At 40.4% G+C, this 57,671-nt stretch carries 53 protein-coding genes, 3 tRNA genes and 1 pseudogene (1 of these 57 running past the window's edge); 34 read left to right on the top strand and 23 right to left on the bottom strand.

Annotated features, from left to right (window positions below):
- The 3 genes from CDC33_RS05185 to CDC33_RS05175 all read right to left on the bottom strand — a co-directional run.
- Positions 1-756: the 5' portion of a 5-(carboxyamino)imidazole ribonucleotide synthase gene (locus tag CDC33_RS05185; protein WP_109007582.1), read on the bottom strand. 402 nt of this gene lie to the left of the window's left edge; the window shows 756 of its 1,158 coding nt (coding positions 1-756); its start codon is at positions 754-756; its stop codon lies beyond the left edge, outside the window.
- Entirely contained in the window at positions 753-1,244 is a 492-nt protein-coding gene (locus CDC33_RS05180) for a pentapeptide repeat-containing protein (protein ID WP_109012449.1), read from the bottom strand. The genes CDC33_RS05185 and CDC33_RS05180 overlap by 4 nt, the downstream gene beginning before the upstream one ends.
- A 303-nt stretch (positions 1,245-1,547) precedes the next feature.
- On the bottom strand, positions 1,548-1,700 hold the full coding sequence (locus CDC33_RS05175) for a lmo0937 family membrane protein (protein ID WP_109007581.1): 153 nt from the start codon (positions 1,698-1,700) through the stop codon (positions 1,548-1,550).
- Between the two features lie 525 nt (positions 1,701-2,225).
- Here CDC33_RS05175 and CDC33_RS05170 point away from each other — a divergent pair.
- Positions 2,226-2,549 (top strand): slr1957 family protein, encoded by a 324-nt coding sequence (locus CDC33_RS05170; RefSeq protein ID WP_181373898.1) that lies wholly within the window; start codon positions 2,226-2,228, stop codon positions 2,547-2,549.
- 436 nt (positions 2,550-2,985) lie between these two features.
- Here CDC33_RS05170 and CDC33_RS05160 read toward each other — a convergent pair whose 3' ends face one another.
- Positions 2,986-3,183 carry a hypothetical protein gene (locus CDC33_RS05160; RefSeq protein ID WP_146195776.1) on the bottom strand — a complete coding sequence of 66 codons (198 nt, stop codon included), beginning with the start codon at positions 3,181-3,183 and terminating at the stop codon, positions 2,986-2,988.
- 351 nt (positions 3,184-3,534) lie between these two features.
- Here CDC33_RS05160 and CDC33_RS05155 point away from each other — a divergent pair, with 351 nt between their 5' ends.
- Both CDC33_RS05155 and CDC33_RS05150 read left to right on the top strand, forming a co-directional pair.
- Positions 3,535-3,762: a hypothetical protein gene (locus tag CDC33_RS05155; RefSeq protein WP_109007578.1), complete on the top strand. Its 228-nt coding sequence runs from the start codon at positions 3,535-3,537 to the stop codon at positions 3,760-3,762.
- Positions 3,763-3,778: 16 nt separating this feature from the next.
- Positions 3,779-4,177, top strand: a complete 399-nt coding sequence (locus CDC33_RS05150; protein WP_109007577.1) for a type II toxin-antitoxin system VapC family toxin — start codon at positions 3,779-3,781, stop codon at positions 4,175-4,177.
- A 57-nt stretch (positions 4,178-4,234) separates the two neighbouring features.
- Here the strand turns inward: CDC33_RS05150 and CDC33_RS38335 are convergent, their stop codons facing one another.
- Entirely contained in the window at positions 4,235-4,390 is a 156-nt protein-coding gene (locus CDC33_RS38335; protein WP_181373897.1) for a hypothetical protein, read from the bottom strand.
- Between the two features lie 205 nt (positions 4,391-4,595).
- Between CDC33_RS38335 and CDC33_RS05145 the strand changes: the two genes are divergently transcribed.
- Positions 4,596-4,835 carry a hypothetical protein gene (locus CDC33_RS05145; RefSeq protein ID WP_109007576.1) on the top strand — a complete coding sequence of 80 codons (240 nt, stop codon included), beginning with the start codon at positions 4,596-4,598 and terminating at the stop codon, positions 4,833-4,835.
- 147 nt (positions 4,836-4,982) lie between these two features.
- Here CDC33_RS05145 and CDC33_RS05140 read toward each other — a convergent pair whose 3' ends face one another.
- Positions 4,983-5,225 (bottom strand): hypothetical protein, encoded by a 243-nt coding sequence (locus CDC33_RS05140; protein ID WP_109007575.1) that lies wholly within the window; start codon positions 5,223-5,225, stop codon positions 4,983-4,985.
- 122 nt (positions 5,226-5,347) lie between these two features.
- Between CDC33_RS05140 and CDC33_RS05135 the strand changes: the two genes are divergently transcribed.
- The 3 genes from CDC33_RS05135 to CDC33_RS05125 all read left to right on the top strand — a co-directional run bounded on the left by CDC33_RS05135 (position 5,348) and on the right by CDC33_RS05125 (position 8,201).
- Positions 5,348-7,378, top strand: coding sequence for an FAD-dependent oxidoreductase (locus tag CDC33_RS05135; protein ID WP_109007574.1), 2,031 nt, complete (start codon positions 5,348-5,350; stop codon positions 7,376-7,378).
- 149 nt (positions 7,379-7,527) lie between these two features.
- The gene (gene clpS, locus CDC33_RS05130) at positions 7,528-7,854 is read left to right on the top strand and encodes an ATP-dependent Clp protease adapter ClpS (RefSeq protein ID WP_109007573.1); all 327 of its coding nucleotides are present in this window, start codon (positions 7,528-7,530) and stop codon (positions 7,852-7,854) included.
- Positions 7,855-7,859: 5 nt separating this feature from the next.
- Positions 7,860-8,201, top strand: a complete 342-nt coding sequence (locus tag CDC33_RS05125) for a DUF2103 domain-containing protein (protein ID WP_109007572.1) — start codon at positions 7,860-7,862, stop codon at positions 8,199-8,201.
- A 34-nt stretch (positions 8,202-8,235) separates the two neighbouring features.
- Here CDC33_RS05125 and CDC33_RS05120 read toward each other — a convergent pair whose 3' ends face one another.
- The 3 genes and pseudogenes from CDC33_RS05120 to CDC33_RS05110 form a co-directional block, all read right to left on the bottom strand.
- The gene (locus tag CDC33_RS05120) at positions 8,236-8,556 is read right to left on the bottom strand and encodes a hypothetical protein (RefSeq protein WP_109007571.1); all 321 of its coding nucleotides are present in this window, start codon (positions 8,554-8,556) and stop codon (positions 8,236-8,238) included.
- A 395-nt stretch (positions 8,557-8,951) separates the two neighbouring features.
- Entirely contained in the window at positions 8,952-9,437 is a 486-nt protein-coding gene (locus tag CDC33_RS05115; RefSeq protein WP_109007570.1) for a molybdenum cofactor biosynthesis protein MoaE, read from the bottom strand.
- A gap of 155 nt (positions 9,438-9,592) precedes the next feature.
- A pseudogene (locus tag CDC33_RS05110) lies at positions 9,593-9,979 on the bottom strand (alpha-isopropylmalate synthase regulatory domain-containing protein); the annotation flags it as partial.
- A gap of 636 nt (positions 9,980-10,615) precedes the next feature.
- On the opposite strand from CDC33_RS05110, the gene CDC33_RS05105 reads away from it, so the two are divergent.
- Positions 10,616-10,870, top strand: a complete 255-nt coding sequence (locus CDC33_RS05105; protein WP_109007569.1) for a DUF4212 domain-containing protein — start codon at positions 10,616-10,618, stop codon at positions 10,868-10,870.
- 9 nt (positions 10,871-10,879) lie between these two features.
- Positions 10,880-12,535, top strand: coding sequence for a sodium:solute symporter family protein (locus tag CDC33_RS05100; protein WP_109007568.1), 1,656 nt, complete (start codon positions 10,880-10,882; stop codon positions 12,533-12,535).
- Between the two features lie 121 nt (positions 12,536-12,656).
- Here the strand turns inward: CDC33_RS05100 and CDC33_RS05095 are convergent, their stop codons facing one another.
- Together CDC33_RS05095 and CDC33_RS05085 are read right to left on the bottom strand one after the other, a co-directional pair.
- On the bottom strand, positions 12,657-13,499 hold the full coding sequence (locus tag CDC33_RS05095) for a tetratricopeptide repeat protein (protein ID WP_109007567.1): 843 nt from the start codon (positions 13,497-13,499) through the stop codon (positions 12,657-12,659).
- A 361-nt stretch (positions 13,500-13,860) separates the two neighbouring features.
- On the bottom strand, positions 13,861-14,781 hold the full coding sequence (locus CDC33_RS05085) for a ribonuclease D (protein ID WP_109007565.1): 921 nt from the start codon (positions 14,779-14,781) through the stop codon (positions 13,861-13,863).
- A gap of 470 nt (positions 14,782-15,251) precedes the next feature.
- On the opposite strand from CDC33_RS05085, the gene CDC33_RS05080 reads away from it, so the two are divergent.
- On the top strand, positions 15,252-15,722 hold the full coding sequence (locus CDC33_RS05080) for a BON domain-containing protein (RefSeq protein ID WP_109007564.1): 471 nt from the start codon (positions 15,252-15,254) through the stop codon (positions 15,720-15,722).
- Positions 15,723-15,888: 166 nt separating this feature from the next.
- On the opposite strand, the gene CDC33_RS41575 is transcribed toward CDC33_RS05080, so the two are convergent.
- Positions 15,889-16,068 (bottom strand): GrpB family protein, encoded by a 180-nt coding sequence (locus CDC33_RS41575; RefSeq protein ID WP_369694381.1) that lies wholly within the window; start codon positions 16,066-16,068, stop codon positions 15,889-15,891.
- Positions 16,069-16,322: 254 nt separating this feature from the next.
- Between CDC33_RS41575 and smc the strand changes: the two genes are divergently transcribed.
- The 4 genes from smc (at position 16,323) to CDC33_RS05055 (ending at position 23,376) form a co-directional block, all read left to right on the top strand.
- Positions 16,323-19,961 (top strand): chromosome segregation protein SMC, encoded by a 3,639-nt coding sequence (smc, locus tag CDC33_RS05070; RefSeq protein WP_109007562.1) that lies wholly within the window; start codon positions 16,323-16,325, stop codon positions 19,959-19,961.
- Positions 19,962-20,160: 199 nt separating this feature from the next.
- A complete protein-coding gene (locus tag CDC33_RS05065) occupies positions 20,161-21,156 on the top strand; it encodes a PRC-barrel domain-containing protein (protein WP_109007561.1) in 996 nt (331 codons plus the stop codon).
- A 514-nt stretch (positions 21,157-21,670) separates the two neighbouring features.
- Positions 21,671-22,252: a ferric reductase-like transmembrane domain-containing protein gene (locus CDC33_RS05060; protein WP_109007560.1), complete on the top strand. Its 582-nt coding sequence runs from the start codon at positions 21,671-21,673 to the stop codon at positions 22,250-22,252.
- An 80-nt stretch (positions 22,253-22,332) separates the two neighbouring features.
- Positions 22,333-23,376, top strand: coding sequence for a WD40 repeat domain-containing protein (locus CDC33_RS05055; protein WP_244919144.1), 1,044 nt, complete (start codon positions 22,333-22,335; stop codon positions 23,374-23,376).
- Between the two features lie 265 nt (positions 23,377-23,641).
- Here the strand turns inward: CDC33_RS05055 and CDC33_RS05050 are convergent, their stop codons facing one another.
- Entirely contained in the window at positions 23,642-25,609 is a 1,968-nt protein-coding gene (locus CDC33_RS05050; RefSeq protein WP_109007559.1) for a sensor domain-containing protein, read from the bottom strand.
- 522 nt (positions 25,610-26,131) lie between these two features.
- Between CDC33_RS05050 and CDC33_RS05045 the strand changes: the two genes are divergently transcribed.
- On the top strand, positions 26,132-27,856 hold the full coding sequence (locus CDC33_RS05045) for an ABC transporter ATP-binding protein (protein ID WP_109012447.1): 1,725 nt from the start codon (positions 26,132-26,134) through the stop codon (positions 27,854-27,856).
- Positions 27,857-28,013: 157 nt separating this feature from the next.
- The gene (locus tag CDC33_RS05040) at positions 28,014-28,313 is read left to right on the top strand and encodes a coiled-coil domain-containing protein (RefSeq protein ID WP_109007558.1); all 300 of its coding nucleotides are present in this window, start codon (positions 28,014-28,016) and stop codon (positions 28,311-28,313) included.
- 188 nt (positions 28,314-28,501) lie between these two features.
- Here CDC33_RS05040 and CDC33_RS05035 read toward each other — a convergent pair whose 3' ends face one another.
- Complete coding sequence (locus CDC33_RS05035; protein WP_109007557.1) at positions 28,502-29,959, bottom strand: protein adenylyltransferase SelO; 1,458 nt, start codon at positions 29,957-29,959, stop codon at positions 28,502-28,504.
- Between the two features lie 122 nt (positions 29,960-30,081).
- Between CDC33_RS05035 and CDC33_RS05030 the strand changes: the two genes are divergently transcribed.
- Positions 30,082-30,753 (top strand): SMI1/KNR4 family protein, encoded by a 672-nt coding sequence (locus CDC33_RS05030; RefSeq protein ID WP_109007556.1) that lies wholly within the window; start codon positions 30,082-30,084, stop codon positions 30,751-30,753.
- Between the two features lie 138 nt (positions 30,754-30,891).
- Here CDC33_RS05030 and CDC33_RS05025 read toward each other — a convergent pair whose 3' ends face one another.
- On the bottom strand, positions 30,892-31,467 hold the full coding sequence (locus CDC33_RS05025) for a GNAT family N-acetyltransferase (protein WP_109007555.1): 576 nt from the start codon (positions 31,465-31,467) through the stop codon (positions 30,892-30,894).
- A 348-nt stretch (positions 31,468-31,815) separates the two neighbouring features.
- Here CDC33_RS05025 and bioB point away from each other — a divergent pair, with 348 nt between their 5' ends.
- Positions 31,816-32,823, top strand: a complete 1,008-nt coding sequence (gene bioB, locus CDC33_RS05020; RefSeq protein WP_109007554.1) for a biotin synthase BioB — start codon at positions 31,816-31,818, stop codon at positions 32,821-32,823.
- Positions 32,824-32,905: 82 nt separating this feature from the next.
- Here bioB and petL read toward each other — a convergent pair whose 3' ends face one another.
- Positions 32,906-33,001: a cytochrome b6-f complex subunit PetL gene (petL, locus tag CDC33_RS05015; protein ID WP_109007553.1), complete on the bottom strand. Its 96-nt coding sequence runs from the start codon at positions 32,999-33,001 to the stop codon at positions 32,906-32,908.
- A 260-nt stretch (positions 33,002-33,261) separates the two neighbouring features.
- Between petL and aroB the strand changes: the two genes are divergently transcribed.
- Both aroB and CDC33_RS05005 read left to right on the top strand, forming a co-directional pair.
- Positions 33,262-34,374: a 3-dehydroquinate synthase gene (gene aroB / locus CDC33_RS05010; protein WP_109007552.1), complete on the top strand. Its 1,113-nt coding sequence runs from the start codon at positions 33,262-33,264 to the stop codon at positions 34,372-34,374.
- Between the two features lie 94 nt (positions 34,375-34,468).
- Complete coding sequence (locus CDC33_RS05005; protein ID WP_109007551.1) at positions 34,469-35,047, top strand: Uma2 family endonuclease; 579 nt, start codon at positions 34,469-34,471, stop codon at positions 35,045-35,047.
- A 252-nt stretch (positions 35,048-35,299) separates the two neighbouring features.
- Here the strand turns inward: CDC33_RS05005 and CDC33_RS05000 are convergent, their stop codons facing one another.
- Complete coding sequence (locus CDC33_RS05000; protein WP_109007550.1) at positions 35,300-35,614, bottom strand: S-layer protein; 315 nt, start codon at positions 35,612-35,614, stop codon at positions 35,300-35,302.
- A gap of 767 nt (positions 35,615-36,381) precedes the next feature.
- Between CDC33_RS05000 and CDC33_RS38330 the strand changes: the two genes are divergently transcribed.
- Together CDC33_RS38330 and CDC33_RS04995 are read left to right on the top strand one after the other, a co-directional pair.
- The gene (locus CDC33_RS38330; protein ID WP_181374252.1) at positions 36,382-36,534 is read left to right on the top strand and encodes a hypothetical protein; all 153 of its coding nucleotides are present in this window, start codon (positions 36,382-36,384) and stop codon (positions 36,532-36,534) included.
- A gap of 131 nt (positions 36,535-36,665) precedes the next feature.
- Positions 36,666-36,923, top strand: a complete 258-nt coding sequence (locus CDC33_RS04995) for a hypothetical protein (protein ID WP_109007549.1) — start codon at positions 36,666-36,668, stop codon at positions 36,921-36,923.
- A 10-nt stretch (positions 36,924-36,933) separates the two neighbouring features.
- Here CDC33_RS04995 and CDC33_RS04990 read toward each other — a convergent pair whose 3' ends face one another.
- Together CDC33_RS04990 and CDC33_RS04985 are read right to left on the bottom strand one after the other, a co-directional pair.
- A complete protein-coding gene (locus tag CDC33_RS04990) occupies positions 36,934-37,731 on the bottom strand; it encodes a TrmH family RNA methyltransferase (RefSeq protein ID WP_109007548.1) in 798 nt (265 codons plus the stop codon).
- Between the two features lie 47 nt (positions 37,732-37,778).
- Positions 37,779-37,860, bottom strand: a tRNA-Leu gene (locus tag CDC33_RS04985).
- A 393-nt stretch (positions 37,861-38,253) separates the two neighbouring features.
- On the opposite strand from CDC33_RS04985, the gene murA reads away from it, so the two are divergent.
- The 11 genes from murA (at position 38,254) to CDC33_RS04930 (ending at position 49,819) form a co-directional block, all read left to right on the top strand.
- The gene (gene murA, locus CDC33_RS04980) at positions 38,254-39,621 is read left to right on the top strand and encodes a UDP-N-acetylglucosamine 1-carboxyvinyltransferase (protein ID WP_109007547.1); all 1,368 of its coding nucleotides are present in this window, start codon (positions 38,254-38,256) and stop codon (positions 39,619-39,621) included.
- Between the two features lie 288 nt (positions 39,622-39,909).
- Positions 39,910-40,788: a M48 family metallopeptidase gene (locus tag CDC33_RS04975; protein WP_109007546.1), complete on the top strand. Its 879-nt coding sequence runs from the start codon at positions 39,910-39,912 to the stop codon at positions 40,786-40,788.
- 176 nt (positions 40,789-40,964) lie between these two features.
- Positions 40,965-41,906 (top strand): RpnC/YadD family protein, encoded by a 942-nt coding sequence (locus tag CDC33_RS04970; protein ID WP_109012446.1) that lies wholly within the window; start codon positions 40,965-40,967, stop codon positions 41,904-41,906.
- 84 nt (positions 41,907-41,990) lie between these two features.
- Positions 41,991-43,115: an alpha-hydroxy acid oxidase gene (locus CDC33_RS04965; RefSeq protein WP_109007545.1), complete on the top strand. Its 1,125-nt coding sequence runs from the start codon at positions 41,991-41,993 to the stop codon at positions 43,113-43,115.
- A gap of 108 nt (positions 43,116-43,223) precedes the next feature.
- Positions 43,224-43,307 (top strand) — tRNA-Leu (locus tag CDC33_RS04960).
- Positions 43,308-43,381: 74 nt separating this feature from the next.
- Positions 43,382-43,585 (top strand): hypothetical protein, encoded by a 204-nt coding sequence (locus tag CDC33_RS04955; protein ID WP_181373896.1) that lies wholly within the window; start codon positions 43,382-43,384, stop codon positions 43,583-43,585.
- 612 nt (positions 43,586-44,197) lie between these two features.
- On the top strand, positions 44,198-44,995 hold the full coding sequence (locus CDC33_RS04950; RefSeq protein WP_109007544.1) for a WecB/TagA/CpsF family glycosyltransferase: 798 nt from the start codon (positions 44,198-44,200) through the stop codon (positions 44,993-44,995).
- 480 nt (positions 44,996-45,475) lie between these two features.
- A complete protein-coding gene (locus CDC33_RS04945; protein ID WP_109007543.1) occupies positions 45,476-46,957 on the top strand; it encodes a lipopolysaccharide biosynthesis protein in 1,482 nt (493 codons plus the stop codon).
- A gap of 163 nt (positions 46,958-47,120) precedes the next feature.
- Entirely contained in the window at positions 47,121-48,236 is a 1,116-nt protein-coding gene (locus CDC33_RS04940; protein ID WP_109007542.1) for a polysaccharide pyruvyl transferase family protein, read from the top strand.
- A gap of 136 nt (positions 48,237-48,372) precedes the next feature.
- On the top strand, positions 48,373-49,218 hold the full coding sequence (locus CDC33_RS04935; protein ID WP_109007541.1) for an FAD-binding protein: 846 nt from the start codon (positions 48,373-48,375) through the stop codon (positions 49,216-49,218).
- A gap of 529 nt (positions 49,219-49,747) precedes the next feature.
- Positions 49,748-49,819, top strand: a tRNA-Gln gene (locus CDC33_RS04930).
- Positions 49,820-49,908: 89 nt separating this feature from the next.
- On the opposite strand, the gene CDC33_RS04925 is transcribed toward CDC33_RS04930, so the two are convergent.
- Positions 49,909-50,388, bottom strand: a complete 480-nt coding sequence (locus tag CDC33_RS04925) for a hypothetical protein (RefSeq protein ID WP_109007540.1) — start codon at positions 50,386-50,388, stop codon at positions 49,909-49,911.
- 216 nt (positions 50,389-50,604) lie between these two features.
- Between CDC33_RS04925 and CDC33_RS04920 the strand changes: the two genes are divergently transcribed.
- Positions 50,605-51,903 carry a cation diffusion facilitator family transporter gene (locus CDC33_RS04920; RefSeq protein WP_109007539.1) on the top strand — a complete coding sequence of 433 codons (1,299 nt, stop codon included), beginning with the start codon at positions 50,605-50,607 and terminating at the stop codon, positions 51,901-51,903.
- 100 nt (positions 51,904-52,003) lie between these two features.
- Here CDC33_RS04920 and CDC33_RS04915 read toward each other — a convergent pair whose 3' ends face one another.
- The 3 genes from CDC33_RS04915 to CDC33_RS04905 all read right to left on the bottom strand — a co-directional run bounded on the left by CDC33_RS04915 (position 52,004) and on the right by CDC33_RS04905 (position 57,446).
- Complete coding sequence (locus CDC33_RS04915; RefSeq protein ID WP_109012445.1) at positions 52,004-53,149, bottom strand: SpoIID/LytB domain-containing protein; 1,146 nt, start codon at positions 53,147-53,149, stop codon at positions 52,004-52,006.
- A 585-nt stretch (positions 53,150-53,734) separates the two neighbouring features.
- Positions 53,735-55,948 carry a GumC family protein gene (locus tag CDC33_RS04910; RefSeq protein ID WP_181373895.1) on the bottom strand — a complete coding sequence of 738 codons (2,214 nt, stop codon included), beginning with the start codon at positions 55,946-55,948 and terminating at the stop codon, positions 53,735-53,737.
- Positions 55,949-56,486: 538 nt separating this feature from the next.
- Positions 56,487-57,446 (bottom strand): ribonuclease Z, encoded by a 960-nt coding sequence (locus CDC33_RS04905; RefSeq protein ID WP_109007538.1) that lies wholly within the window; start codon positions 57,444-57,446, stop codon positions 56,487-56,489.
- Positions 57,447-57,671 lie beyond the last annotated feature (225 nt).

Genomic DNA, 57,671 nt, shown 5'->3' with positions numbered 1-57,671 from the left:
TCCAAAAATGCCCACTACTTCTAGGCTATTTAATAGAGTATGTGCGATCGCTTGGATTTCTGCTACTTGATTAGGCGTAATCTTGGCTGGTGCAATTACCCGCCGACACACTTGTTGTTCTTGTTGGGTTTCTACCACTGGATAAGTTACAATTTCTCCCTCTACAGAACGAGCTGCAATTATTGCTAGTTCTCTTTCAAATGGGATAAATTCTTCTAACAAGAAAAGTGATTGATTTAAAGTTGTTGTAGTTTCATAACTTAGCTTTTGCTCTAAAGTAGCAAAATCCTGAATTATGAAAGTACCTTGACCATCATAACCGTGACGGCGGGATTTCAAAACTACTGGAAAACCTAGATATTCTATTTGTGATTTAAGATTTTCTACCTTGTCAAGGGCTAAAAATTGGGGAACAGGTAAGCCCAAGTCGCGTAAATAGCAACGTTGATGATATTTATCTAAAAGAGGAGCTAAAGCTTCTAACCTGGGACGAAAAGAAATGCCTTGTTGTACTAAAACAGATAAAGCATCTAAGTTAACAAATTCGTTTTCAAAGGTGATAACATCGCATTTTTGAGCTAATATTTCCGTAGCAGTTGCATCATCAACTGGGGCAAAAACAGTTTCTTTAGCAATTGACACGGCCGGGTCATCTTCACTAGGAGTTTGTACTACTAATTCTACTCCTAGCTTTTGTGCTGCATCCGCCATCATCCAGGCAAGTTGTCCGCCACCAATTACACCAACACGTTTCATTGACATCCTAGAGAATCACGAGTTTGCACGCCTGTTTTCGAATTCACACCACTGGCTTTACCGCACAGTTCTTTGATTTGCGCTCTATCCAAAATTGCATCTGTAAAATCTGCACCGTCTATATTCACATCATTAAATATGGCGCGGAGCAAAAGAGCTTCTTTGAAAACTGCATCGCTCAAATCTGCCTTAGTCAAGTTTACCTGATCAACCATTGCATTCGTTAAATCTGCTCCGTGGAGATTTGCATTTGTCATCACCGAAGCACTCATGACTGCTCCTCGCAAGTCAGCGTTAGAAAAGTTAGCCAGTTCCATATTGGCGTTAGAAAACTCCGCAGCTTGCAAGCTTTCACCAGAAAAATCACGCCTTGACAACTCTGCATTGCTAAATGAAAGCGGATGAGTCCAGTCTACTGCCTGTGCGGGATCAGCCACGCACCATATAATAATTCCTAGAAGGAACGCCAATCCTTGCCGCCACAACATATCGAGAGTTAATTTGGTGTCTAATCGCTGCATTTAATTACCGCATTTGAATATTAGCAAGATTGGATCATCTTAATTGAGACTTCCAGCCTCGCTACTGGACTTGGTGAACATGTATTTCCCTAGCTTAATATTTTGTAACGCAAAAAGGGTAGATGCGTAGCCTGTGGTAGACATTGCTTCTCACCCTTACTAGCTAGACGGCAATATAGCGTTTCCTTAGCAGCTTAGGTACACTCAAATCTTTTTTTCCAAGGTTAATAACTTTTAAAACCTACCTTACTAGATCGGGAACTACTATATTTACACATCACGCGCTTTGAAAAAATTATAGATAGCAAGAGCGATCGCTATAAGCAACACCGCATGAATTAAATTTCCGGCAATATGAAGTGCCAGTCCTAATGCCCAAAAAGCAACCAGTACAACAACAATACCCCAAAGTATACTCAACATATATTTGATTTGAATTAAGTAAGTTTTTATTTCTTTAGATATTTTACTCCTAGCTTCAGTTTGATTCTATTTACCCTCAGAGAGGTATATAAATTTAAATCATCTTTCTTGAGAAAGAAAATTAATTAAAAATTTATCTTTATGACCTTAGCCGCAATTTTATTTCCCCTTTAACTGAACCTACGCTCGTTGACTTATTTACAATTATTCATTTTTAGATTTGAATGTCAGGATATAAAGAGTTTTCTTAAGCAGTAATACTCATGGGTTAATTTACAATTCGTGATTTTCAATGTTTAAAGTAAAGTTTATTGTCTTTTAAATTCAACAGCCCCCATCAACTGTTAGTCTTTTAATTAATGAAAGCAAGGTTTGAGCGTAATTATATGCGTTTCAACTGCTTGACAAAGCTTAAAAGTTGGATAATTAGCGTTAATTTTATAGCGATTAGTTAGTTTTTCAGGAATCTCCAAGAGTTTACATTCACCAAGTACACAACTTAGACAAACCGAACTCCGAAACCCGATGATGAATCATTACTCACTTCAATGGATTGAAGCATGGTGCCAAGAAAATGGCTGGACAGATTTATTTGTAGAGCGACGTAACAACTTCTGGGCTTTCCCTCCGGGTGGGGTAATGCCGGAACCAATTCCAGTTCATGTTCTCAGGGTGATTAAAGCCGAGAAGGGATTGACTTTTGAAGAACGATTGTGGTCGATGTCCGCAGTAATTGGCACAATTTTAGCTGTTCTCTGTACCTTTTGGTTGCAGTCGCCGATGCCATTAGTTTTGGCTTTCGCTTTTAACGCCGTTACGGTGGCTCAATTTGAACTTGAAGATGCCTAAATTCTTAATTTTGGGCTTTGCTATTAAAAACTGCTCTTGTCTACTTTTAGCAAGAGCAGTTTTTAAGTAAGGATTAAGGTAACAGAATATTGACAAAGGGGATAGTTGAGGGGGAGTATCACAAATATGAACCAACACCTGCCGTACTGTTTTAGACCGAGAAAGCTTGAACCAGTTATCGAAACAACAACTGGTAAAGATAATTATTGAGCATAGCAAGGTAATACGTGAGTTCCAGAAAAACATCTACGTTGCTGTAGAAATTTGGTAGAGAAAAACTTTCAATGAGCGATCTAAACTACAAATTATGAATGCGTTAGCGTAGCTCACCGTAGGTATCGCCCTCATTTTATTTGTAATGGCAGAGATGGCATTGTTTGTAGCGATCGCCCGGCTAGAAAAGAGCCGGGCGATCGCACCGATCAACTAATTTCCATTACTTTAGCAATGCCTTTGTGCCATTGCCATTTGTCGTCGCTTTATCTGTATTCGGTGTCATCACTGCTGCGATCGTCGTTGTTGGCGCAGTCTTCAATGCAGTATTCCCCACGGATCGCTTACTACTCTTGCGTGGTTTACCCCCTGCCTGCATATACTGCAAACTGTTCTTACCATAGCGCGTCGCCACACTCATCAACATTTTTTCCGAATAGCTGAATATCGTGTTGAAGTACTCAAATATCGTGTTGAAGTACTTGCGTTGCTTTTATGAAAAGTGAAATTAAATTGACGCTGATTAAAATTATTCACACGTTGATATAGGTATTCTTCAACTTTGTGATTTTTTATATGCTTTATGCTGCGTAGGCGTAGCCCGTCGTAGACATGGCAATCTTGTAATTGAGATGATAGCGAATGCTATACAGCATAGGTTTTTTGTGCATAGCTATCGCGCTGAAGGTTTTGAGTCTGTCAAATTTTAGTTAAAATATTCTAGTGCCGTGATTTAATTAGCGATCGCTCAAGTTACTCAACGCAACCCATTATGTTACAAACAATTCAAGGAATATACAGGAACGGCAAAATCGAATTAGCTGAAGTCCCACAAAATATTACCGAAAGCCAAGTTTTTGTAACTTTTTTAAGTTCTAAATCAGTCAGTTTAGATAGTCAGCTTATGTCTTTTGGTATGTTTTCAGGTTCTCAGCAATCCACTGAGTCTGATTTCAAAGATGCTGAGTTTCATGGCGATGCTGACGAGGCTCTGAGTTAGACATGAATCTATCAACATGAAATATATACTTGATACCCATGCTCTAATCTGGTTTTTAGAAGGTAATTCTCGTTTAAGCCCTATTGTAAAAGCTATTCTTTCTGATGCAACCAGTGAATTAATTTTGCCTGCGATCGCTTTGGCGGAGTCGGTATGGATCGTTAGTCGTGGTAAAACTTCGATTCCTTCTGTTGATGCCTTGTTAAAGGTTGTAAAGAATGATAGACGAGTTTTTATACATCCACTGGATTTTGATGTCATTGAAAAAAGTGCAGAACTAACCTCTATCAATGAAATGCACGATCGCCAAATTGTATCAACAGCTTTAGTTGTAGAGAGTCAAGGAAATCAAGTAGCTTTATTAACTTGCGATCAAAATATTTTTGCTGCAAATTTGGTAACAATTATTTGGTAATTATTTGGCTTTGCGATCGCTAGTTCAATTTTCATCAAATCAAAGGCGGGTATCATTTCAACCTATGCGATCGCGCTCAGATAACGGGAAAAGGCGATCGCGCCATTCACAATAAATGTTCGTACATTTCATATATATAGGAATCCGATTTGATTTCTGAAAAGATACGTAGGATGTGTTAGCGACAGCGTAACGCATCAAACCCTTGTTCATAGTGCGTTACGAACTCCGTTCTAACACACTCTACAATACCTAATTTCGTTCAAAAATCAAATAGTAATCCTATAGCAATCTTATTTGAGTTGTGAAAATGCGCGATGTCCATATCCCCGACTTCTTCAAGAAGTCGGGGATCTAATTTTTCACGAATGATTTAGGATTGCTATATGATGGGTAGATCGGCGTGAACAAGCAATAAATGATTACTCAAGACAATTTTAAATCTTTTTTACTATCGCTAGGTTTTGAGCAAAATGGAGATGTATTATCAAAGCACTTTTTGCATACAGAGGGGATGCTCAAGGTAGATTTTAATAAAAAACAATTAATTTATCCTGAGGATCATGGATTAATTATTAATGAGCGTCAGACTTGCAACTTCTCTCAAAATGAAAATTTTGTTGTTTTTGAGTGCGTACATCGACTTTTACTAATCTGAAGCAACAAGTAATGAAAAGATATTTATAAATGATTTTTGATTTACCTAAATTGGCTATAAGTGCGCTCTATACAGGTTGATAGGCGATCGCTGTTGAATATTGCTCCCTTTTGCGTAAGCGTAGCCCGTCGTAGACATCGCGCTCACTCAGATGATGGGAAAAGGCGTATCGCAAAACATATAGGTCGGTTTTAGTATTGGCGATCGCTCGATCAAGATTTTATGACCACGTAGTTGAATAGCGATGCCTTCTCTTTCAGAGACGCTACCGCGAACGGCAACCCCAAGGGGGAACGCTTCAGGTGTATCCAGTTGATCCTCTTCTTTAGACTGGGCAGATAAAGCAGACTTTCTAGCATGACAACAAGACAGGATAAATTTAGCCTGCATACTCAGTATTTTCAGTGTAAAGATTGTATTTAAATATATTTACTCTTATAAACTTGTGATGATCATTTCCTGGATGCTACCTTCTACAAGATGACACAGGATTTGGAGCAGTTTTTTTTACCATGAAGCGCAGACACAAAGTAGCCTATAGCTTGACATCGCTAATCAGTCTCAATTTAGTATCTACCTTAGTTGCATTTGATGGTGCAAACGCCGCACCACCAAGAACCCCAGATAAAACTGTCAACTGCGAGATTTTAGTTGTTGGTGGTGGATTATCTGGTGCAGCCACAGCCTACGAGGGGTTACTAGCAGGACGAACGGTTTGTCTTACGGAAATTACTGACTGGCTGGGAGGACAAATTTCTTCTCAAGGGACATCTGCGTTAGACGAACGCCCAACTCAGCGTGCCCTCAAATTCTATTCTCGCGGCTACATGGAATTGCGAAACCGCATTGGGCGCAAATACGGTGAACTTAACCCCGGTGATTGTTGGGTAAGTGACTCTTGCTTTCTCCCCCGCGATGCTCACACAATTTTGGTTCAGATGCTCAAAGATGCCGAGAAGCAGGGCAAAGGGAAGTTGCAATGGTTTCCCAACACGGTAATTAAGGATTTGGAAATCGCTGCTGATGGCAAAATAATTAATGGTGCGATCGCTATTCAACATCAACCACCAAAAGGCGCACCACCGCTCAATACCTTTACTTTATCTCAAAGTATTGAAGATTCTTATAGCTACGAAAACTCATCTCGATTTACCAAAACTATTGTTCGTTTCCTCCCCAAGGCAGATAAAGGGGATGCTCCTAAATGGTACGTCATAGACGCGAGCGAAACTGGAGAAATTATCGCCCTTGCTGATGTCCCCTACCGATTAGGTATTGATGCCCTTTCTTACCTAGAACCTTCTGCTTCCAGCGCCAATAACGACCCTTATTGCCCTCAAGGCTTTACCTACACCTTTGCAATGGAGGCCACAAAGGAACCGCAACCGCAGACGATGCCAGCATTTTATCCACAATACGCCCCATATTTCAGCTATGAATTAAAGCGACTGGCTAACTTTGACTTAGTTTTTACCTATCGTCGCATTTTGAGTCCAAACAAAGGAAAACCAGAAAAATTCGGTGGTGTAAGTTTTACTGCTCCTACACCAGGGGACATCTCCATGCAAAACTGGACTTGGGGTAACGATTACCGCCCTGGAACAGCCCAAGATAACCTGATTTACAGTCGCCAACAGTTAGAAAGTACTGGGCAGTTAAAATCAGGTGGTTGGATGGGGGGACTGCGAACAGAAACCCTCCGCAAAGCTGAGGAAAATGCCCTCTCTTTCTATTATTGGTTAGTAGCTGGGACTACAGATTCCCAGTTGGGGGAGGGTGTAAAACAGCAGCAAAGCAATAACCGCTTTGTTTCCGGGCTAAATTCCCCGATGGGTACAGTACATGGCTTATCGAAATATCCCTATATGCGCGAAGGACGGCGGATCATTGGCCGCCCTAGTTGGGGACAACCTGGTGGCTTTGGTATTTGGGAAATTGATATTTCTCGCCGAGATTACAATGATCAGTATTACTCCCAGACTCTGCCAGCAGATATGTATCGGAGGCTACGAGCAGCCCTTGCAGGTTTGGAAGCAGTATCAGTAATTGAAGGTAAAGTCTCACCAGAAAAAGCAATGCGACGGACTCGTTCTACCATCTTCCCCGACGCTGTGGGTATTGGTCACTACGCTATAGATTTCCATCCTTGCATGGTGAATAGTCCCCCAGAAGCCCCTGGTAATACAGAACGTCCAGGTGAAAGGCGTGGTGCAGGTCAAGCTTATCCCTTCCAAATTGCTCTGAGGGCAATGATTCCCCAGAAAATTGATAATTTACTAGTAGGAGGCAAAAGCATTGCTACTAGTCATATTGCTGCTGCTGCCTATCGAGTCCATTCCTTTGAATGGTCTTCTGGCGCAGCTGCGGGAACTATTGCTAGTTTTGCCCTGAAAAATGCGATCGCACCCTACCAACTAGTCGATGATTTACCCAAACAAGAGCCACAATTGGAAGCACTCAAACGGCTTTTGCAACAAAATGGCAACCCCACAGCCTTCCCCGATACATCCATTTTTAACGAAAACTGGGATAATTGGCGATAGATAGTTATTGGTCATTTGTCATTGGTCATTGGTCATTGGTCATTTGTTAAGGACAACGGATAACGGACAAATGACGAATGACAACTGACAATGGACTAAACTACTTGCTTGTAGTGTAGTTTTGTAAAATTATCTTGCTTAATTGTTCTATGCTTATGACACTTTCAGCAGATGTTTACGGGATGGCCACAGCACCAACTAAAGCTCCTGAACGGTCTAATCAAGTTACCCGTAAGACTTATCCGAATTACAAAGTGATTGTATTAAACGATGATTTTAATACATTCCAACATGTGAGTGAATGTTTGATGAAATATATTCCAGGGATGACTGGCGATCGCGCATGGGATCTAACTAATCAGGTACACTATGAAGGTCAAGCGATCGTCTGGGTCGGGCCCCAAGAACCTGCGGAACTTTATCATCAGCAGCTGCACCGAGCAGGTTTGACAATGGCACCTCTAGAAGCAGCTTAATTATCATGGGCAAACCCACCGCAGATTCCCTCCGATCGGCTTCTCTACGAGACGCTACGCGAACGCAAAAAGCTGGCAGACTGGTTTGGAATCACTCGACCCACCTTGATGGTCTTATTCCCATTTTAGAACGTCTTTGTCAGCAGGACAACATCCAAACTGTAACGCCGGGAGTGATTGGGCGGGCAAAAGGCCATTGCCCGAAAATGCAACTGCGCGTTTCAGTACCAATTCGCGGCGGCTATAAAGTAATTGCACGGCAGGGGAAGACTGTACAAGAGGTCTTTATTTTAACCACTTTAGCGCAGTCAGAATTGGAAACGGCATTAGCGATCGCTATGAAATAATCATGCCCAATTCCCAATTCCCCATGCCCTATAACTATTCTTCAACACGGTGGACTGCAAATTTGTGTAGTGGCAGACTAACGACGCAAGAAAAAGTTAAGAAATATGACAGAGCTGTAGTTATTCTCAAAGTCATGAGTACAGATTCCCAGTCGGGTAAAACTATTTTTTCTATACCAAAGGCTACACAGTAAACTAGCCAGTAGGTAAAGCTCATTCTAAATAAAATCCGCTCTGTCTCTTCTACATCATTTTTTTGCTGTTTACTGTCCCACAGTAATACCAGCCCAACAATGCAAGCTACAAAGGAAACAGCAACTACAAATTCGTGACAAAATATATTTAACGAATGCATTGGTGTTTGTCCCCACGTTTTTCAGTTGAAGATCAGTCTAAAGGAATATTCCTTATAGAAATACAAATTATTTACAAACCTCAATAGAGTCATGCATTTTCTGTAAACAAATGCAACATAAATTGTTGTTTTGCAAATATAAAATTTTAATAAAAATTAAATATTCCTATTAAGTAGGTATTTGGGAATTAGAGATTACTGATTGGTTTAGATTTTGAACAAATAAAAAACTCGCGTATTTTTTACTATGCTTTGGGAAAATTAAAACCCAAACGGTAAAGTACTGGTTGATGTCATCCAGCACTTAGCAATGTCTAAGACAGGCGTAACTGTGGCACAAGTTATAGTTCGCTAATTGCTGGATAAATTGAGCGTGTTCAATAACCTCAGAAATTTTAACAATTTTCTCCTGATGTTTCGCAAGCAGCAATACTTACCCAACGGCTAGAACCATCTTCCCAATGTTCTTTTTTCCAAATGGGTGCTTGGTGTTTGAGGGTATCAATAGCATATTGGCAAGCTTCAAACGCCTCACTCCGATGAGGACAACCTACTGCGACTAAAACGCTAATTTCTCCAACTTGCAAACGTCCAGTGCGATGATGAATCACTACCCGATTCACATCAGGCGTAGATAAGCGAATATCAGCAGCAATTTGATAAAATATCCGCAATGCCATAGGTTCGTAAGCTTGATACTCTAGAGCAATTACAGGTTGACCATCAGTTTGATTGCGAACTACGCCACTCATGATAACCACAGCACCGTTGGCTGGATCGTTAGATAAGGCATAGATTTCTTCAAGAGACAATGGTGCAAAGCTAATGGCAAAACTATCTTCAGCTCTTGGTTTAACAGCAGAGGTCAGTGTAGTTGTCATAACTGCGATCGTATTAGGTGGGCTTTTTCTATTGTCCCTGAACAAAACACTGCTGGTATATGTTTAGCTGCTCTTGCTATAGCAGTTCTCGTTTATGTATAGGTACAATCGCTTCTCTACAAGGATTTATGCCTGTATTCAGCAACGCATCCGATCTACCCAGAGACAACGGCAGAGTTTATCTCATGAAACTCGGATTTCTCAGTTTGCAAGTAACGATAAAGACGATTCAGGGCGTTGATATGAGCGTAAGCTGCGGCTACCACGATATCAGTATCAGATGCTTGCCCAGAGAATATCCGCTCTTGATGCTTCAAGCGAACTGTCACGGTTCCTAGTGCATCAATCCCACCAGTCACAGATTGGACGGAAAATTCAATTAGTTGATTGGGAATCTGCACCAATCGATTGATTGCTTGATAGACCGCATCCACCGGGCCAGTGCCTACACTCGCATCTGTAAGGATTTTGCCTTCAGGAGTGACAATTGTAATAGTTGCAGTTGGGCAAGTGCAGTCACCGCAGATTACCTGAACGTGTTCATTATTTTTGTGCAGCTTCCAAGACTAGTTAAAAAATCTATGAAGACGCTGGTTGTTGAGAATAAAGCGAATCAGTTAGTTAAAATCAGCTTTTTCTCACCATGATGATAGAAGTTCTCATCTATACAGACTGCAATGCATCCGAAAGCTCAATAAAACAGTATCTGTATCATAATTTACTATGTTTTGCTAATGCCCCATCTGTGTAATAACAAAATCGCTATATTAATGTTATTAAACATACTAAGTAATAATCCACAGTAATTATTCGTATATTTTGTAAGTTAACTTAACTCACTTTTATGAGTATCAATTGCTTTTATGGTAGTAAAAACAAATCTTTAGCATTTAAAGACTTAAAATGCTTAATAGTTAATACTTAATTTACATTAAAGTATTAGTATAAAAAACTACTTTATTGCTGCTGTTTTATTGTATATTTCAGCTTCATCAAGCAACATTTGTTCACAAATAACTATACGGTAATTTTTAACCAGTTGTGATTTAGGAGAATTTATTACTTAAACAATAAATATTATTTACTAAATAATTTAAAAATTAATACAGTCATTAGGCAGGATATCAACGGCTTATTGGTATTATTTTGATGCACTAACGCAATGATGATGAACAACGATGGATGAAGATCAGCGCCGTTCTTATTGGCGTGCTAATACTGCTTTAATTCGTAATCTTTTAATTGTCTGGGCATTGGTTTCCCTAATTTTTAGTATTTTGTTGGTTCAACCTTTGAATGCGATACGGTTTTTTGGCGTACCCTTTGGCTTTTGGATGGCGCAACAAGGATCAATCCTGGTATTTGTGGCCTTAATTTTCATTTATGCCTTTCAAATGGACAAACTAGATCAAAAATACAATATTAAGAAGTGAGGAAAAACCGTGTCAGTTGAAATTTGGACTATTGTATTAGTTGGACTTTCCTTCCTCGCCTACATTTATATTGGTTGGCAATCACGAGTCGAAAATAGTAAAGACTTCTTTATAGCAGGCCAAGGGATACCTTCAATTGCTAATGGTGCGGCTACCGCCGCCGATTGGATGTCCGCAGCTTCGTTTATTTCAATGGCGGGGCTGATTTCTTTTTTGGGCTACGATGGTTCTATTTATTTAATGGGGTGGACTGGCGGTTATGTACTGCTAGCATTATTACTAGCTCCCTACTTACGGAAATTTGGTAAGTATACAGTGCCAGATTTCGTAGGCGATCGCTACTACTCTAATATCGCCCGTTTAGTGGCAGTAGTTGCAGCCATTTTCGTCTCCCTTACCTACGTTGCTGGACAAATGCGGGGCGTGGGCATTGTTTTTAGCCGCTTTCTACAAGTAGATATCAATACAGGTGTAATCATCGGTATGGTGATTGTCGGCTTTTTCTCTGTGCTGGGGGGGATGAAAGGCATTACCTGGACACAAGTAGCACAATACTGTGTGTTGATTTTTGCTTACCTGATTCCAGCGATCGCGATCGCCTGGTTTCTCACTGGTAATCCTGTTCCTCAGCTAGCATTTACCTTCAGTGATATTGCTGACAAACTCAATAAAATCCAGGTTGACCTGGGATTTAAGCCGTATACTCAGCCATTTGTGAACAAGTCAATGCTAGATGTGCTGTTCACTACCATTGCCCTGATGGTAGGCACTGCCGGCTTGCCTCATATCATCGTCCGGTTTTACACAGTAAAGAGTGTGCGTGCAGCTCGCTATTCTGCTGGTTGGGCGCTACTATTTATTGCCATTCTTTATACAACAGCTCCAGCCCTTTCGATGTTTGCCCGCTACAACCTCATCGATTCCCTGCACAATCATTCGATTGCAGAAGTGCAGCAGCTAGACTGGGCGACCAAGTGGGAAAAAACCAAACTTTTGGGTTTTGATGACATAAATAAAGATGGGCGTCTCCAGTTAACCCCAAACAAAGACACTAATGAAATCAAGATTGACCGAGATATCATTGTGCTTTCTACTCCAGAGGTAGCTAACCTGCCTCCGTGGGTGATTGGCTTGGTAGCGGCTGGCGGTTTGGCTGCTGCTTTGTCTACAGCATCAGGTTTATTGCTGGTAATTTCCAGTTCCATCGCCCACGATATTTACTACCGGATCATAGATTCATCAGCCTCAGAACAAAAACGGGTGTTTGTCGGGCGGATCATGGTAGGCTTTTCCCTCGTCCTCGCCGGATATTTTGGGGTGAATCCGCCGGGATTTGTGAGTGAGGTGGTAGCTTTTGCCTTCGGTTTAGCCGCCGCTAGTTTCTTCCCAGTGATTTTTCTGGGGATTTTCGACAAGCGTACCAATTCTGAAGGTGCGATCGCCGGCATGTTGACGGGTTTAATTTTTACGATAATCTACATTATCGGCGTCAAATTTGGGGGTATGCAACCCTGGTTTTTTGGGGTTTCTCCCGAAGGAATTGGTACTTTGGGTATGCTAATTAACTTCGTTGTCACCCTAGTTGTTTCGCGCCTAACGCCACCTCCTCCAGCAGAAATTCAAGCGCTGGTAGAAGACCTCCGCAACCCGATTATTGAAGAATAGGGAATAGGGAATAGGGCATTGGGCATTGGGCATTGGGCATTCTATTGCTTATTTCTTCCCCTGCCTCCCCTGCTCCCCCTGCTCCCTCATCCCTCACTCCCCACTCCCCACTCCCTACTCCCTACTGCCCAAGTTCTTTAATATTTTTCATCACTTGTTCATATAAATCATTGTTACCCTGACTTTGAAAAATGCTTGCTGCTTGTTGTAAATCCTTGAGTGCCCCCTGCTTGTCTCCATTGGTGGCGCGGGCATTTCCCCGGTTATTATAGGCAGCGCCAAAGTTAGGGTTGAGGCGAATGGCTTGATTGTAATCTTCGAGCGCACCCTGTGGCTCTCCATTGGCAGCACGGGCATTTCCTCGGTTATTATAAGCGATCGCATATTTGGGGTTGAGGAGAATTGCTTGGTCAAAATCATCTAGCGCCTCTCTTCTTTCGCCCAAGGTGGCGCGGGCATTTCCTCGGTTATTGTAGGCTTCGGCATAGTTGGGATTCAGGCGAATCGCTTCACTGTAATCTTTTACTGCTTCTGTGTTATTTCCTAGTGAGGCGCGGGCATTTCCCCGGTTATTGTAGGCTTCCGCGTCGTTAGGGTTGATGTTAAGTGCTTGATTGTAATCTGCGATCGCTTTTTCCTTGTCTCCCAAATCAAAGTAGACTAATCCCCGGCCGTTGTAGGCAGCGCCATATTGAGGATTTTGAGCAATTGCCTTACCATAAGAAGCGATCGCAGCTTGTAAATCGCCGTTTAAATGCTGATTCTTTCCCTGAAGATAGAATTCCCCACCTTTGAATGCTGTAGCTGAACTACGGCTAGGTTGACTAACTCCTATTTCTGTTACTAAAACATTCTCATTCTTACTACAAGAAACACTGCTAATTGCGCTCAATGTAGTAAAAATAGCTATAGTAAATACTTGATTTACCTTTGTTCGCTTTTGTTTAAATAAACTCCGTTTCATGATTTAATATAAACTGCCATAACACCTGAACGCAATTAGTAGCAAAATCTAGATTTTAATTCTTTAACTCAATAGTTATTTTAACTTTGGATAGAGATTTAAAACTAATTTATAAATTTTCCTGATCTTCAATAAATTTATTTAATAGTTATATTAAGGAAAAATCATAAAATATAAAGTATAAAACTTGTCAGTTTTGCTCTTTTCTATTTTCATCTCTTTAATTCTTGACAATAGATTTCTGATCAGTAACCTACTGTTGTTCATGTTTTTTAGAATACTATTGGAAAAAATTGATATATTAAGATTTATTCTAAATAATAACTCCATAAATTCTGGCATTTGTAGCCACCTAAACAATTTACTCATCCTCAATATCACTTTCTTGAGTTTTGGAACTTAGCCGCCAAGAGGTGGTTTTTTCAATATCTACAGAAAGTTGTTCTAGATTTGACCCTAAATCTTTTTTGAGTTTCTGAGTGAGTGTGATTGGAAAATCTAAATTAATACCTTCACTTTGCGCTAGCCTTGCTAATTCTGTAAAAGTAGCTTTAACTGTAGTCCGTTCATAACTAGTTAGTTTGTAATAAGCAGTTTCAGATATATTCTGAGCTTGCATAGCTTTTTTCATGCGTTCTTGCAAATGCTCAAATTCTGAATTCAACAACTTGTATTGTTGCTCAAGTTGCGAATATCTACTACTTAGTGATATTAAGTCTTCCGTTGCGGGATCGGGGCTGGCTTGGGCTTGCAAATCTAATAAATTTGAGTGAATTTGAGCCAGATAAATACAATCTAAGTAAGCATACTCTATCTGTTCTTCAGTCAGGGGGCGTTTTCCCCAATCGCTTGTTTGTTCTTGTTTCTCAATATTGTTAAAGCTACAAAGTGACGTAGCTATAGTTTTGAGTTGATAATTAGGTAAAGGTAAAAGATAGTAGGGAATTTTTTTTGCCATATCTAAAGTACAAGTAATATTTTTGGCTTTCTTGTTACCGAGAAGTTTTAGATCATAACTGGCGTTGTGAAAAACTTTTTCAATGGCAGAATTTATCATAATTTTCTCAATAAATTCAGCTATAATATTAGGTTGATCTAGAACATCTAAAAGGTAAACGCGATCGCCACTCATATCTTTGGGATTATCTAATACCTGAATCAGTGATAATCGGGGATTACGACTTTTATAGTCAGCAACTTCTGTATCTATCCACAGCGTTTTAGCGTTGGTATATTCAGCAACAATGGCACTAATTTCGCGGGCGGAAGTAAGGTACGGCATTGGCTAATATTTCCTGATATTTGGGGCATTGTAAGTAAGCCATAGTTTTCTAAAGTAACATTTTGTTGGTAATTTTGCTGCCACAGAATTGCAAAAATGCTGAAGTTTTGAGTTGCATAGGCTTAGATATCGCCAAACTGACTTAAATCTGATAACATCGAGTCACTACTGCAAGGCTGCACAGTCTACCACCGAAAGAGCTACTGGGCATCTACATTAAATTCATAGAGAGCTACAGAGTGGATGTAGACGCATCCTGGTTAGCAACCGTCAGGAAAATTGAATTGGCGCTTCTCAATAATGGCTGCAAAATCTTAGCCTCAAGAAATCGTCTAAGTTTCAATTTCCAGTAACCTAAGCAATTGCTTGGAAACTTTTGCTACTTCACATTTAATTGCTTTTTAACATCTGCTCCTCACTATCACACACACCTCAATTAATCGCTTCTAGTATTCAATTTGGAGAAGATAATGAAAAAGCTAATTCTATTGCTAGTTAGTAGCATTTTGGTAGTTGGAACTTTTGGCTGCCAAGAGGCTACTAAAACTGGTTCAGAAACTTCTAGTACTACTAATGAAGCCGCTCAAGCACCAGCAACACCAGCTTCTCAGATAAATCAAACTGCGGATAAAACTACTGCCAAAATTCCCGCAACCCAAACGACTCCTTTAGGAGTTAGTACAGATACTATTAAAACCGATTCTGAAAAAACGGCAGCAACAAAAGCTAAGAGCGACTTGAAAACTGAAGTTAGCGAAAAGTTAAATAAAGGCTTACCAGGTAATAAGTTACAAGTTGAAAACAAAGAGGGTGAAATTATCCTCAAAGGCACAGCAACTTCTGCTGAAGAACTCCAGAAAGCTGAAACTTTAGTTAAAGAAGTTCAAGGTGTAAAGACAGTGAAGGTGGAAGCAAAAGTTAAAGCTGTGAAAATGCCATAAAAGAATAACTGAAGTTCTCAGTTAACCGTGGATTAGTTAAATCAGCTTACATCATCAGAAAATTTAAACAGGACTTACATCTGTGTAAGGCCTGTTTTTTTGGTTAAATAAAGATGAGTTCATTAGTCGTGACGCCCCAAAGAATACTTATCATGGGTTTATTTATCTATCGAGAAGTGCAAGTTTTAAGGATACCTTCTACAAACTGCGTTTTTGCATCGCAATAAGAATCAACATCGTACCGAAAACGTTGTGCAAGTTGACGCTTAAGTTCTCCATAAACTAAAACTTGTTCTGTGACTAAAATAAAGTTATATTCCTCACATGATAGCGATCGCTTTGCCAACAACAACTTGTTAAATTAGTTATCTCAACTAAAACTTGAATGATTTGATATAGTTGCTTTTGAGCGCCTGCAATAAAATCTCGTGCTTGTGCTAACTCTAGCAGTATTGTTTTTCTCTAAACCACGATTCTCTTACCCTCTCTGCGTTGTCTGCGTCTCTGTGGTGTGAAAATCTCTAATTTTCTCGCTACCCTCTTGCCAATATTTAATTAGTTGATACACTTGTTCTTCATTAGCCCAGTTAACCAGCGCCTATGGTGCATATCAAGCGCGTGGAACTTACGAACTTCAAATCCTTCGGTGGCACTACTTCAGTCCCTTTGCTACCGGGGTGTACTGTCATATCTGGGCCAAATGGTTCGGGTAAGTCTAACATTCTAGATGCACTGCTATTTTGCCTGGGACTCTCCAGTTCTAAGGGAATGCGAGCCGATCGCCTCCCAGATTTGGTAAATAACACCCAAACCTCTAAAGGACGCGCTTCTATTGAGGCTAGTGTCACTGTGACGTTTGATTTATCAGGGGAAGATGTTTTACCCAAAGCCGCAAAGGCGCAGAGCGAGGAAGCAGAGGAAGAAGTAGATGAAGATGAGGAAAATTCCCACTCCCCACTCTCCACTCCCCACTCCCCAACTGAGTGGAGTGTTACTAGAAGGCTGCGAGTCACTCACCAAGGAAGTTACACGTCGAATTACTATATCAATGGTGTATCTTGCACGCTAACGGAATTGCATGAACAACTAAGTAACCTGCGGGTTTATCCTGAAGGCTATAACGTGGTGCTGCAAGGGGATGTCACCAGCATTATCTCGATGAATGCGCGGGAACGGCGAGAAATTATTGATGAATTGGCTGGGGTGGCGGCATTCGATCGCAAAATCATCCAAGCCAAATCAACTTTAAATGAGGTGAAGGAAAAAGAAGATAGCTGTCGGATTATCGAGACGGAATTAACTGCACAGCGCGATCGCCTTTCCCAAGATCGGGCTAAAGCTGAGAAATATCAAAAACTCCGCACAGAATTTCTAGCGAAACAATCCTGGGAAGCTGTTTTATCATGGCGATCGCTACAAGCACAACAAGAAAAGTTAGTTCACGAAATTCAAACAGGCGATCGCAATTCTACTGAACTCACTACCCAACTTACAAACCTAAATTCTGAAATCGTCCAAAAAACTGCTGAACTGGAACAACTCAATGCTCATGTAAAAGCATTGGGAGAAGAGGAACTTTTGGCAGTACAATCTACCCTCGCCACCCAAGAAGCAGAACGAAAGCAACTCCAGCGTCAGCTAACCGAATTACAAACGACTTCCCAAGAAACCGCCAAACGTCTGCTTCAAACTCAGCAAGAAATTCAAAAACACCGTCATTCCCTAGAAGAAATTGCCGAAACCCAAATTGTAGAGACGCGATTCATCACGTCTTCCCAACACCAAAGAAATGAAGCCCACCAATCTCTAGAAACCTCCCGCGAAGCCGCCGCAGAAATCGCCTCGGCTTCGGAAGCGTGGGTGCAGCAACAAACAGCATTCAACCGTCAAATTGAAACTCTGTTGCAAACTCTAGAACCGCAACGCACAGAAAAAGCACAACTCACAGAACGCAATAATCAGTTACAGCAATTAATTTCCGAACAAACCCAGCTAATTGAACGCGACGAACCGCTATTAGCTCAAAAACAAACTGAATGTAGTCAAATTGAAACTGAATTTAACGCCTCTAGCAAACCCATCCAAAATTTAGCCCAAAATCTCTCAGCTACAGAACAAGAACTGCAAATCCAACAGGAAACTCAAAAACGGTTACTTTCTGAACAACGAGAAAAACAACGCCAGTTGGATAAAATAGAGGCGCAAGCGCAAGCACAGCAAGAAGTCCAAGGAACCCAAGCGAGTAAAGTCATTTTACAATCGGGAATGCCTGGACTTTGTGGCTTAGTTGTGCAGTTAGGAAAAGTAGAACCCCGTCATCAACTAGCTTTAGAAATGGCTGCCGGTGGACGCTTGGGACATATTGTAGTGGAAGATGACAGCATCGCCGCCGCAGGGATTGAACTACTCAAACAGAAGCGTGCAGGGAGAGCAACTTTTTTACCCCTGAATAAAATTCACGCTCCCAAATTTACTCAAGATGCAACACTGCGTTTTGCTAGCGGTTTCGTTAACTATGCTGTTAACTTAGTCGATTGCGATCGCCGTTACAAAGATGTATTTAGCTATGTTTTTGGGAACACTGTAGTTTTTGCCAACCTGGAAGCGGCGCGGAAAAATTTAGGATTATATCGCATCGTCACCTTAGACGGGGAACTCTTAGAAACCAGTGGTGCAATGACTGGTGGTAGCAACACCCAGCGTTCAGCCTTGCGGTTTGGCAATGCGGAAGCGGCGGAATCTGATGAAGCGATCGCTTTAAAAACTCGCTTGGTGGATATTGAGCGAGTTTTAGAACGTTGTACAGAAGCGATCGCTACTTTGTCAGCCAGAACTAAAAAACTGACGCAAGAACTCACAGAAGCGCGTCAGGCGCGGCGTGAACAGCAGTTGCAATTGGAACAGTTGCAAAAAGATATTAAGAATTTGACAGCGCAATTAGAGGGGAGGCGATCGCAACTCGCCCAAAACAGCGAAAAGTTAGCCACTGCTCAATCCCGATTAGAAATCTTAGAGCGGGAATTACCAGGACAAGAAAATGAATTGCAACAATTGCGACACGCCTTAGCAGAGTTAGAAGCATCCCAAACCCCCAGCGAATGGCAACAAATCCAAGCGACAATTAAAATTCAAGAGCAACAATTGCAACAACGTGAAACAGCATTACGCGAAGCCGAACAAAGATTAAAAAATTTAGAAAATCAGCAACAACGTTTACAAGAAAAAATCCAAGAAGCAGAAACGCGAATCACCGAATACGAAACCCAACAAACCTCTTGTAGAGACGCGATTCATCGCGTCTTGAGCCAAACCACAACGCTAGACGACCAAATCACCCAAACCCGTTTATCGTTAAATCAAATGGAACAAAATTTAGGAGAAGAAAAACAAAAACGCGACGCTACAGAACAAGAAGTGCGATCGCATCTTTTGCGCCAACAACAATTGCAATGGGAAATCCAAAAACTCCAAGAAACCCAAGAGAAGCGCCGCGAAGAACTAATTGCATTACAAAGCCAGTTGCGAGATGTGGGAGCAGAATTACCAAATCCGTTGCCGGAAGTTCCAGATAAAGTAGATTTGGAAGAATTGCAAAAAGAATTGCGATCGCTTACCAAACGCTTACAGGCAATGGAACCTGTTAATATGCTGGCATTGGAAGAATACGAACGCACGCAAAACCGTCTCCAAGAACTCACGCAAAAATTAGAGACACTAGAAGGGGAACGCACCGAACTACTTTTACGGATTGAAAACTTTACCACATTGCGGCAACTTGCCTTTAAAGAAGCTTTCGACGCTGTTAACGAAAACTTTCAATCGATTTTTGCCATTCTTTCAGACGGTGACGGCTTCTTACAACTCGAAAACCCAGAAGATCCCTTTAGTAGTGGGCTAAATTTAGTCGCACATCCCAAAGGGAAACCAGTACAACGCCTAGCTTCCATGTCTGGGGGAGAAAAATCACTTACAGCCTTGAGCTTTATTTTTGCCCTGCAACGCTACCGCCCATCGCCATTTTACGCCTTTGACGAAGTAGATATGTTCCTAGATGGAGCAAACGTAGAGCGATTAGCTAGAATGATTAAACAACAGTCACAACAAGCGCAATTTATAGTTGTGAGTTTGCGTCGTCCGATGATAGAATCAGCCGAACGCACAATTGGCGTTACTCAAGCACGAGGAGCTTACACTCAAGTTTTGGGGATTAAGTTACAATCATCCAATACATCTGCTTGAGTTTTTGTTAATAATAGTGTATAGATAAACCACGTAATGTGCGAGTTTCTCTCAAACCTAACCCCCAAACCCTTCCCTACCAGGGAAAGAGAGCAAAAATCAAAGCCTCTCTCCCTGTGGACAAGAGCTTTGGAGAAGGGTTCTAAGAATAAGTTGCACGTCGCGTTAAACCGGATTCGAGATCAGGACTCGGTATAGAATGACCTCCGAACAGATAATTAGGCGTTCCGACATATTAAATACCCAGGTGATTACCCGCGACAACGGCAAGCGGCTAGGCATCATCAGTCAAGTCTGGGTTGATATAGATCAACGAGAGGTTGTGGCTCTTGGTTTGCGAGATAGCCTGATCTCCATTTCGGGCATACCGCGCTATATGTACCTCAACAACATCAGCCAGATTGGTGATGTCATCCTGGTTGATAACGAAGATGTAATAGAAGATATCGAAGTTGAATCTCTCAGTAATCTGATTAACTGGGAAGTAATTACAGAAACAGGTGAAGTCTTAGGCAAAGTTCGGGGCTTCAAGTTCAATGGCGAAACCGGGAAGCTTAACTCCATAGTTATTGCTTCTTTAGGATTGCCCCAAATTCCTGATCAATTTCTGAGTACTTACGAGTTCTCAGTCGATGAAATTGTCAGCACTGGCCCCAATCGGTTGATTGTGTTTGAGGGAGCCGAAGAACGGGTAAACCAGTTGACAGTTGGTTTACTAGAGCGCCTGGGTATCGGCAAAGCACCTTGGGAGCGAGATATAGAAGAAGAATACGCCTATACTCCACCACGCCAAGTTACGCCAGATAAACAACTGCCTAGTGGAGTGCCATTACAGCCACCCAGGCAAAAAGTTCGCGCCCCCGAACCCGTAGCGCGGGAAGAAGAATGGACAGAAGACTATGTGGAAGAAGAAAGGCCACAGCGTCAGGTAATGAAAGCGCGGCAGTATGAATCTATTCAATACGAAGAAGACGAGGAAGAAGATAACTGGAGCGAGGCAACAGGTAGCGACAGGTATCAACAACCACAGCCGCTAAAATATGATGCCCAGCCCTATAACAAGCCTTATGTTGATGAATACGATGATTATGACGACGTAGAAGGCGATGCTTGGGAAGATGCGCCGAAACCAGTGAATATTCCCAAGAAAGTCAAGGAAAGACAGCCAGAATACGAAGAAGAAGGCGGATATTAGGTTATCCCCACCCCCAACCCCTTCCCCGCGCTAGCGAGGAGGGGTTTTTTTTATGAACGAAAGTAAAACCCATCGTCTAAGTAACACCAATTTGAAAAAAGAATGCGACAAATAGACCATTTGTAGAGACGCGATTCATCGCGTCTATTACCCAAGGATGTGTTGCTCACGTTAATACTGCATCATGCCAGGAAAGATTGCAGTTAAAGATAGTACCCTCTAGGGTACTATTAACCCTCAAGTAATTATACTACAATGTAAGCAAGTAATCAACCAGCTAATTTATGGATATAAGTAATTAGAAAAGTACCAGAAATAAAGATGTACTTCAGTATTTAACACAAGGACTAAAGTCCTTATTACAAACTTATTTACCTAGCAAAGTTAACTTTTGACTTTTGCGTAGCGGCGATACTAGCTTATCTGCTATTTCCATTCGGATTAGCGGAAGTTTTGTTTCACTGTTTATACCTGTAGTTTCTATCGTCAACAATATTATTTTTAGAGATTAATCATGTTTTCAATAGATCAATCACCCCTGGCTAATATTCTCGGATTCCTAGCATTAGCTAGCTATATAGCTACATTACTTCCCACAACTCTAAGAATTGTTTTTCCACAAACCAAAGAGACTGGAATTCCTCAATTGCTGCTAAAACACCGCCGGAACATTGGTATTATAGCTTTCTTTTTGGCTTTAGGTCATGGTTTCCTAATGGTTCAAAAGAGAAACTTTGATTTTTTTGACATCAAGACATTTTGGATATATTTCCAGGGTGTAAGCACTTTCATAATTTTTACACTCCTTTCTATAACTTCTAATAATTGGAGTGTAAAAAAGCTGAAAAAGAACTGGAAACAATTACATAAACTCACTTATCCAGCTATGGTTATTTTGATTTGGCATATCTCAGATAAGATGTCAGGTCATTGGACATATTTAACACCAATTAGCCTTTTTGCTATTAGCATAATCACGGTTTTATTTATCATCCGATTTTGGATTGAACACCAAAATAAGCAACAAAAAAATGCAACTAAAGTAGCGAAAGCAGAATTAGCAGAAAGAAGCACTAGTACAGCACGGCTGAAGTAACTGATTAGTTGAAACTAAAACAAGCTTTATTTTCTTGTACTATTTATTACCCAAATTGTGTATATGGGGAGTCCCTTGTAGTGTCAAACCAAATTGTTAAGAAAATTACAGTATTACTGGCAATTACGTCTACAGCAACCTTGGTTGGGTTTGGCTCCTATCGTTTACTATTTCCATTGGAGATGGCCACACCTGGGGTTATGGCCTTGCCAGTTATTCAACCTGATCAAACCTTAAAAGGACATTCAGCGTGGATTTATGCGATCGCTATCAGTCCAGATGGTAAGACTTTAGCTAGTGGTAGCTATGATGGCACGATCAAGATTTGGAATCTGGACACTGGTAAGTTACTCCACAGTTTTAAAGGTCATGCTGATGCAGTTGTATCCTTAGCGATTAGCAGTGATCGCCGTGTACTCGCTAGTGGCAGTTGGGATAATCGAATTAAACTGTGGAATCTGGAAACAGGAACTCTTATACGTACCCTTGATGGGCATAAAGACGATGTAGAAGCGATCGCCATAAGTCCTAACGGAAAATTGCTCTCTAGTAGCAGTGCTGATAATACCATTAAGCTTTGGAATCTCGACACAGGTAAAGAACTCTTTACACTCCAGCATGTAGGCTGGGTAAGGTCTGTTGCTTTTAGCCCCGATAGCCAGAAGTTAGCCAGTGGTAGTAAAGATAATTCCATCAGAATTTGGCAGCTAAACACTGGCAGTCCGACACTTATACAGACTCTCACAGGGCATTCCCAAGAAGTACGTTCTGTTGCCTTCAGTCCTGATGGACAAACCCTTGCCAGTGGCAGTATGGATAAAACCATCAAGCTGTGGCGCTTAGGCGATGGCAAATTGTTGCACACTCTAACGGGGCATTCTGAATCTGTATGGTCTGTTGCCTTTAGCCCTAATGGACAAACCTTAGCAAGTGGTAGTTATGACAGAACAATCAAGCTTTGGAATCTAGCTAGTGGCAAACTCCTTGCTAACTTTGCAGGACATACCAAGTCTGTATGGTCTGTTGCCTTTAGCCCTAATGGGCAAACCTTAGTAAGTGGTAGTAGTGACGAAACCATCAAACTTTGGTCTATACCCAAATATCAAGAACAAGGCAGATATTAAGTAATTCGTAATTCAAAGTATTCATCCTCAAATGAAGCTGCCACAATGATGATTAATTCTTCTCGAATGAATATTCCATTTCAATCATAGAAGAACACCGCGAAACTCTACGCTGAACCCTAAAACAGTTTGTAACTAATTAGTTAACTGTTCAAACACTCATACCATTTCTTTGTGAAGCTGCGCTAAATCTGTTAATTTCTTACTTCTTGGCGTACTTGGCGCTCTTGGCGGTTCGTTCTTTATTTTTTGCACTATAGGCCCATCACCACTGAGGATTTGCCATAATTAATGCTGTCGCCTGAGAGCTATCTAATGGATGAGAGAAAAAATATCCTTGTCCATATTCACACTTCAATTTTCTCAACATTGCTAGTTGCTCTTCTGTCTCCACCCCTTCGGCAGTCACATTTACACCTAATTTGTGTGCCAATGTAATAATTGTCTGAACAATATCTAAATTTCCATCATCAAAAATGCTCCCGCTAACAAAAGAGCGGTCTATCTTCAACTGATTAATTGGAAAGTGGTGGAGACGACCTAATGAGGAATAGCCCGTACCGAAATCGTCAATTGCTAACTTAATTCCTAAATTTCTCAGTTGCTTTACTCTGATGATGGCTTTATCATGGTTTTCCATAATTACGCCTTCAGTAATCTCCAACGTCAAATTCTGTGCGGGGAGTCCAGTGTCTTGTAGAACTTTATTGATGTGCGGCAGCAAGTTTTCTTCACTAAACCTAGTAGTACAAAGATTGACACTAATGGTCAAGGGACACTCAGCCAAATCCCCAGAGCTAAAGGAGAATTGCTCTTGCCACTGCTGTATCTGACTACATGCCTCATATAAAAGCCACTGCTCAATAAGGATAATTAGCCCGGTTTCTTGGGCAGTTGATATGAAATACTCTGGCAAAACAATGCCGTGTTTTGGGTGTAGCCAGCGCACAAGCGCTTCAAAACCAGTTATCCTGCCGCGACTAAGTGACACTATCGGTTGATAATAAACCCGAAACTCTTGAAGCTCAATGGCTCGGCGCAGCTCGTTAACCAACTGCAAGTGTGCCATTGCTTGAAGATGCATATCAGTGTTAAAAATCTCATAGCACGCCCTGCCTTGTGCCTTAGCTCGGTACATGGCAATATCGGCATCACGCAAGTAATCTTCTGGTTGTTTATAACCTGTTATGCTTAAAGCAATGCCAATACTCGCTGTAGTAGACACTTCGTGCCCGTCTAGAACTACAGTTTGTGCCAGATTCTTTTGTATTCGCTCAACAACCTCTACCACTTCTAATACATCTTTAATTCCCACCAGCAAGATGATAAACTCATCTCCTCCCAGGCGTGCAGCTATATCTATAGAGCGCAAGCATTGTTGAAGCCTTTGAGCAACCGTAAGCAGTAATTGATCTCCAAATGTGTGTCCCAGGCTGTCATTGATCACCTTGAAGCGATCTAGGTCTAGAAACAAGACAGCAAATAGATAATCTGAATGCTGTTTGGAATAATTGACGGCATCTTCTAAACGGTTCATAAATAAAGCACGGTTTGGGAGTCCCGTCAGTACATCATGAAACGCAAGGTGCATCAGTTGTGACTTGGCTCGTTTATGCTCTGTAACTTCACTCAGCAATTGCTGATTTGCTTTTGCCAGTTCCACTGTGCGTTTTGCCATTTGTTCTTCAGCTTTTTTAGTTTCGCTGATATTACGCAGCGACCAACGCCAGCCTAGCAATTTTTCTTGTGAGTAGTACACTGGAGATGCCCTGATACTAGCAGGAAAAGATGTACCCAAGCGTGGCTTTAGGTCAATTACGCAGTCCTCTCTCTGCTGCGAATTATTTATTATGGAGCTAAATATCTGGTGGTCTTGTTGAGCGATAAATAGAATTAATGGCTTACCTACCAAATATTTTTGGCGCACACAGAGCATAATTGCTGCTGCATAGTTAGCCTCTAGGATCTTCCCTACGGTATTAGTTACCAAATAACCATCCGGCGCAAAATCAAATAATTCTTGGTAACGCTGGCGTTCTATCTCAGCTGCTGCTCTTGTTACCTCTAACTCCTCTAAGGCAACCAATAGTTCTTCCATTGCCATTTGGAGTTCATCGAAAGCCGCTATAATTAGCTCTTGTTGTGAGTTTGGTTGAGTTGCAGTACGCTGCCATATTCTTCGTACCCGCGATCGCAATTCTGCTATCTGTTGGCTCAACTCATCTACATTCATATTGCTCAAGCTGCAAAACTATGAAGCGTGGGTATAAGTAATGGTCAAATCTAAATATCAGTATTAATAAACACTAAAAAACTGTCATCTATACCAGGGTATACTTTTATTACTTACGCACTGTGTTCTTAATTGTTTGTTGTAGGGCGGGAATATAGGTCTTTAACGAACTTTGGGGGTTTAAGTCCCCAGCAAGATAGGCAGCACGTTTTGTGTCGGGGTCTAAATCCCGGTCACAAAACGTAATTGCGAATTGCGTTAGCGGAGCGGGGCGTTAGCCCATTGCGAATTGGTTTAATCTGGTATCTTTTTTCTTAACTTATGCCTAACTGAGGCTTGGATATTTTTAATAGGTTGTCAGACTTGCTACTATGAAGCCGTATCAAATACTACTCTACACCGAGAAACTCTACAATGAACGCTACGCTAAAACCAGTTTGTAACTAATTAGTGAACTATTTAGAAACTCACCAAAAACTGCTAGCGTCAAACAAAGGAAAATATCATTGTGGACGTTATAGTTTGAAAACCCGTTCTAATTACTGGCAACTGCTGCCTTATATCCAGCTCCAGTGGCGAACCATCACCAAAGGACTTATTGGTATCTTGGGATACGTGCTGGCGACATTAGTCTTGATAAATATTGCCGGTAAATTAGCAACTCCTTTTGCCCAAGGTAATGTAGTAGCGATCGCTCAAATAACTGGCAGTTGTGCTTTAGTATTTCTTGTTAGAGGTTTGTTTCAATCTATACAAGATATGTACATGGCAAAAGCTGCTTTGAGAGTTGCTTTTCATCTGCGTCAGCAAGTCTATGCACATCTTCAAAAGCTAAATCTCAGCTATTTTGAAACGGCAAAAGCAGGTGATTTATCTTACCGCCTCACCGAAGATGTTGACCGGGTTGGCGAAGTTGTAAATAAAGTATTTCACGATTTTATCCCCTGCATTTTGCAGTTGTTAGCAATTCCAATTTACATGATTTACCTGAATTGGCAACTGACATTAGCAACGGTGATAGTTGCACCACTGATGGGTATTTTAGTTGGCTGGTTTGGGGAACGCTTGGGCAAATATTCCTTAAAAAGTCAAAATCGCGTGTCGGGTTTATCAGCCATCCTCGCGGAAGTTTTCAATGGTATTCGTTTGGTACAGGCTTTTGCTGCGGAAAATTACGAAATCGCCCGCTTTGGCCATGAAGCAGAACGCAGTCTCAAAGCAAAATACTCAGCCGAACGCCTGAAAGCGATTCAGATTCCCATTGTCGGATTTCTGGAAGCCTTAAGTGCGTTATCGTTACTGATTGTGGGAGCGTGGCAAATTTCCCAAGGTAACTTAATAGTGGCTAATTTTTTCAGTTATCTGGCGGCGGCGGCGCTGTTAATTGATCCCATTGGTCATACTACTAACAACTACAATGAATTTAAACAGGGTGAAGCATCTGTTGACCGCGTTTTTGAATTAATGGCAATTCAGCCGACGGTGATCGAAAAAGCAAATGCGATCGCTCTTTCCCCAGTCAAAGGCAAAATAGAATATCGTCATATTTCCTTTGCTTATAAACCAGATGAACCTGTATTAAAAGATATCAGTTTATTAGTATCACCAGGTGAAGCGATCGCTCTTGTAGGTGCTTCTGGTGCTGGTAAAACCACATTTGTGAATCTTCTACCCCGTTTTTACGATCCTGAAATTGGTCAAATATTAATTGACGGTGTTGATATTCGGGATGTGAAGCTGCATAGTCTGCGGCGACAAATTGGGATTGTTCCTCAAGAAACCATCATGTTTTCCGGGACAATTGCTCAAAATATCGCCTTTGGACAAGATGTTTTTGATATGGAAGCGGTTACAGAGGCGGCGAAAATTGCTAATGCTCATCAATTTATTAGCCAACTACCAGAAGGTTATCAGACTTGGGTGGGCGAACGTGGGGTAAACTTATCTGGTGGACAAAGACAAAGAATTGCGATCGCTCGTGCTGTTCTGCTCAATCCCCAAATATTGATTCTTGATGAAGGGACATCAGCCTTAGATTCCGAGTCAGAAGCACTGGTACAGGAAGCGCTGGAAAGACTGATGGAAAAACGGACAGTATTTATTATTGCTCACCGTTTATCGACAGTTAAGCGGTGCGATCTTATTTTAGTTCTCGAACAGGGTCAAATTGTCGAATCGGGAACCCATGAAGAATTATTAGCCCTAGAGCGTCGCTATGCGAAATTTTATGCCCAGCAGTTTAGTTAGCCAGAAATACTCATTAGCTTATTACCCAAATCTGACCATCCCCACTTCGTTGCTATCCGGCCTCGGAATAAAATTCCAAGCTTAATAGCTTGCATTCCTTTAAAGCGCAATACGCTTGGCTTTGTGAAAAATTGTAGGTTGGATTAAGCCAAGCGTATTGCTATATAAGCAACAGATACCTGGAAGTCGTGTTGAGGTACTCCAAAGTCGTGTTGAAGTACTCCAAAGTCGTGTTGAGGTACTTCAAAGTCGTGTTGAGGTACTTCAACATCGTGTTGAGGTACTTCAAAGTCGTGTTGAGGTACTTCAAAGTCGTGTTGAAGTACTTCAAAGTCGTGTTGAGGTACTCCAAAGTCGTGTTGAGGTACTTCAAAGTCGTGTTGAGGTACTCCAAAGTCGTTTTGAGGTACTTCAAAGTCGTTTTGAGGTTGAACTGTATTGCTCTAAAGCGAACTGAGTAGATGATTCTAGTACGCCACGGCGGAAATAGAGCAACCATTTAAAACCCCTAAAGAGCTTATTCCATAATACTTTTGACTTTTGACTTCCGCCTTGCGGTACTAGTCCACTCAAGTGGACTTAAGCTATCAGCCTGGAACTTTATTTCCAGGCGGGATGTCTGTAAACATGACTATTTAACTTTAACTACTTCCTAGACTCAATTGCCTTAATTAAGTCATAAAAAGGTTGCCAATTATCTTCCTGAGCAATTGGTTCCCAAATAGATTCAATCACAGGTCTTAATAATGCCGTTTTCGGATTATTAACAGCTAGAGTTTGAGCAATTACATCAATACAATCGCTTTCCAAATCATTCAAAATCTTATGATACAGTATGCACCAATCATCAAAAACCCCTGACGCACCCGGTACTGGCACAATATCTGAACTATTTAGCACAAAACCTGGATCATCTCGCCATTTCGATGAAAAAGTCCGAGCCATCTCATAAAAAAACTGATGATAACCAACTTGGCTATCTTTCAAAAATTCAACCGTTAGATTCAACAGTTCCCCAGCTTCTGGATGTGGCAAATCCTCAAAACCTAACTTTTTCAACATCAAAGAACTGTATTCAGCTTGATAATACTCATCAAACATTGCTAATCCAGCTTCCATTTCCTCTTTATCGATAATCGCCTTTAAAGGTTCCTGGAGCATTTGTAAATTCAACTGACAAATACTTGGTTGATTACCGTAACAGTAGCGTCCATAATAGTCAAAATATGCAGCTATAAAGGATGGGTTATAAGTTGGGATAAACGCGTAAGGGCCATAGTCAAAACTCTCTCCCGTAATCGACATATTGTCAGTATTTAGAACTGCATGACAAAAGCCAGCCGCCATCCACTGCGCTACTAGTTTTGCAACTCGTTTCACTAATTCGGCGTAAAACAAGGCATATTTATTTTGTTCAGCACTTAAATGTCGATAATACTGCTCAATTACGTGGTCTAATAACTTCTTAGTTAAATCTGGACGCTGGAAAAAATGCAGTCGCTCAAAAGTGCCAAACCGAATATGAGAACTGCTCATTCTAATCATCACACAAGAGCGGGTAGGCGAAGGTTCATCGCCCCGCCAGAGGGGTAAACCTGTTTCAATCATGCTCAGACAGCGCGAGGTACGTACACCCAAGTGGTGTAGTGCTTCCGCAGCTAGAACTTCCCGCACCCCACCTTTGAGCGTCAGCATACCATCGCCACCACGGGAGTAAGGCGTTCTTCCAGAGCCTTTCGTGCCAAAATCGTACAATTCGCCATCAGTGGCGCGTACTTGCCCGTAGAGGAAGCCTCTACCATCACCCAACTGTCTGTTATATTCACCAAATTGATAGCCGTGGTAACGCAGCGCCAACAAGGGTTTACGCCCCTGAAATTTGCCAAAAGCTGTGACAAAATCTTCGTCTTTGACTAATTGGGGTTCTAAACCCAAGCGCGGTAGTAGTGCATCGTTACGCCAACGCAGGATGTGTTGAGGAAATTCCTCTGCTGCAACCTCGTCGTAGTAGTCGTCGCCTAGAGATTCCAAGGCGCTTTCGTAGTTGAGGGAGAGAAAAGGATTGCTAGAATTTTTGTAGTTTGGAGTTTCAGCCAGAGTCATTACGAGCAAAGCTTAATTCATTCTTCCCTTAATACTAGCTCTGGCTTTGGCATCAGCATAGACGCAAAAAGCGACCCATATCTAAAATATGGCAGCGCCCCCATCAAAATCTAGAGCGCATAATGGATAAAGTTTTGCAATTAAAGAAAAACTTAACTCAATTAGCTATTTTAGACGCTACATTTGAGGTTTTTGGCTCCGAATCACACCAATATCAATTTAAACCTTGCTTAAGTAACAAGGATATTCAAATGTTTGAATCTAGATATAATATTACGCTACCAAGTGAATATCGAAACTTTCTCTTAGAAATTGGTAATGGTGGTGCAGGGCCAGGATACGGCTTATCTGGACTTTCGGGAATTGAATCTGAAAATGTCATCTCAGAAAAACTATACCCTGAAAACTACGAAATTCTCTCTAGACCATTTCCTTTGAGAGAAGCATGGAATGATTTGGATTTAATTGCCAAGAATAATTCAGATTTTGTTACCAACAATAATGACTACTTCGACAATAAATTTATTCAGGGTACTCTCACTATTACAAATTATGGTTGTGGAATTTATGCGATCTTAGTCGTTACTGGCGAACAGTCAGGGAAAATCTGGATAGATGATCGTACTAATGATAATGGGATATATCCTGCTTCTTTGAGTTTTTGTCGTGCTTTCCATGACATCAACCCTGATGATTCTTATCCAAATAGCAATGAGGAGCAGCCTTTAAGTTTTTATGATTGGTATGAAGACTGGCTCAACCGAAGCTTGGATCAAATCCGCCAGTCTTCGTAATTCGTAATGGGCTACGCTCCGCTACGCTAACGTAATTCGTAATTCGTAATTTTAGCGAAACACTAAACCATATTGAAAAATATATGAGCTAGAGGTAGTTCGGGATTTAAAAATATAATAATTCAATTAAGAATTATTTTAAGATTTAGCTGCTTGCCAATTAGGATTGATCAGACTTGTCATAATATGATCTTCCCATTGCCCATTAATCAATAAATAGTCTCTAGCATATCCTTCAATAACAAAACCGAGTCTTTTGAGTACATTACCACTGCGCCGATTGTGAGGCATATAATTAGCCATGACTCGGTGAAAATTTAACTCTTCAAAAAGATATTGAATGGCGGCTTTTAGCCCTTCTGTCATATATCCTTTACCTTGTTTACTTTCAGCAAGGCTATAGCCCACATAGCAAAAATGAGCGACTCCTCGAACAAAATTACTAAAATTTACAGTTCCAATAATTACGGTAGGATTTTTTTTAGTAAAGATAAATAGCTTTAACGATTGACCATTAATAAATTCTAGAAAATTGTTCTCTATCTGATACTGCCAATACTCTTGGGTGAAAAAACCATCAGCCCAAACAGGGTAAAATGGAGTGAGATAGGTTTTGTTATAAATGAAGTATTTGAGAATTTGGGGTATATCTTCATGGATAGCCGCTCGTAAGAACAGGCGATCGCTTGTAATTAGTGGCAGTTCGGATATCATAAATTACTTAATCGGCAAAATCTCTTCTTGAAACATTCTCTAGATTTTAAATTCTCTCATAACCCACGGTTTAACAGCAGCTAGGGCAAATAGAATTTGCACGCCAGTTGCATTGCCCAATCCCCAATGCCGAATCCATAAGTATTTTTACTGGTAATCTGCCATTCAACCAAAATCTTGATAAGCTGATGTCTAATATCTAGAGCGGAAGGATTGAGAGCCAATGGGTGATAAAGCACAGTAAGCGGCATAACTTCGATAAAATCGCTTTGCCCAAACGCTGTACCGCAGGAAATTCAACCAAAAGACAGCTCAAGATTTAACCCAGTCTACAAGAAGGATAGTGATGTGGTGGGAATACGCTACGATTGGCAGGAATTAGAAATTCGGGCGATATACAACACGCCATTGCTAGAGCTGATTTATCAAGCTGCTAGCGTGCATCGCCAATATCATGACCCAACAAAAATACAAGTTTGTAAGCTTATATCTATTAAAACGGGAGGTTGCCCAGAAGATTGCAGTTACTGTGCCCAATCTTCCCGCTATAAAACAGAGGTAAAGCCGGAAGCACTCCTAGAAAAGGAAACGGTAGTTAACATTGCTCAGAAAGCGAAAGAAACTGGTGTTAGTCGCATCTGCATGGGTGCTGCTTGGCGCGAAGTGCGGGATAACTCACAATTTGAGGAAGTCCTGGAAATGGTCAAGGATGTAACCGCAATGGGTTTAGAAGTATGCTGCACTCTAGGTATGTTGACAGCAAATCAAGCCAGGAAATTGTCAGAAGCGGGACTTTACGCCTACAACCACAACTTAGATACCTCGCAGGAATATTACAGCACAATTATTACCACGAGGACATATAGCGATCGCTTGAACACAATTGAAAATGTCCGTCAGACAAATGTTACTGTATGTTCTGGCGGTATCCTGGGTTTGGGCGAAACTGTTGATGACCGGGTTGGGATGTTACAAACTCTGGCAAACTTACATCCGCATCCAGAGTCTGTGCCAATTAATATTCTTTCACAAGTACCAGGCACACCCTTAGAAAATCAGCCTGATGTCCCCATTTGGGATATTGTGCGGATGATTGCCACAGCCAGAATTTTAATGCCAGCTTCCGATGTGCGTCTTAGTGCAGGTAGAGCCAGACTTTCTCAAGTTGAACAAGCTTTCTGCTTTATGGCAGGAGCCAATTCTATCTTTTCTAGCGACGACAACAAAATGTTGACAGTGACAACTCCTTGTCCAGATTATGATAGCGATAAAGAAATGCTGAATTTACTTGGTTTGGGGATGCGATCGCCTTCCCAAAGACAAGAGAAAGTGGCAACTCCGGCTGTTGTAGGATAAATATCTTCCTGTGGGATGGGCGTCTCGCCCGTCCCTTAGTAAACTGAGGGCAGACAAGATGCCCGCCCCACAAGAGTCTTGATTAAATTATCTTGGCAGTCCGCAGACCGAATAGCAGACCGACAGCCAAACCAAAGAACAAAGCTAAAAAGCCGATATAAGCTGCAATCGCAAACATTTATTTTTCTCCACAATACTTCCTAAATCTATTGAATCATTAGTCATTGGTCATTGGTCATTTGTCATTTGTCATTTGTCATTAGGCATGGGGCATGGGGCATTGGGAAAGAGGAGGCAGAAGGCAGAAGTTCTTTAATTTTGAATTTTGAATTTTGAATTTATTTCTCCCCCTGCTCCCTCATCCCCCTCATCTTCCCACTCCCCACTCCCAGATTGCGATACAATACAGCCCACGGGCGCTTGTTTAGGGGTTGGGCAATGACTTCTGTAATTAATGTAAATTTACCAGAGCAGTCTTATGAGATTGCGATACCTCCGGTGAGCTACGCTAACGCACCTTCGAGTTTAGATCAACTAGGTCAACAGATGGCGAGTCTCAAGCTAGGCAAGAAGGTATTGCTGGTTTCTAATCCTACTATTTTTAAGCATTTTGGGGAAAGAGCGATCGCATCCCTAACATCTGCTGGATTTGATGTAGCTAGCTGCACCCTACCACCAGGGGAACGCTACAAAACCCTCAATTCCATCCAAAAACTTTACGATATCGCCTTAGAAAACCGCCTGGAACGTTCTTCTACTATGGTAGCTTTGGGCGGAGGTGTAATTGGCGATATGACTGGCTTTGCAGCCGCAACTTGGCTGCGCGGCATTAATGTTGTCCAAGTTCCTACCACTCTCTTAGCGATGGTAGATTCGGCAATTGGTGGCAAAACTGGCGTGAATCATCCCCACGGCAAAAACTTGATTGGGGCATTCCATCAACCGCGCTTAGTTTTGATTGACCCAGATGTGTTAAAAACTCTTCCTATGCGCGAGTTTCGCGCCGGAATGGCAGAAGTTATTAAATATGGTGTAATTTGGGATGCTGAATTGTTTGCCCAGTTGGAAGCAAGTAAACGCCTCGATCAACTCCGCTATGTAAAACCTGATCTGATACATACCATCTTAGTGCGGTCTTGTCAAGCTAAAGCTGATGTTGTTAGCAAAGATGAGAAAGAAGGCGGATTGCGGGCGATTCTCAACTATGGACATACTATCGGTCATGCAGTGGAAAGTTTGACTGGTTATCGTCTAGTAAATCATGGTGAAGCGGTGGCCATTGGCATGGTAGCAGCCGGTCAAATTGCTGTGGAATTGGGAATGTGGCAAAATGTTGACACAGAACGTCAAAATGCTTTAATTCAAAAAGCAGGTTTACCAACTCAGTTACCAACTGGGGTAGATATTGAAGCAATTATCGACGCATTGCAGTTAGATAAGAAAGTTAAAGCGGGGAAAGTACGGTTCGTTTTACCAACAGAGATTGGTGTAGTAACAGTTACCGATGAAGTGCCATCGGATATTATTCGGCAAGTTTTGCGGGGAATGTGAAGAATTTGAAGAAGAATTCAAGAGTCAGAATTCAGAAGTCAGAATAAAAGTTACTTGCTCTGTTCTTCAATTACGAATTACGAATTAATCAGCTATGATACTCCAAGCCAAAAATCAATTAACCTTGCAAGAGTTCTTAAACCTTTCACCAGGTGAGGGAGATATAACTTATGAACTTGTTGATGGTCAAGCAATTCCTAAAATGTCACCAAAATTTTTTCACGCAAAACTTACCCGCGTCCTTTTAAATTTGATTGAGCAGTGGTGTGAGGGGAAAGGAGAAGTTTGCCCGGAATGGGCTGTTGCATTAACCCGTCGGGGGCGACATTGGATGCCAATTCCAGATATTTTATACATCTCTAATGAACGTTTACCTGCCAACTGGGACGAAGACGAAGCTTGTCCTGTTCCTCCTGATTTGGTGATTGAGATTATTTCACCAGGACAAACCTTTGGACAAATGGCAGCTAAAGCCAAAGACTATTTAGATGCTAAGGTGCTACGGGTGTGGGTGGTAGATAGTAAAGCCAGAAGCATTACTGTTTTTTATCCAGATGCAGCCCCACAAACTTATATGGGAGAAGAATTATTTAAAGATTCTTTGTTTGAGGGATTGGAATTTACTGTTGAGCAGGTGTTTCAAAAGGCGAAAATACCATTAGATACCGAATAGTAAACTTTTTATATAGGATTACTATTTGATTTTTGAACAAAATTAGGTATTGTAGAGTGTGTTAGAACGGAGTTCGTAACGCACTATAATCACGGGTTTGATGCGTTACGCTGTCGCTAACACATCCTACGTATATTTTCAGAAATCAAACCAGATTCCTATATCTAGCATAATTCTCTTCATCTCAACGTCCATCGAAATTTCAATCGGCGGTTGCTACTCAAACTTTTTATATCTTTAGTCAGCAACGCCCTATTTTTGAAACTGTGGTTCTTTCTGTCGTTGCTGCTGGCTATTTGTTGGTTGCAGTTTGTAAAATAAAGCTGGTGGCGTAGCTTTGCGGAATGCACCGCAGTCGTGCATAGTCATAACCGCTTTAAAAGCCCAATGGTCTGATGGCACATCAGTAAAGGGATTCGGTAAAGTTTCTGCTTGATTCTGAACACAAGCATTCAAAACTTGATTCGATTTTGCTGGAGTGTCGGTACTAGGTTCTTGAGATTTAACAGGAGTAATAAAGCTAGTAGTAGCTAGCACTACGACTGTTGCCAGAAGTTTGCAGTTCATAATTTAAGCTTTCTAGGGATAGAAGTCTACCCTATGTTAGTTCCCAGGCTGTTGCCCAGGAACTAGAATAAACTTGCTGAGATTAAGCGTTAGAAAACATGGTAAGCATTACTAACATAACAACTAATGCACTGATCCAAAGAGCTAACGATCCCCAACTAACTGAATCTTTTTGTACTCTTTGCCAGAAATTGGTAACTAAGTTATTCCGAATTGCCATTTTATAACCTCCAATTTTTATTAAACTTGCACTGACTCAATGCATTAAGCCTGTATTGAGTAAATAAAAGTTAATCTTTAGGGGTATCAGCCTTTATTTACTGAATCCCAGAGATTAACCTACAGAGATTGAAATTAATTAATGCAGCCAGTGCCAATGGATGATCTCAACGCATTACTGAAATCTCAAAAACGAACAAAAATTTACAAAAAGACATTTTTTGATGCTTAATTTAATTGTCCCATACGTAAGTGTTTACACCCCAAAATTTGGCGATTTTGAGAAAATTCTTAACGTTGTCTTAATTATGTATAAAAGTTAGTGTTCTTAAATCACAAACTACTTAAATATTGACGATGTTTCACTTTTACTCATGATTTATCTAGACTTGAAAATAGACACAATTAAAACAATTCGTAATTGGCAATGAGCTTTGCGCCGCTCCGTTCGCAAAGCGTCTCGTAGAGAAGAGAGCAATTTGCAATTATGTTTTGTGACGGGGATTTAAACCCCCAAAGTTGGTTAACAGTAAAAAAGCAGGTAAATAATGGTGCAACAAATAAGACATAATGAACCCCAATATATCTGTATCATTCCAGTTGAGAAAATTACAGCCAACCAAGACGAAGAAATCATGACCTTTGGTGCATCAGCCGACGATGCAAAAAAACAAGGTGAGGAATTGTTAGTATCTACCTAATGATTGATTTTTGAGCCAGGTAATGCTGACGAGCAAGAATACACAACTATGATGTTATAAGTGCAAAATTTAAATTTGTAGGAACTGTAATCAAAATTAGCTTAGTAAATCAGGATTTTCAAGTCAATATTATGGAGCAAAGTCAGCCACAACAGCGCCGTGTCGCCGATCAAGTATTTCAAGAATCCCTCGATCAGTTGGAGGATATCTTACAAGAAAATTCAACTGAGGATGAAGAAATCCCCCAAGCACAACTGGATACTAGTAGTCTCAGTGAAGTCGAACTCGATCAAGAATTGACAAATATTGATTTAGCCGCTCTTGAAGATGCAGTTGCTGATATTGAACAATATCTCGAAGAAAAAACAAAAACTAAAGAAAATTTATGAGTTCTAAGGTTTAACTACTAACTCCTAACTCTTGACTCATTTGACGCCGAGCTTCGTACAACATTAAAGCAGCTGCGATCGCTACATTCAATGATTCCACCCCAGGACTCAAAGGAATTTTTACTTGCCTGTCTGCGATCGCTGCTAATTCTGCCGACAATCCAGCACCCTCATTTCCCAGTAAAATCAGACTGGGTTTGCGCCAGTCCACCTCCCAATAAGTTAAAGTCGCACTGGGTAAGGTTGCCACTACCTGCATTCCTGCCTGCTGACTTTGTTGTACTGTGGCTTTTAAATCTTCGCTTACAGCCGTTGGTAGGCGAAACCATTGCCCTGCTGAAGCCCGGAGAACTTTGGGGCTGTCTAAATCTACACTATCTGCACTTACCCACAATCCTGATGCTCCAGCAGCAGCAGCAGCGCGGATCATCGTACCCAGGTTGCCGGGATCTTGCACTGTTTCTAAAGCCAGAATTATACCAGTAAATGGTAGTTGAGTTTGGTATTCGCTTCGTTTTGCCGTTGCAACTACACCATCCGGTTGGACTGTGGTAGCGATCGCATCCAAGATTTCTTTACTGACGATTTCGGAGCGATCGCATCGGCTACAAGCTTCTTCCCAGAGTGAGGAGTGATTTGCTTGCCAATCTGGAGTACAACACACTGTTTCAAGTGGGTAATTCACCGCACAAGCTTCTTCTAATAGGTGTGTCCCTTCTAGTAAAAATAACTGCTGTTTGTGCCGCTCCTTGGTGGAGTGGAGTTTGCGGATTTGCTTGACTAGGGAATTTTGTAAACTGGTCAACACGATTTTAAATTTTGGATTTTGGATTAATCTAAAATCCAAAATTAATATGCGGAACCCGGGACTTGAACCCGGAAGCCTTGCGGCACTAGAACCTGAATCTAGCGCGTCTGCCAATTCCGCCAGTTCCGCTGGCAGTTTTCCATTATTGCGTATTTTCTTACGTTTGTCAAGTTAAAGCGTAACGCCTCCTTTAAGAGGCTCAGACTGGAAACAAGTTTTTCCGGGCATTAGGTCAAATCAAAATATTAACTCAACAGTACAGCATTGATTTTTAGAGAACACTTAAGTTATTTTACTGAGTATTTAATTTAGCTTAAAACTACTACTTGTTCGTTCATCTTTGCTAATTTTTTAAAATTCTCAAAATGCTTGCTGTTGCTGACTTACAGCGTGTATTTTTCACAAAAAAACAATTTTTTTATGCAATATGCTGCTCTAAAATGTGGACATTTTGAATCTTTACTGTAGAATCAAAACCAACTTCAAACATATAAAATACGTATTACTTTTGGAGGTAGGCTTATCAATCCTTCTACCAGCTTACCAGATGTCAAAATTGCTCCAGAAGCAGACTCCTCAGTCTTGCAAATTTGGGGTGGGCATCCTTTGCGAGGTCATGTGAAAATTAGCGGGGCAAAAAATGCAGCACTGGTAATCATGGCTGGAGCCTTGCTGTGTCCGGGCGATTGTCGTATCCGCAATGTCCCCTTATTGGCGGATGTAGAGCGGATGGGTCAGGTATTATCGGCTTTGGGTGTAACTTTAACGCGGCAAGGCGATATTTTAGACATTAACGCCAGCGAAATTAAAACATCAAAAGCTCCCTACGAACTAGTTACCCAACTGAGGGCGAGTTTCTTCGCCATTGGTGCCATTCTGGCAAGATTGGGAGTAGCGCAGATGCCGTTACCTGGTGGTTGCGCTATTGGGGCAAGACCAGTTGACTTGCATGTTCGAGGATTGCAAGCAATGGGAGCGGAAGTACAAATTGAGCATGGCATTTGTAATGCCTACGTCCCTGGCAACAGCCGGAGATTAAAAGGTGCGAAGATTTACTTAGATATCGCCAGTGTCGGAGCTACGGAAAATTTGATGATGGCGGCTACCCTAGCAGAGGGCGAAACGATCATCGAAAATGCTGCCAGAGAACCAGAAGTAGTTGATTTAGCTAACTTCTGTAACGCGATGGGAGCGAAGATTAAGGGCGCGGGGACTAGCAGAATTATTATCGAAGGAGTCCCTAAGTTGCATTCTGTTGACTACAGTATCATTCCCGATCGCATTGAGGCCGGGACGTTTTTGCTAGCAGCAGCAATTACCCGTTCCGAACTTCTGCTCTCGCCAGTGGCTCCAGAACACCTTATACCAGTGATTGCCAAGCTGCGGGATATTGGGGTAACGATAATTGAGGACAAGCCTGAACACTTACGTATTCTACCGGCGGAAACTCTCAAGGCAACGGATATTGAAACTCAATATCATCCAGGTTTTCCCACAGATATGCAAGCGCCGTTCATGTCTTTGCTGACATTGGCCGAAGGCGACAGCGTAATTAACGAATCTGTCTTTGAAAATCGCTTGCGTCATGCCTCAGAGTTAAATCGCTTGGGAGCAGATATTCGTGTCAAAGGCAACGCTGCATTCGTTCGGGGAGTACCGAAATTGTCTGGCGCACCAGTATTAGGTACAGACTTACGAGCATCGGCAGCGTTAGTCATAGCAGGGCTAGCGGCAGAAGGAAAAACCACAATTCAAGGATTACAGCACCTCGATCGCGGCTATGATCGACTTGATGTGAAGTTGCAGCAATTGGGCGCTAAAATCCTCCGCGTGGGCGAACCATCAGCAGATTCAGAAATCGCTCCCATTATCAGTAGCCTTTCAAGTTGAAGAAGAGGCAAGAGAGCAGGGAGCAGGGGGAAGAGGAATTCAGGACAGGGAGAATTGGGGACAAGGGGAAAGACTTGTTGCAAATTCTTACCTCTTGTCACCTTGTCTCCCTTGCCTCCTGCCTCTTAGTTGAGACTGAGGCGGTAACAAGGGGAATGAGGGAGACAAGGTAAAATTTTCTCCCCCTGTTCCACCTGGTCAGCTTAGTTAAATCGTTATACTAACTGTGTATGGCTGTTTATCTACAGCCAGATTCTATAGTTGTGTTTTTTTATAGCTTGTTGCACTATGTCCTTCTTTAAAACCCCGCTAATTGGTTTAAAAGCTGACTCATTTCGTCATCCATTAGACCTGGAAGCTACCAAAACGCTCAAGCAAATACCAGGCATAGATATGTTGGTGCGAAATTGGCTTGGGCCAATGGCAGAGCAGGTTTTTTATGTGGAAAATATTGCCTCCAGCATTCTGGTGGGTGAAAAGCAACTGCCCGATTTATACAAGCTGTTGTTAGATGCCTGTAAAATCCTGGATATAGAGCCTCCCCAGTTGTACGTCCGGCAACATCCGGCTCCCAACGCCTATACTTTTGCTGTGCGGGGTAAGCAGCCGTTTGTTGTATTACACACATCCCTGATTGATATCCTCACACCAGAGGAAATACAGGCAGTAATTGCCCATGAGTTGGGGCATCTCAAGTGTGACCATAGCGTTTACTTAACCCCTGTAAATTTATTAATATTAGCTGCGGCGATTGTGCCCAATGTCGGAACCTTCGTTGCTCAAGCGATACAGGCACAACTTTTAGAATGGGTACGCTGTGCTGAGTTTACCTGCGATCGCGCCGCATTACTAGCAACCCAAGACCCCAAAGTTGTCATGTCAGTATTGATGAAGCTGGCAGGTGGTTCCCCCACCTTAGCGCCACAACTTAATCTTGATGCCTTTGTTGACCAAGCCCGCGCTTACGATGATATTAGCAAGACCGAACTAGGTGAAATGGTCAAAGCTGCCCGCACAGCCCAATTAACCCATCCAGTGCCAGTGCTACGGGCGCGAGAAATTGACCGTTGGGCAAGCAGTACAGAATACCAATCTTTAATCCAAAATCATGGACTGAAGTCTACAAGTAATGAAGTTGCACCCAAAGGTGGATGGCGAAACTGGTAGAGCGACTAATGAAATTTGGTTATCTAAATTAGATGTGTTTTAGCTTACAATACTCCAGATGATTCGCTCATGCGTTGGCGCAGCCCGTCGTAGACATCGCACTTACTAAAGTTTTTAGGCAAGCTGTGGGCGATTCGCTGTAATGTAAAATGCTGGTACAGCCAAAAAATCAGCTAATGACTAGGTTTCCTTACGACCAGTTCGCCAAAGACTATCTTAAAGAATTGTTACAACCATTGGGAGAAGTGGAAACAAGTCGGAAAGTTCCAGCCCAAATCCGAGAGATTGATGTTTATTTTGTACCTTCGCCCCAATCGACAAATACAATAGAATTAGGGCTGTTAGGAAAATTTGCGGCTGAACCTGCATTAGTTGAACCATTTAGAAATGCAGCTACAATTGCGGAGATCCGCAGTTGCTTAAATAAATTGTTTGATATCTTTGCTGAAGTAAAGCGTCAAGCTAAAGGCGATAAAACTCGGTTTGTAGAATTAGAATTACCACGTTTGTGGATTTTATCACCCACGGCTTCTGAATCTATATTGGATGGTTTTAGAACTAACCTAGATGAAGAGAATTGGGGAATAGGAGTAAATTTTTTAGGCGATTATTTTAGAACAGCAATTGTGGTAATTCACCAATTACCGTGTACCGAAGAAACACTATGGTTGAGAATTTTAGGTAAGGGAAGAGTTCAACAACAAGCAATAGACGAACTAGAAGCACTTCCCCAAAATAATCCCTTACGTTCCAAAGCAATTGATTTATTATTGAATTTAAAGACTACCTTAGAATTCAATCAGAATATAGACGAGGAGGATAGAGATTTAATTATGCGTTTATCACCTATTTACGAGCAAAAATTAGCAGAAGTTAAACAAGAAGGAATCCAAGAAGGAATCCAAGAAGGAATCCAAGAAGGAATCCAAGAAGGAATCCAAGAAGGAATTAAAACAGAACGTCGTAATGTTATAGAAAATTTTTTGCGAGTTCGCTTTGGTTCTTTAGATGCAGAACTAAGAGGAATTACTGAAGCTTTATTGGCATTATCTCCAGAGGAATTTACTCCTTTATTACTGCAACTATCTAAAGAAGAATTATTAAATAGATTCCTTTAGAAGAACTCAATCGGAGATACTGGGTTTTACAGCTTTACTAATCGGATTAAAAAACATCCCATTGCTTAACCCACAGCCTCTACCATGACAGTTGTACCCAACGACCATCGTTTTCTTCAACCCATAAATCTGTTTGAGTACGAAAAGCTAGCAAAAGAGCATCTATCTCAAATCACGCTTGATTACTATAACAGTGGTGCTTGGGATGAAATCACACTACGGGATAATCGTGCTGCCTTTGAGAGATTAAAGTTGCGACCTCGTGTATTAGTCAATGTAAGCGATCGCAATCTAACCACCTCCATTTTAGGACAACCCCTGCAACTACCTTTATTAATTGCGCCGATGGCTTTTCAATGTCTAGCTCATCCAGATGGAGAAATTGCCACGGCTCTAGCTGCGGCATCAGCTGGTGTGGGTATGGTGTTAAGTACAATGGCCACAAAGAGTATTGAAGAAGTAGCCAGTGCATGTGATAATTTCTCGGATTCTCTGCGATGGTTCCAGCTTTACATCCATAAAGATCGGGGATTAACTCGTGGTTTAGTAGAAAAAGCTTATAAAGCAGGCTACAAAGCACTTTGTCTAACTGTAGATGCACCTGTTCTCGGACAGCGAGAAAGAGATAGACGTAACGAGTTTGCCCTACCCCCAGACTTACATCTGGCTAATCTCGCCACCATATCAGGGCTAGATATTTCCCATGAAAAAGGCGAATCTGGATTATTTACCTATTTTGCTCAACAGCTAAACCCAGCAGTAACTTGGGACGATTTGGAATGGTTACAATCTTTATCTCCACTACCTTTAGTCATCAAAGGAATTTTACGGGGAGATGATGCTGTTCGGGCTGTAGAATATGGAGCCAAAGCAATTGTTGTTTCCAATCATGGTGGCAGACAACTCGATGGTGCGATCGCTTCTTTAAACGCTCTAGCTGAAATAGTAGCAGCAGTGGATGGTAAAATAGAAGTACTGTTGGATGGAGGCATCCGTAGAGGCACAGACATTCTCAAAGCCCTGGCATTAGGAGCAAAAGCAGTACTGATCGGACGACCCATTTTGTGGGGACTAGCAGTAGCAGGACAAGTTGGTGTATCTCATGTCATATCACTGCTACAAGATGAGTTAAATCTGGCAATGGCACTTAGCGGCTGCGCCAAACTACAGGATATTGACCCTAGTTTATTGATCCTGCCACGCCTGTAAGCCAAAAAATTCTTAGACCTAAATTATTCCAGCAAAACTTTGAAAATAAATTTTCAGACTTGTTACAAAATCACTTAATTAGAGTATACTAGTTAAGGTTAGATATATGGGCGGGTGGCGAAATTGGTAGACGCACCACACTCAAAATGTGGCGGCCTTGCGGTCATAGGAGTTCGATTCTCCTCCTGCCCACTACCAAAACAAGTAGGATAGATAAAAAATTATGCGGCTGAAAAGATGGGAGTCTCCCCGTAAAGAAGGCAGGAATGACAAAGGTAGAGGTGGTTCTGCAAGAAAGAGGCAACTCAAAAAACAAAGGCAAATGTTACGACAAAGACTCAAAGAAGCTAACAAGCCAGAGAATAACAAAAACAATAGAGCAGGGGAAGATAAGTTTATCTTCCCCTTATTTTTTGGGCTTTTATTTCAGAAAAAAAGAAAATTTAGGGATTTTTCAATATATAGACTAAGGAAACTCCAACAAATAAATTATCTAATCTTGTGGGGTGAGCCGAAAAGCTCGCCTATATTATATGGCGATCGTGTCGCCCACCCCACAATAAATTAATTGAATATTTTTTATTTGTCAGTCCTTAAATTAAATTTGTAATAAGTTTGGAAAGTCATAATAAAAAACTATTAGCCATTCTTTAAAATATACTAATTAGAATTAGACCTCTTAAGCGCATATTTACGTATCAAAATCGGCAAGCTGAGTGTCTGGTATTTAACCTTATGTAGTTAAAGCAAGTATAAAGTACTACGAATGTTTGTAGGAATTTATCGCAATTGTAATGCTTGCATGAACAAACCAAAAATTAATTATGAAGGAAGTATGAATTTTGTCAGGCAGCGTCTGAAATCCCTAGCTTAAAACAGTAAACTAAGACACAGCAGCAAAATAATTCTAATATTAACGGTTAAGTCAAAAGTATACTAAGAAAGCAATTGCATCTCCATGTGTTAACTTCCAACGATCACACAAGGCTACAAAAAGCCAGGAGTCATTTCATCTGAATTATTGAATATTCGGAATGGTCTAGGTAATCTATGGATTTTTTTCTTGGACACAGGAGTTATTGATGGTGGCAAGAGTGCTTCTACCTACTAAAAAAGTACTGGATTTTCCCATTACTGCTTTACGCTTTGACGATCAAGTACAAACAATGCTGAAGTGGGCGAGGAGACGTGAAAGTAAAACTGTATATGTAGCCAATGTACACATGCTCATTGAAGCTCATTGGAATCCAGCGTTTGCTAGCGTATTACGAAATGCAGACATAGTTACTCCTGATGGTATGCCTCTGGTATGGATGATGCGAAAGATGGGAGTGCTTTATCAAGACCGTGTGGCAGGAATGGATATTTTCCTAGCATTGTGTCACCTAACTCAAACACAAAATCTTAGTATTTTCTTTGTAGGTTCCCAAACAGAAGTTCTTTCTCGGATGCGAAAAAGGTTAGAGCGGGAATTTCCGCAGATGAAAATTGCGGCGATGGAACCTCTACCCTTTCGCCCTCTGACTGAAACTGAAGACGAAGCTTTGGTTCAAAAGATTAACTCTAGTGGTGCTAGCACCGTATTAGTATCTCTGGGATGTCCTAAGCAAGAAAATTGGATAGCTCAACATAAGGGTAAGATACAAGCTGTAATGATTGGACTAGGTGGAGTTTTCCCAGTCTATGCAGGAATTCACAAGCGGGCACCCCGCATAGTTCGAGACTTAGGGCTTGAATGGCTATATCGATGGATTCAAGAACCACGCCGACTTTGCGGCCGCTACGCTAAAACTATTCCACTATTTATATGGCTAGCTACGAAGCAACTACTATCATCAAGTCGTATTGCAGCAGTCTTCCTTCACGAGACTGGGGATTAAGAAAAAACAAAGGGAACATGTATTCTGTGGAACACAACATTATTGAGACACATATCAACTCAGTAACCAAAAAATCAAAAATTTTATGTTGTCTTAACAATTGATTAGCAAACTTAGATACCACTCAAAACCACAAATTATAAGTAACAGGGCCTTTTATACTTTTATAAAAATTCAATAGCCTGGCTCATCAGTAAATTTTATGCTAATACTTTGTTGAATTGCTGCCAATTTACAAGAAGATTGTGGTAAACTCTTCTATGAAGAATTACTTAAGCTAAAAATATTTTCTTTTTTCACGGTAATTATTACCTTACGTACTTTTATATTATTTTCGGAGTAAAAAACTTTGATTATAACTGAAAGCTAAATAAAGTAAGGTGTAACCGATTGGCGTGAAAAGAGATAATCCAGATGCTCATAGCTAGCAATATCAAAGCTATATACTCTATCTAGGTTCTTTCATCGGTAAATTATGTAATGGAATCACCTAAAGATTCATCAAACTTACGGCAAAAAGCTGTTAAGAGTGTAATTTGGACTGTTATAGAAAGTTTGGGACGCCAAGTAGTCATTTTAGTTGTTTTCTTTATTCTAGCTCGTTTACTTAATCCAGAAACTTTTGGTTTAATTGCTTTAGCATCTATATTTATTGAATTTGTACAAATTTTTGTTGATCAAGGATTCTCTGTAGCAATTATCCAACGTCAAGAGATAAATTCAGAGCATTTAGACACTGCATTCTGGACAACTTTAGGAATTAGTATACTTTTAACTATATTAAGTGTTGGTGGTGCTGGATTAGCAGCTGATTTCTTTAAACAGGCGCAGTTAGTACCAATTATTCAATGCTTATCTATAAGCTTTATATTTTATGGATTGAGCAGCGTGCAGCAAGCAGTTCTTGAACGTAAGTTTGCCTTTAAAAGTTTAGCAATACGCTCACTATTAGCAGTTATATTCGGTGGAATAGTTGGCATTTGGATGGCTTTTTTAGGCTTTGGCGTTTGGAGTCTCGTAGGTCAACAGCTATCAACTAGTTTTATACAAGTTTTAGTCTTGTGGCGAGTTAGCGATTGGCGACCGGGATTTCAATTTTCCATGATACATGTTAAAGAACTTTTTAACTTTGGAATTAATATATCTGCGTTTAACATAATTAACTTTTTCAATCGCCGAGCCGATGACTTACTAATTGGCTATTATCTAGGACTAGTTGCATTAGGTTATTACTCAATTGCCTATAAATTGCTGCTAGTAATGATGCAAATTCTAATTAGTACTACAACTAAAATTGCACTACCAATATTTTCTAGATTACAGGCAGAACCGGAACGATTATTAAACGCTTTCTATACTGCTACTCAGTTCACAAGTATTATTGCTTTTCCAATATTTCTTTGTGTACCAGTATTAGCAACTGAGTTTATAAAAGTATTCTTAGGTGAACAGTGGATTCAGAGCATTCCAGTATTGCAAATACTATCTCTTATTGGCCCAGTTCATCTAATTTTCTTTTATAACAATTCTGTAATTCTGGCGCTAGGCAAACCTTCGTGGAGACTATGGATACAAGTGATAAATACAGTTACTAATGTCATTGGTTTTGCTCTGGTAGTAAGATTAGGTATTGTAGCGGTTGCTTCTGCTTATGTAGTTCGAGGTTATTTCATATTACCTATTTCGTTATTAGCTATTAATAAACTTATTAAGATAAATTTAAATAATTATCTGCGTTTATACATAGTACCTTTAGTAGCTTCTGGAGCAATGGTTATAACTATATTAACTACTAAATATTTTTTAGGAAAATTTCTTGAAGCATGGATGTTACTAGCTATTTCAGGGATATTCGGAATCTCTATTTATATTCTTACTCTCTCAATAATATCGCCCAAGCTTTTCAGACAGATACTTGAGTTAGGAGAAAGTTTGAATATCAAAATTAAAACAAAAGTATAACTTTGTTATGTAGAAATAATAGCAAGTTTCAATATAAATATATTTTTATAAATTAATTTAATATACATCAAGCTATGATAGTTTAACAAAAAAATCAAATCTATCTAATCTCATAAAACTAATTAGTTAAGACAAAATTTATAGTTTATCAAAGGGAGCAAAGATGAAAATCGGAATTCTAACTTTTCACCATGTAGACAATTACGGAGCAACACTCCAAACTTGCGCTCTTTGGAGTTTTCTTAACAGTCAAGGCTATGATGTTGAAATAATAGACTATCGACCTCTTAAAATAGCATGGATATATTTCAGACCTTTACTTCCGATTAAAAGGGTAAAATCTAGCACTAGCCAAACTAAGAAAATTCGGATTAATGAAAAATCTTTGATTTATATTTCAAGATATTGGAAAATGAGACGCTTCCTGCTTTCTCATGTTAAGTTAAGCAATAAAAAAATTTATGATAAAAAAGGCTTGAAATACTATCAAGATAAATATGATGTAGTAATATGTGGCAGTGACCAAATATGGTGTATAGATTCCTTTAGAGGGTATAATTCTTCTTTCTTTTTAGATTTTGTTAGCAATAAAACTACTCGTAAGATAAGTTATGCAGCAAGTTTTGGTAATACAACAAAATTAGAACCTTATGAAAAAGAAATATATACATTGATTAATCAGTTTCAAACTATTTTAGTGCGTGATTCTAATAGTTTAGAAATTATTGCTAATAAATGCAATAAAAAAGCAATAAAAGTTTTAGATCCTACTTTTCTAATTAAGTATGATACACTTAAAACCCCACCAAAAATAACAAATAAATATCTTTTATTGTATGTTCAAGCTGACATACAACCAGAGGAAGAAGAGTTTATCAAATTTCTGGCAGAAGAACAAAATTTAACCATAGTTTCAGTCGGTAGAAATGAACCGTTAGCACAAATAAATTTAGAAGCTGCTAGTCCGAAAGAGTGGATTGGATTACATAGTGAAGCATCTTATATTGTGACTAATACTTTTCACGGCACTGTATTTTCTATTATTTTTCATAAACCTTTTACAGTATTTCTTCCTAGTGATAAATCGAATAAGGTAAGAGATTTGCTTAATGATTTTGGCTTAACAAACCGTATATTTTCGGAGAAATTAAAATCTCAGTTATTCAGCAAGGAAATCTTTGATATTGACTATGAATCAGTATCTACGATATTAGAATCAAAAATTATGGAATCAAAAAAGCATTTAATTGAAGCTATTTTACAAGGGAGCGACCACTAGTAAAAGTAATGTTGAATGAAAGCAGGAATAAAAAATAATTAATGTTTTAAAATAGCGTATTTATGGCTGTACTGTGTTTGCTAAATGCCAACTGTTTATCTTTATCAAAAATCTAAAAGGAGTAGAAAGAATTAAGATGTCTAATTTAAAGATTGAGTCTTTAACATCAAACAGTCTTTCGCACTATAGAACACAACATTACTTTGAGCGAGTAGGAGAGATAAATAGTGTAGATGACCTTCAGGAATACTGTAATTGGGCCAAAGAAAATAAAGTAAAAATTTATATAATTGGAAATGGCTCTAACACGCTGTTTGTTAAAAAAAATATCCAATCATTGATACTGAAAAACAAACTACCTAAGTACACAAATCCTTTACCTAATAACAGACTTGAAGTATCTTCTTCTGCTTCAGTGATGGAAGTATTAAAGTATTGTTATCAAAACTCTATGAATTCTTTCTATTATCTTGCATCTGTACCAGCAACTATTGGTGGTGCATTAGCAATGAACGCTGGTAGAGGAAGACAACATGGATGTACAATATACGACTTTGTTGAAAGTGTAACCTTCTTTGAGGATGGATGTGTAAAAACACTTGAAAATAGTCAAATTGTACGAGATTATCGAGAAACTATGTTTACTGGTATACACTCAAAACTGATATTGAGTGCAATTTTCAAGTTTGAACCAACAGAATTCACCGAAAATCCTCTAACTTCAAGGCAAATTTGGGCAAAAGAACATCAAGATAATACAGCACCTAACTGCGGCTCGGTATTCAAAGCTGCAAACTATGCAATACTTGAAAAGCTCAAAGGTCTATCTATAGGGAAATCGATGTTTTCAGCTAAAACTAGTAACTGGATACTCGCTAAATCACAAAGTAGCTATTCAATAATTATGCTAATTAAAATAGCTAAAATTTTGCATTTTATAACTCGACAAAAAATTGCTCTTGAACTAATTACCATTGATTAATTAGTTACTGCCGAAATACTACATAATGCCTAAAGTTTGAGTTTTTTGCGAAAATAGTTGCAAATAGAACTTTAACTATTGCTGAAGCTTTTGCCTGTGGTCTAGCTGTATTGATGTACAGATTAGGTAACATCGTAGAAATTGTAGAGGATGGAGTAACTGATTTACCTTTTGAAGCAAAGGTAGGGAAGCAGGGGGAGAAAAGAATTTCTGAACAATAACCCTCTTTCTTTCCTCAATAACCTTTCCTGCCTCCCCGATTGATTATCCTTAGTATCAAGATATACTCTAATTACTTTCCTAAAGCCATTCATACTTAAAAGAGCAGAAGCAAATGTAGATGCGAAGGCATTACAGGTATCATCCTCGTTAAACTTTCAGCCTTTGCCTGTTTGCGTAAACTTAACTTGAACTGTAGGAATTTAAATCAATCCATTTTCTGCTGGAAAAACCCTTTGTCTGAAATTAACTATAAAAGTACTTGACAATAACCTAGGTCTAACTGTTATATTAACTAGAGTAAAGTTGTTGGGGCGTAGCCAAGTGGTAAGGCAGCGGGTTTTGGTCCCGCCATCCCTAGGTTCGAATCCTAGCGCCCCAGTAAACCAAAAGACAGGATGTTATGCCTGTCTTTTTAAGTGTTTAATTAAATTTTTAAGACACATCTCAATGCATCTAAGTCTGTAAATGTTACTTGTCAGGCGATTTGAGAGCTTGATCCAGAGTCTGCCGAGCCTGCTCTGCTTTAGATCGTGCTTCTTGGTAACGCACATTAGCTTGGGCAAAATTTTTGAGAACTTTAAAACCTTCCTTGAGTCGAGTAATTTCCTCTTCTGTTACCGATTCGTCGGTGAATAGAACATCAACCGCTTTGCGAATTTCCAAAGCTTCAGCTCGTGATTCTTGAACTTTCAGCTTAAGTGTGGCCAGGTTACTTAGAACCTGGACAGCTTGTGTAATACTATCTTCACCGCTAGCACTATCAATAGTTGACTCTTTAACCTCAATTAATTGTTGAGGGCCAAATCCTTCTTCTAGTTCCGTGGGTAGCTTTCCTGAATCCATTAATTCCATCAGCTGATCCATTGCTTTATCACGGGCTTTTGCCGAATCTTTTCCAGAAACAGTAAGGATAATTTCTGGACTTTGAGCGAGAGTATACTGAACCATATTTGAGCAGAAAATTTGCTGATTAACCAAGCTGAGGCAAATAATTATAACATACTGTGTGTGCGTTTATTTATTAGTAAATAGACTTGTCGGTTTGCCTAATTTATGTATTTTCTATATTTAATAATTCATGCTTCATCCCTGCTCCTGCCAAGTCGCTTCAAATAAAACTTTATACTTAAGAAAGGTAATTAAGTTTCAACAGGAGGGAGAGCAATGGCTCCTAGTCCCACCATCATGCAAGCTGTAGAAAAACTTGGCTACCGTGTCACTGTTGGTGATGTGGCAACCGAGGCAGGATTGAATGTCGGTGAAGCTAATCAAAGCTTGTTAGCCTTGGCATCTGATGCTGGGGGACATTTGCAAGTAGCAGATTCAGGTGATATCGTTTACCTTTTTCCACAAAATTTTCGAGCAATTTTGCGTAATAAATACTTCCGATTACGATTGCAGGAATGGTGGAAAAAAGTCTGGAGTGTTCTATTTTACCTGATTCGCATTTCTTTTCTAATTTTCTTAATTGTTTCTATCACCCTGATAACTATAGCCATCTACATTATCATTACCTCTATCAATTCAGACCGTAACGGGGACAATCGGGGCAGTAATTACGGTGGTGGGGGTTTCTTCTATTTTCCAAATTTATTTTGGTATTTTAGCCCAAATTATGACACTCACTATCAGGAACGGCGACGTGAAAGGCGAGAAGAAAGCAATCTAAATTTCTTTGAAGCTGTATTTTCGTTTTTGTTTGGCGATGGTAATCCTAACGCCAACTTAGAAGAACGTCGGTGGCAAGAAATTGCTACGGTGATTAGGAATAACCGTGGTGCAGTGGTAGCGGAACAAATTGCCCCATATTTGGACGATATTGGCGAGGGATATACAAGAGAGTATGAAGATTATATGCTGCCTGTTCTGACGCGATTTAATGGGCAACCATCGGTAAGTCCAGAAGGGCAAATTGTTTATTATTTTCCAGAGTTGCAGGTGAGTGCAGTTAAAAAGCCCCGTTATGCAATATCAGATCACTTGGAGGAATTTCCCTGGCGTTTTAGTGCTGCAAGTTCAGGGCAAATTATGCTCAGTGCTGGGTTGGGTGTACTAAATTTTGTTCTTGCTTTAGTACTAAAAAGTTTGTTGGGAGATGGCTCTGTTGCCGTCAAATTAGGTGGACTGGTAGCCTTTGTGCAAGGAATTTATTGGCTGCTATTGGCTTACGGAGCAGGTTTCTTAGTTATACCGTTATTGCGTTATTTTTGGATTCAGTGGCGTAATCGCAAAATTGGCGATCGCAATCGCGATCGCTTTTCCAGATCAAGGCTATTAGCAAGTCCTGATCCACCTTTGCAACAAAAAATCGACTATGCTCAACAATTTGCCAAAGAAAAAGTTATTAGCAAGGAAGATTTAGTGTATTCTAGCGAAACTGACTTACTTGACCAAGAAGTTGAGCGTTCCGCAAAAATTGATGCTGAATGGCAAAAACGCTTGGAACGCGGGAGTGGAGAATAGAGTGAAGAGTTGAGAGGGAGGAGTGAATAATTAAGATTTATTTAAACTCCTAACTCTTGTACAGACGCGATTAATCGCGTCTGTACTCCTAACTTTCTCCTTACTTCGCCTGAATTGGTGTTAAAGCTACACCTTGATAATAATGTCCCAAAATTTGCAGGTGGTTCACTCCTTGCCGAGCCAGATTGTACGCGCCCCACTGACTCATACCCAAAGCATGACCGAAGCCAAGCCCTTGAAGTACAAAACTACCATCTGCTCCTTTAGTGACGCTAAAGCGGGTACTTTTTAACTTGAGAGCTGTCCGCACTTCCTCGCCCTGTAACACCTTCGTACCTTTGTTGCCGACAATTTTCAAAACTTTAACACTGCGAAAAGGTGAGAATGTTTCTGGAATCATCGCCGTCACACTGCCCACTTCAGGGAATTTAGCGCTAATCTCACTGGGGGAGAAAGTTTTTATCCAATTACACTCGCGGATATTTTGATCATAGTCTTGAACAGCACGCAGGTACGGCAGGGTGTTTCCCCAAACGTCTTCAACATTTTCGGTATGCCCCCCAGAACAAGCGTGGAAAACTGAGAGAATAATCCGGTTTTTGTAAGTTAATACCTGTCCTGCTGTTTCATCAACTGCTTTGTAAGTTGCAGGAGCTTCACTGATAACGCCTTTGTAAATTTGCCAACGATCTGGGCTATTACCTAAATCGTAAACGGGATTATTCCGTTGTTTTTCTCGCTCATAGAGGGCATAGGTACGAGCTGCGATCGCCTGGGCTTTTAAAGCTTCTTGGGGCCAGCTAGCATCCATTTCGCCGCCAAGAACGCTGTAAAGATACTCTTGATCATCAACCCAGTTAACAGCCGTTAAGCCTTTGTCTGTGGGGACAACCAGAGTTCTACCCCGATACCAGCGATCGCCAATATAAACGAATCCTTTACCTGTTGGCTCAATCCAAAATAAACCAGACTGCCACTTATCTAAAGCCACTCCACCAGGAACAGCTTGGGCATAATATGCACTCATCGCTGGCAACTGTCCAAGAGTCCGGCCAGTACTATCCTTAACAATCCCAGTGGTGGAACTACCCACTTTTACCTGATTAACACCCCTCTCAATTGCCACGCGTAGAATTACAGACGCTTGAGCTGGGGCAACCAAAGCAATCCACAAGAGGACACTTACCCACCAATGACGTACTTTAACCTGGGAAAATAAAAAGCCTAAGTAAAGTTGGAATTTCATGCTGATCATCTAATCACATTAGTATCTAATTGACGCTCCGAACTATGGCGTCTACTACTTTAAGATGAGACAGTTCTCCAACGCAGGAGGTTGCCACCTCTTACTAATTATGCATTCTGCTTTAGCTATAGGGTAATTTTGTTCCACAAATAAATTTGCTTGCCCTCAGACCTTATTTAGATTTTGAATCTTCAATCCAAAACTTAAAATTCGCTAAAGGACTCAGTGATTTTACCCTTGAGCAACTGTTGTCAGCAGTAATATAACTGACAACTTTTAACCTTTTTACCTCAAACTTACATCTGTCAATGTGTCAATGTTTGCTTAGTGGACTACTAGTTTATCCCTAGTTTTCTAACCTTTTAACAAAAAAGTACACCCGAATTTATAAAGTAAATATCTAAAGGAGAAAATAGTCTCGCCCAACAAACCAGTATTTTGGAGGCTTATAAGGCTCAAAATGTCCGCGTTTTGAATATTCATCTGCCTTGTGTTACCAAGGCAGATAGTAGGATTTTTTGAAATGCAGGTAATTAAAATGGATGCGATACGCAAAGAAATTCAGTTTCCCGTGTCTTCTTCAGTTTACGATGCCAATACATTTTTAGACTTGCTCACTTCATTAGCGATAATTCCAATTAAATTCAACTTACTCAAAATTTCTGTTGCTTGAGTCAGTTCAGTTCGGCTCACTTTCCCCATGCGCTCTACCATTACGATCCCATTGCAAAAAGCTGCCACGATTCTAGCATCAACTGTACCTAAAATAGGTGAAGCATCTATCAGTACTAGGTCATAACTTTGCTCAAACAACTCAATTAGTTCTTTCATCCGTTTAGAACTGAGCAACTTCACCGTGTCTTCTGCTTCAGGCCCAGCAGTCAAAATATCAATGCAGGGATGAATAGGCTGAATGTAATCTTGAAAATGAGTTGTCGTCTCATCAAGTAATAACAGAGATAGTCCCCAGTCATTGGATAATTCCAGGATTTTGTGCAGGCTAGGATTATGTAAATTAGCATCAATAACTAATACCCGTCGGTGCATTCGGGTAGCGCTAGCTACAAGCCCTAATACTAAAGTTGTTTTCCCTTCCCCTGGTAGTGCTGAAGTCAACATCAATGACTTAAAGGGTAAGGGATATTTTAATATTTGAATATTTTGGTAGATCATGTCCAGAGTTTCATGGACAGGTAATCTAGTACTAGCTTCTATTATAGAGTAATCTGAGCTTCGTCGCCCATTCCAAGGCAGGGCCAGCCGCCGCTTTTTGACATTACATGATGGTAGTTTTGGTACTGATCCCAATAGACGTAGATTCGTCAGTTTCTTTAAATCTCCGACACAATAAATAACGTCATTAAACTTTTCCAAAATCAGGGCTGCTAAGATACCTAGAATCGGCCCGATTACTGCCCCTCCAACCAAAAATAATAATCTGTTGCTCCCCATATAAGTACCCAGAGCAGGTTCTGTCAAAACTTGCCAGTTATATCCTTCCTGAGCAATTTTCAAACCCAAAGCCTGTTGCGCTTGGAGTAATTGTTCAAGAGTTTTACGACTAGTTTCCACTTTTGGCAACAGACGGTTATACTCTGCTATTAAGCTTGGGTATTTGTTTAACTCAGAGCGAAGTTGCTGCTCTGACTCGGCTAGATTCTTTTCATTAGCAGTTAGTCCTAAAACAGTTGTCTGTAGCAAAATTAACTCGTCTACTAGCTTTGGCTCAAGCCCTAGCATTTGCTCTTTTAAAAGCGATCCTTCCTTACTGCTAGTAGTAATAGTTTTCACCTCTTCTCGTAATAAGGACAGTTGACTTTGGCGTTGCTGCTTTAGTTTTTGTACCGATGGGTAATCGTCTGTATAGCGTAGTCGTTCCTTAGCTAACGCTAGTTCAGTTTTTTGAATTTCACTCAATAGTGTTTGATAACGACTTGACTGATTTAAACGAGAAGAAATTAGTGCATTCTGCTGAGACGAGGAGGCTATTTGTTGCTCTAGATTCTCGTAGCGAACATTTACATCTTGAAGGTGGGCACGAGTACTTTGTAGCTGTTTTTGAATATCAGCTAGAGATTCTAGCAGGATTTTACTTTGGACTTCGGGATCGAGTAATTTATGTTTCTTGCGAAACTGTTCCAAATTTTTCTCAGCTTTACTCACCTCTTTTTTTATTTCAGGTAGGCGAACATTTACAAAAGCCAGTCCTTGATTGAGACGTTCTTTTTGTTGTTCTTTATTATAGTTTTGATAGACTTTTTGTAGAGCTTGAAGTACTCTTTGCGTTTTGACTGGATCGTCATCATTGAAGGAAACCTTAAATAATTGACTAAAAACTTTATTAGCTCCTATACCTCCCTCTTCTGGAGTCACTTCTAAAGGTGCTTTTTTGTTCTGTTCTATTTGACCATTGATATCCTTTAAGCTAATATCAGGATAATCATAATGAAGTAAATCTACGGCTTTCTGAAGCAACTTAGAACTCAGCATGAGTTTCATCTGAGTAGTGGAATCAACAACTTGAGAATTTGGTTTAGTAACCTTGGTGTCTGCGCTCTCTGGGATATTATTTGACTGTGTGCCTTCAGATAAATTGGAATTCACCAATATCCGCATATTGCTCTGGTAAGTAGGTTTGGCAATGAAAGCTAGGAGGCTAGCAGTTGACATCACTACACAGGAAACTCCCAGAATCAGCAAACGTCGGCGAAGCAAAATAATAGATATTTGTCTGATGTCAACTGCGCCTTGTGCTGAAGTAGTAATCTGTTGCTCTTGATTCAGACTAGTCTTAGCCACTATCAAACTCCTCTAATATCGAAACACTATATTTATATGGAAGATTTATGAAAAATGCGAATTTTTTTACACCTATAGCCGCAATAGCATACTTAATTATTCTTCCAATAATGACAAGCTCAATTTGCGCTTTCATGTTCATCAATTCATGTATATAAATTATTAATCAGTGTTGGAAGAATAAACTTTTAATAAATATTTTATGTCAGGAAGAAAAATCTTGACAATACAATAAATTAATTATTTCTCTTAAAAATTAAAGTATAAAATTCTCTGCTTTAAATAGTGCTGTCCTATTAAAGTTATTTAAATAACTTGTAATATAATAAATACATTGATAAAAATATCTAACTCATAGTAGTTCTAGATTATTAATATACTTAGGGAAACGTAAATTCTTAGGTAACTATTTGACTTACTCCTCAAGCTAAACTGCTGTCTATTTGCTAGACATTATGAATTAGACTACTAAACTCCAAAATAGAGCCTGGTTAATTTTAGATTAGAAAGGTTCAATAGGAAATCTAAAATCCAAAATTTAAAGGCTTACCTTGGTTAACTCTACTTCCCGCCGCCTGGGTACTTCATGAATCATGAAATCATAAGCCATGTCAGTACGGGGAAAAATAATACGGGCTTCCTGAAGAAGATCCTTCAATTCTAAGGTATTGCCAGGAGCATAGCGGGGACTGAAATGACTCATAATCAGTCGATGTGCCCCAGCAGCTAAAGCTGTTTGCGCTGCCATTGTAGTTGTGGAATGCAACCGTTGAAAAGCCATGTCTGCATCTTGATGAGCAAAGGTTGCTTCGTGAATTAAGACATCTGCATCTTTTGCCAATTTCACTGCACCATCACAATAAATTGTGTCTGTACAATAAGCAATTTTTCGACCAATTTCTGTAGGACCGCATAATTGAGTGCCATCAATCACCCGTCCGTCCGCAAGCGTCACTGTTTCACCGCGCTTAAGTTGACCATAAACCCGACCAGGAGGAATTTGCAACGCCTTAGCTTTTTCGATATCAAAACGTCCTGATCGGTCTTTTTCGGCTACGCGGTAGCCAAAAGCTGTAATGCGATGATGCAAATTACCGCAGGTTACGGTGAAGTCATTGTCTTCATAAATTACCCCTGGACGGATGGCATGGACTTTAATGGGATAGGAAAAGTGTGTATAAGAATAACGGGAGGCGGCTTGAATGTAATCATTTAATCCAGGTGGCCCATATATATCAATTCGTTCCACATTGCCAGCCAAGCCGCAAGTAGCAAGAAGTCCCATCAAGCCAAAGATGTGGTCGCCGTGCATGTGAGTGATAAAAATTCGCGAGAGTTGGCTAATTTTCAGTTCACTCCGGATGATTTGATGCTGGGTGCCTTCGCCACAGTCGAATAACCACAGTTCTGCCCTCTGAGGTAATCTCAGGGCGACACTCGAAACATTGCGCGATCGCGTGGGTACACCGGAACTCGTACCTAAAAATGTTATCTGCACAGGTTCTTTAATCTTCCTATTGCTCAATTTACTGCTCTATTTTCTATAGTGACACGCTTAATAAGCAAAATACTTTTGAGAGGAAGTTGCTTTTTTAAACCCAACACCCAATAAAGATTATAGGGCTTATACCAAATCACGAAAAATCTGATACAAATAAAGCATCAAGAATAAAACCCTAACCTGTAATAGAAGCAACAATTGATGTGTTTTATTTCTCAAGAC

Source organism: Nostoc commune NIES-4072 (genome assembly GCF_003113895.1).
Lineage (GTDB): Bacteria > Cyanobacteriota > Cyanobacteriia > Cyanobacteriales > Nostocaceae > Nostoc > Nostoc commune.
Note: the sequence above shows the minus strand (reverse complement) of the source record. Positions and strands in the feature narration are given on the sequence as shown.

Bases quoted from the DNA above. Each gene is read 5' to 3' on its own strand.
- CDC33_RS04945 (WP_109007543.1), top strand. From the start codon at position 45,476: ATGGAATCACCTAAAGATTCATCAAACTTACGGCAAAAAGCTGTTAAG.
- CDC33_RS05160 (WP_146195776.1), bottom strand. From the start codon at position 3,183: ATGAGTGTGGCGACGCGCTATGGTAAGAACAGTTTGCAGTATATGCAG.
- CDC33_RS05145 (WP_109007576.1), top strand. From the start codon at position 4,596: ATGATTACTCAAGACAATTTTAAATCTTTTTTACTATCGCTAGGTTTT.
- CDC33_RS05120 (WP_109007571.1), bottom strand. From the start codon at position 8,556: ATGCATTCGTTAAATATATTTTGTCACGAATTTGTAGTTGCTGTTTCC.
- CDC33_RS05095 (WP_109007567.1), bottom strand. From the start codon at position 13,499: ATGAAACGGAGTTTATTTAAACAAAAGCGAACAAAGGTAAATCAAGTA.
- CDC33_RS04955 (WP_181373896.1), top strand. From the start codon at position 43,382: ATGACAAAGGTAGAGGTGGTTCTGCAAGAAAGAGGCAACTCAAAAAAC.
- CDC33_RS05140 (WP_109007575.1), bottom strand. From the start codon at position 5,225: ATGCAGGCTAAATTTATCCTGTCTTGTTGTCATGCTAGAAAGTCTGCT.
- petL (WP_109007553.1), bottom strand. From the start codon at position 33,001: ATGTTTGCGATTGCAGCTTATATCGGCTTTTTAGCTTTGTTCTTTGGT.
- CDC33_RS05115 (WP_109007570.1), bottom strand. From the start codon at position 9,437: ATGACAACTACACTGACCTCTGCTGTTAAACCAAGAGCTGAAGATAGT.
- CDC33_RS05170 (WP_181373898.1), top strand. From the start codon at position 2,226: ATGATGAATCATTACTCACTTCAATGGATTGAAGCATGGTGCCAAGAA.
- CDC33_RS38335 (WP_181373897.1), bottom strand. From the start codon at position 4,390: ATGAACAAGGGTTTGATGCGTTACGCTGTCGCTAACACATCCTACGTA.
- CDC33_RS05150 (WP_109007577.1), top strand. From the start codon at position 3,779: ATGAAATATATACTTGATACCCATGCTCTAATCTGGTTTTTAGAAGGT.
- CDC33_RS05030 (WP_109007556.1), top strand. From the start codon at position 30,082: ATGGATAAAGTTTTGCAATTAAAGAAAAACTTAACTCAATTAGCTATT.
- CDC33_RS04975 (WP_109007546.1), top strand. From the start codon at position 39,910: ATGTCCTTCTTTAAAACCCCGCTAATTGGTTTAAAAGCTGACTCATTT.
- CDC33_RS05060 (WP_109007560.1), top strand. From the start codon at position 21,671: ATGTTTTCAATAGATCAATCACCCCTGGCTAATATTCTCGGATTCCTA.
- CDC33_RS04950 (WP_109007544.1), top strand. From the start codon at position 44,198: ATGGTGGCAAGAGTGCTTCTACCTACTAAAAAAGTACTGGATTTTCCC.
- CDC33_RS04935 (WP_109007541.1), top strand. From the start codon at position 48,373: ATGTCTAATTTAAAGATTGAGTCTTTAACATCAAACAGTCTTTCGCAC.
- aroB (WP_109007552.1), top strand. From the start codon at position 33,262: ATGACTTCTGTAATTAATGTAAATTTACCAGAGCAGTCTTATGAGATT.
- CDC33_RS05035 (WP_109007557.1), bottom strand. From the start codon at position 29,959: ATGACTCTGGCTGAAACTCCAAACTACAAAAATTCTAGCAATCCTTTT.
- clpS (WP_109007573.1), top strand. From the start codon at position 7,528: ATGCTTATGACACTTTCAGCAGATGTTTACGGGATGGCCACAGCACCA.
- CDC33_RS05135 (WP_109007574.1), top strand. From the start codon at position 5,348: ATGAAGCGCAGACACAAAGTAGCCTATAGCTTGACATCGCTAATCAGT.
- CDC33_RS05085 (WP_109007565.1), bottom strand. From the start codon at position 14,781: ATGCCGTACCTTACTTCCGCCCGCGAAATTAGTGCCATTGTTGCTGAA.
- CDC33_RS04915 (WP_109012445.1), bottom strand. From the start codon at position 53,149: ATGAAATTCCAACTTTACTTAGGCTTTTTATTTTCCCAGGTTAAAGTA.
- CDC33_RS05000 (WP_109007550.1), bottom strand. From the start codon at position 35,614: ATGAACTGCAAACTTCTGGCAACAGTCGTAGTGCTAGCTACTACTAGC.
- CDC33_RS04925 (WP_109007540.1), bottom strand. From the start codon at position 50,388: ATGGTTCAGTATACTCTCGCTCAAAGTCCAGAAATTATCCTTACTGTT.
- CDC33_RS04920 (WP_109007539.1), top strand. From the start codon at position 50,605: ATGGCTCCTAGTCCCACCATCATGCAAGCTGTAGAAAAACTTGGCTAC.
- CDC33_RS05005 (WP_109007551.1), top strand. From the start codon at position 34,469: ATGATACTCCAAGCCAAAAATCAATTAACCTTGCAAGAGTTCTTAAAC.
- CDC33_RS05155 (WP_109007578.1), top strand. From the start codon at position 3,535: ATGTTACAAACAATTCAAGGAATATACAGGAACGGCAAAATCGAATTA.
- CDC33_RS05050 (WP_109007559.1), bottom strand. From the start codon at position 25,609: ATGAATGTAGATGAGTTGAGCCAACAGATAGCAGAATTGCGATCGCGG.
- CDC33_RS05180 (WP_109012449.1), bottom strand. From the start codon at position 1,244: ATGTTGTGGCGGCAAGGATTGGCGTTCCTTCTAGGAATTATTATATGG.
- CDC33_RS05175 (WP_109007581.1), bottom strand. From the start codon at position 1,700: ATGTTGAGTATACTTTGGGGTATTGTTGTTGTACTGGTTGCTTTTTGG.
- CDC33_RS05080 (WP_109007564.1), top strand. From the start codon at position 15,252: ATGAAAAAGCTAATTCTATTGCTAGTTAGTAGCATTTTGGTAGTTGGA.
- CDC33_RS05025 (WP_109007555.1), bottom strand. From the start codon at position 31,467: ATGATATCCGAACTGCCACTAATTACAAGCGATCGCCTGTTCTTACGA.
- CDC33_RS04940 (WP_109007542.1), top strand. From the start codon at position 47,121: ATGAAAATCGGAATTCTAACTTTTCACCATGTAGACAATTACGGAGCA.
- CDC33_RS38330 (WP_181374252.1), top strand. From the start codon at position 36,382: ATGGTGCAACAAATAAGACATAATGAACCCCAATATATCTGTATCATT.
- smc (WP_109007562.1), top strand. From the start codon at position 16,323: ATGGTGCATATCAAGCGCGTGGAACTTACGAACTTCAAATCCTTCGGT.
- CDC33_RS04995 (WP_109007549.1), top strand. From the start codon at position 36,666: ATGGAGCAAAGTCAGCCACAACAGCGCCGTGTCGCCGATCAAGTATTT.
- CDC33_RS04965 (WP_109007545.1), top strand. From the start codon at position 41,991: ATGACAGTTGTACCCAACGACCATCGTTTTCTTCAACCCATAAATCTG.
- CDC33_RS04970 (WP_109012446.1), top strand. From the start codon at position 40,965: ATGACTAGGTTTCCTTACGACCAGTTCGCCAAAGACTATCTTAAAGAA.
- CDC33_RS05105 (WP_109007569.1), top strand. From the start codon at position 10,616: ATGGATGAAGATCAGCGCCGTTCTTATTGGCGTGCTAATACTGCTTTA.
- CDC33_RS05125 (WP_109007572.1), top strand. From the start codon at position 7,860: ATGGGCAAACCCACCGCAGATTCCCTCCGATCGGCTTCTCTACGAGAC.
- CDC33_RS05065 (WP_109007561.1), top strand. From the start codon at position 20,161: ATGACCTCCGAACAGATAATTAGGCGTTCCGACATATTAAATACCCAG.